Origin of the sequence: Variovorax sp. SG517 (assembly GCF_013376045.1) — a bacterium.
Taxonomy (GTDB): Bacteria; Pseudomonadota; Gammaproteobacteria; order Burkholderiales; family Burkholderiaceae_C; genus Variovorax.
In genome coordinates this window covers 112,226-166,938 of record NZ_JABMJG010000011.1, presented here as the reverse complement: position 1 = coordinate 166,938, position 54,713 = coordinate 112,226, and the positions used below count along the sequence as shown (strand labels likewise).

Sequence of the window (54,713 nt, the reverse complement as noted above, 5' to 3'; positions counted from 1 at the left end):
GGATTCAGCGGCTTGAAGACCCGGAGCCATTTGGGTGCGGGCAAGCCCCAGCGAGTCTGGATCGTTTGGGCGCGCTCGGCAAGCGCCTCGCGCTTCGGGCGGCTCGGGGTGCGCTGCGCGAGCACCACCGTGTTGCCTTCGCGCGTCGGCTTGAAGGCCCACACCGCGTCGGCGCCGAAGGCGGCCGAAATCTTCTCGAGGCTGCGCTCGTAGCTCGACGAGCGGCCGAAAAGGTTGACGGTCATGCAACCGTCATCGGTGAGCAGCGCGCGGCAGTCGGCGTAGAAGTCTTCGCTGTCGAGCACGGGCGCGGCGGCCTCGTGGTCGTACAGGTCGACCTGCAGCGCGTCGACCGTGCCATGCCATTCGGGCTTGCGGATCTCGGCCGCGGCATCGGCGATCACCACGCGCAGCTTCGGGTCGTCCGGCGGCAGCTTGAACCAGCCGCGGCAGGCCGACACCACCTGCGGGTTGAGCTCGACAGCGGTGGTGCGCATGCGCAGGATCTTGCGGCTGAACTTGGTGAGCGTGGCCGCGCCCAGGCCGAGCTGCATGGCGTGGCGGCTGGCCACCGTCTTCGAGTCGGCGAAGAGCAGCCAGGCCATCATGCGCTGCACGTACTCGAGTTCGATCTCGAAGGGCGCGTCGAGCTTCATCGAGCCCTGGACCCATTCGGTGCCGAGGTGCAGATAACGGATGTCGCCCCAGTCGGAAAAATTGACTTCGGGTAGGGAAATGGGAGTTTTGCTCGATGCCATCGATGCTGCGGGTCAGGCGACTAGTTTGTGGGCGGCCAGAACCTCGCGCCAGGCCGCGAGCTTGCGCTCGAAGCTCCACGACGCGTTGGCGGGGCTGGTGGAAGGCAGCTGGTAGACCGGCACGCCGAGGGTGCGGGTGTGGCGCGCATGCTTGAAGCTCTCGCCACCGTTGTGCGCGATGGCCGCGAGCTTCGGCAGGTGCAGCCCAGCGATGTCGTTCGCCACCGGCGCGCGGATGGCGGAATCGAGGCTGCCCTCGCGCTCGCAGGACGCATACACGTCCCACACGCCCAGGCCGCGGTCGAGCAGCCACCGGCAGCGCCGCGCGTAGCTGTCTACGCCCGAGGGAAGGGGAATGTCGGGCCACACGGCTTGCAGGATCTTCCAGAACTGGTTTTGGGGGTGTGCATAGTACTGCTGCAGTTCTAGCGACCTGACTCCGGGGAAGCTGCCGAGGATCAGCACGACGGTGCCCGGCGAAACGACGGGCGCGAGCCCCGTGAGCAGCGGGTTCGCCTTGACGGCAGATGCGGCGGATGCGGCGGATTCCTTCTTCATGGACGGCAATCGTGCCACCGTCGCGCCCGCCTGCGGGCCGCCCATGAAAAAACCCGCCGAGGCGGGTTCTTCCGGTGAGGAGTCGAACAGCCGGCCCGGCGTTGCCGGGTCGGCCGAACGGCTTGTTAGCTTTGCTGCTTACTTCTTGGCGGCTTCGTTCTCGGCCGTGCCGGGAATCTTCTCGCCGATGGCCTTGCCGGTGCTGCGCATGCCGTCGGCGGTCTTGTGGCCCGCGTTCTCGACGGCGTCGCCGGTCTTCGCGGCTGCGTTCTTGGTGGCGTTGGTCGCCTTCTTGGTAGTGCGCTTGGTCGCGTTCCAGGCCTTCTTGGTGCCGCGCTCGGTGGCGTTCACGGCCTTCTTGGTCGTGCTCTTGGTGGTGTCCCAGGCCTTTTCCGCGCCGCGCTCGGTGGCGTTCACTGCGTCCTTGCCGGCTTCCTTCACCTTCTCGGTGGTGGAGGGCTCGGTGGTGGTGGCTGCGGTCTGCGCGACGGCCGACAGGCCGATGGATGCAAGCGCCAGGGCGACCACGACAGGAACGGTGCGTACGAAGGATTTGGTCATCGAAAGACTCCTTTTTTGAGTGAAGTATGGGAGTGACGGATGTGCCACTGCACAACCAACGCCACTCCGAACTTCAAGGATGACAGCAAAAAAGGCCTGATGACGCGCCTGGGCGCAACTCGGGAAATAGGCCTACGCGGAGTGCGGCCGGTCATCCGACGCGGACAGCAGACTTTGGAGCTTCGGAAGCGCCGATACAGCATTGCGAGTGGTCGCTTCGGCCAGCACGTCGATGCCGATGCCCCGCAGATCCGCCACCACTTGCGCGATGCGCGGCAACTGCGCCGGCTCGTTGCGGCCCTGCGGCTCGCCGGCATCGCGCTGGGCCTGCGTGCGGTAGATCCAGTGCGGCTGAATGTCGGGCGCGTCGGTTTCCATGACGATAGATTCCATCGGCAGCGTGGAGGCCAGGCGCCGCAGCTGCAGCGCGCGCTCAAAGGTCACCGCGCCGCCGAAGCCAAGCTTGAGCCCGAGCTCGATGCACGCCCCGGCCTGCTGCTCGCTGCCGTTGAAGGCGTGGGCGATGCCCAGCCACGGCTTGCCGCCCGCCGTCTGCCGCAGGTGCTTGAGCACCTTGTCCACCGAGCGCCGCACGTGGATGAGCACGGGTAACCCGTGCTTGCGTGCCAGTTGCAACTGAGTGTGAAAGAACCGCTCCTGCTTTTCGCCGTCCAGCCCCTCGACGAAGTAGTCGAGGCCGATCTCGCCCACCGCCACCAGCCGCGGGTCGTCGCGCCGCGCGGCCAGTTCGGCGTCGAGGGCTTCCAGGTCCTCGTCCTTCGCCTCGCCGGTGCACAGTGGATGGATCCCCAGGGCGTAGGCATCGCCCTGCACATGGGCCAGCTCGCGCACGGTGGCGAAATTGAAGACGGCCACGGCCGGAATCACGCACATCGCCACCCCCCGTTCGGCGGCGCGGGCGCGCAGGACCGGCATCTCCGCACCGAATTCGGGCGCGTCCAGATGACAGTGGGTATCGATGAAGGTAGCCATCGCTCGATGATGCCCGATGGGATGCGCAGGCGCGGAAAGCGTGCTACTGTGAACTCCTGTACACGCGATTTCCGATCTTTTAGCCGGAGGTACTCCGATGCGCAGGCCCGCTTTCTACAGCCGCTCGCCCCGCGTGCTGCCCTCGGCCGCAGACGAGGCGGCCGAGCGGGCGGATGCTGCGGCATCGCCCGAAGCCACCGCAGCGGACTCGGCGCCGCCCGCGGCTCCCGTGAACGTGAGGAAAGCCGGCTGGCAGCCCGGCCGCCGCAGCTTCGCACTGCTCATATTGCTCTCGGCCGCAATGGTCACCGGCGCCGCGCTGTGGATGCCCCGCCCCGGCGCCAAGGCCCTCACGCAGAAAGACATCGACGCGGCCGTGCTGCGCACGCTGCAGACCAACACCCTGCCCTCGCCTGCGGCCAAGGCGGCCGACATCATCCGGCCTTCTGTGGTGCGGGTGGTGAGCTACGGCGAGGAGAAGAACACGCCCGAGGCCAAGATCCAGAAGCGCGGCCGCAACATGGCCAAGGGCAAGCCGCCCGAGGCGCCCAACGACGGAGCCGGTCCGGGCGAAGTCGAACGCGGCGTGGGCACGGGCGTGGTGATCGTCGACAAGGGCGTGATCCTCACCAACCTGCACGTGGTCGCGGGCGCCGACAAGATCAAGGTCACCTTCTACGACGGCCTGGAAGCCCCGGCCACCATCACCGGCGTGCAGCCCGAGAACGACCTCGCGGTGCTGCAGGCGCAGAAGATTCCCGACGACCTGATTCCCGCCACCATGCGCTCCACGGCCGACCTGCGCCCCGGCGACCAGGTGGCGGCGGTGGGCTTTCCGTTCGGCATCGGGCCTTCGGTTTCGGCCGGCGTGGTGTCGGGCCTGAAGCGCTCGTTCCGCTCGCCCGAGGGCAAGCAGGAGCTGGGCAACCTGATCCAGTTCGACGCGGCAGCCAACCCCGGCAATTCGGGCGGACCGCTGATCAATATGGACGGCGAGGTGCTCGGCATCGTCACCGCCATCCTCAACCCGACGCAGCAGCGCACCTTCATCGGCATCGGCTTCGCGGTGCCCATAGAGAACGCGGCCTCGGCCGCGGGTTCGCCGCCCTTCTGATCGTCTTCTCTTCCCTTCCTCTCGAAAGCCCTTCGCATGAGCACAGCAGAGACCACCGCCAACCCCACGCCAGCCGGCACGGCCGAACTGATGGAGCAGATCCTCTACGAGGTGAAGCGCGTGGTCGTGGGCCAGGACCGATTCCTGGAGCGTGTGATGGTCGCCATGCTCGCGGGCGGGCACCTGCTGGTCGAAGGCGTGCCGGGGCTGGCGAAGACGCTCACGGTGAAGACGCTGGCCGACACCGTGCGCGGCCAGTTCAAGCGCATCCAGTTCACGCCCGACCTGGTGCCGGCCGACCTGGTGGGCACGCGCATCTACAACCAGAAGACCGGCGACTTCAGCACCTCGCTGGGCCCGGTGTTCGCCAACCTGCTGCTGGCCGACGAAATCAACCGTGCGCCGGCCAAAGTCCAGAGCGCGCTGCTCGAGGTGATGCAGGAGCGCCAGGTGACGATTGCCGGCGAGACGCACAAGGTGCCGCGCCCCTTCCTCGTGATGGCCACGCAGAACCCCATCGAGACCGAGGGCACCTACCCGCTGCCCGAGGCGCAGGTCGACCGCTTCATGATGAAGGTGCTGGTCGACTACCCGAGCGACGAGGAAGAGTTCGTCATCGTCCAGCGCGTGATCGGCCCGGCGGTCAACGCCACGCCGGTCGCCACCACCGAGCAGCTCGCGGCGCTGCAGGCCGAAGCCCGGCGCGTGTACGTCGACCCCTCGCTCATCCAGTACGCGGTGAAGCTGGTGTCGGCCACGCGCACGCCCGAGAAGCACGGCCTGAAGGACCTGCGCCGCTTCATCACCTTCGGCGCCAGCCCGCGCGCCAGCATCAGCCTGACCGAAGGCGCGCGCGCACTCGCCTTGCTGCGCGGCCGCAGCTACGCGCTGCCCGAGGACATGACGGCGCTGGTGCCCGACGTGCTGCGCCATCGAGTGACGCTTTCCTACGAAGGCTTGTCCGAAGGCCTGACGCCGGACAGCCTGATCGAGAAGATCATGCGCGCAGTCCCCGCTCCTCCGAAACCGCTCGAACATGAAAAGCTGGTGGCGTAAGGCCCCCGCGGCCGCGAACGACGACCGGCTCGCCATGGAAGCCGGCGGGGCGGAACGCGCGCTGCGCCGGCTCGAGTGGACCGTGATCCGCCGCCTCGACGGCCTGCTGCAAGGCGACTACCGCACGCTGATGCGCGGCACCGGGCTCGACCTGGCCGACCTGCGCGAGTACCAGCACCACGACGACGTGCGTCACATCGACTGGAACGTCACCGCACGGCTGCAGACGCCGCACGTGCGCGTGTTCACCGAAGACCGCGAGATGGCCGCGTGGTTCGTGCTCGACCTGAGCCGCTCGGTCGACTTCGGCTCTGGCCTGAAGGCCAAGCGCGAGATCTCGGCGGGCTTCGTCGGCGTGCTGGCGCGGCTGCTCACGCGGCACGGCAACCGGGTCGGCGCGCTGGTCTACGGCAGCGACCTCGAAGCGGTGATTCCCCCGCGCAGCGGCCGGCGCCATGTGCTGCACCTGCTGCATGCGATGGAAAAACGCGCCGGCAAGGCCGAGGCCGCGCCCACGCAGAAAGGCATGACGCGCCTGGCCGACCTGCTCAAGTCCGCCGCCACGCTGATGCCCCGGCGCTCCACGGTGTTCGTGGTGTCCGACTTCCTGAGCGAGCCCGGCTGGGAACGCCCGCTGGGCCACCTGGTGCAGCGCCACGAGGTGGTCGCGGTGCGCCTCTTCGACCCGCTCGAGCTGGAGTTGCCCGACCTCGGCCTGGTGCCGCTGCGCGATGCCGAGACCGGCGAGCAGCTCTGGGTCGACACCCACGACGCGGGCTTTCGCAAGCGCTTCGCCCGGCTGGCGGCCGAGCGCGAAACCACATTGCGCGAGACGCTGGCGCGGGCCGGCGTCGATGCACTCGAACTCTCGACCAATGACGACCTGGTGGAAGCCATCGTCCGTTTCGCCGATCTGCGCAAGCGCCGCGCGCGCATCGGTCCGGCTGGCCTGAAGGCGGTGGCAGCATGACTTTTCTCTGGCCCCAATTCCTCTGGCTGCTGGCGGCACTGCCGCTGCTGATCCTGCTCTACCTGTGGCTGCTGCGCCGCAAGAAGAAGCTCGCGGTGCGCTACGCCAGCCTGTCGATCGTGCGCGAGGCCATGGGCGCCGGGCAGAGCGTGCGGCGGCACCTGCCGCCCCTGCTGTTCCTGCTGGCCATGGCCGCGATGCTGGTGGCCGCGGCGCGGCCGATGGCGGTGGTGGTGTTGCCGTCGAACCAGCAGACCATCATCCTGGCGATGGACGTGTCGGGCAGCATGCGCGCGGCCGACGTGCAGCCCAACCGCCTCGTGGCGGCGCAGGAGGCGGCCAAGAGCTTCATCAAGGACCTGCCGCGCACCGTGAAGGTGGGCATCGTCGCCTTCGCGGGCAGCGCGCAGGTGGCGCAGCTGCCCACCACCAACCATGAAGACCTGGTGACCGCCATCGACAGCTTCCAGCTGCAGCGCGCCACCGCGACGGGCAACGCCATCGTGGTGTCGCTGGCCACGCTCTTCCCCGACGCAGGCATCGACGTCGAGCAGTTCAGCTCGCCCAGCCGCCAGCGCGGCGCCGCCATCGACCAGAACGAGAAGAAGCTCAAGGAATTCACGCCGGTGGCGCCGGGCTCGTTCACATCGGCCGCGGTCATCATGCTGACCGACGGCCAGCGCACCACCGGCGTCGATCCGCTGGACGCGGCCAAGGCGGCAGCGGACCGCGGAGTGCGCATCTACACTGTGGGCGTGGGCACGGTCGACGGCGAGACCATCGGCTTCGAGGGCTGGTCGATGCGCGTGCGCCTCGACGAGGACACGCTCAAGGCCATCGCCAACAAGACCAACGCCGAGTATTTCTACGCCGGCACCGCCAACGACCTGAAGAAGGTCTACGAGACGCTGAGCTCCAAGCTCACGGTGGAGAAGAAGGAAACGGAAATCTCCGCGCTGTTCGCGATGTGCGCGGCGGTGCTGACGCTGCTGTCGGCCGGGCTCTCGCTGCTCTGGTTCAACCGGATTCTTTGACGCCTCGCGGGGCGGCCGGCGCCTCGGGCGACTTCACCGCCCCGATGCCGCCCAGGAACAGGTCGGCCACGATCGGCGCGATGGCCGCGTGGTCGAGCCGGCCGTCCGGCTTCATCCAGGTGAACATCCAGTTGATCATGCCGAACAGCAGCATGGTCAGCGGCTTGGCGAGGTCGTCGCTGGGCGCGCCGGGGCGCAGCGCCGACACGGCACGTGCGAAGCCCGCGACCACCTCGCGCTCCTTGTCGAGCACGCGCTCGCGGTCGGCCTCTTCCAGAAAGCGCACGTCGTCGGTCAGCACGCGGTGCGCGTCCTGCGCGCCGGCGTACTCCTCGACGATGCGGTAGATGAAGCGGCGCAGGCGCTCCTCGTCGGTGTGCGTCGAGGCCTCTTCCTCGGCCACCAGCGCGGCGAGCTTCGACACGTGCGTCTCCGCGATGCTGATGAGCAGGCTGCTCTTGTCCTTGTAGTAGTGGTAGAGCGTGGCCTTCGAGAGGCCGCAGGCCTCGGCCACCTGGTTCATCGAAGTGGCGGGATAGCCGCTGCGCGCGAACAGCTGGGCGGCCTGCGCGAGGATGAATTCACGCTGGTCCTCATAGGTGGCGGATCTTCCACGCGGCATCGGTTGCTGTTCCTCGGTTGTTCTGTCGTTCGGTTGAAGGAAACGGGCGATCTTGCACGAAGCGCGAAGGCGGTCGTCAGCCCCGCTTGGTGGCAATCAGCGACCGCACCTCGGTGGCCGGCAGGCTCGGGCGGTTCTTCTCGACGCTGGAAAGCGGCTCCACCTCACGCAGGCTCGCAAGGCTGCGCACCGTGAGCGCCTGGTAGGTCTGGGTGCCTTCGAGCTTCCAGGCGATCTCGTCATCGCTCAGCTCGCGCTTCACCTTGGCGGGGATGCCCGCCACCAGCGACCGCGCCGGCACCTTCATGCCGGCGGGCACGAAGGCGCAGGCCGCGACGATGGCCTTCTCGCCGATCTCGGCCTCGTCCATCACCACCGCGTTCATGCCCACCAGCGCGTCGCGCCGCACGATGCAGCTGTGCAGGATCGCGCCGTGGCCGATGTGGCCGTTGACCTCCACCACCGTGTCGTTGTCCGGGAAGCCGTGGATGCAGCAGTGGTCCTGCACGTTGGAGCCCTCCTCCAGCACGATGCGGCCGAAGTCGCCGCGCAGGCTGGCGCAGGGGCCCACGTAGCAGTTCGGGCCGACGATCACGTCGCCGATCAGCACGGCCGTGGGATGCACGTAGGCGCTCGGGTCGACGACCGGGATCACGCCGTCGATGGAATAGCTGGGCATTCGCTCTGTCTCCTTGTCTTGCCTTGGCTGGCTTTCGGCGCGCTCTCAGGGTTTGCCCTGATCGAGCCGCCTTGTGCCGCCATCGAGGTCGATCCTAAAATCAACCGAACGGTCGGTCAATAGTGTTTGCACGCCGACTCGTACCTACAAAGGATGAAAGAGACAAGCGATGACTGAGCCTTTGGTACTCACCAGCAACGCCGGCGCCGTCCGCACGCTGAGCCTCAACCGGCCGGCTGCGCTCAACAGCTTCACGACGCAACTGCATGAAGCGCTGATGGTGCAGCTGGAAGCCGCGGCAGCCGACGAAAGCGTGCGCTGCGTGGTGCTCACAGGTGCCGGCCGCGCCTTCTGCGCGGGGCAGGACCTGGCCGACCCGTCCGTCGCGCCCGACCCGACGCCCGGCGCCGCGCCCAAGGACCTGGGCCATGTCATCTCTACCTGGTACGCCCCTCTGGTCGCCCGACTGCGCTCGATGCCGGTGCCGGTTGTCGCCGCCGTCAACGGCGTGGCCGCCGGCGCGGGCGCGAACCTCGCGCTGTGCTGCGACCTCGTGGTGGCCGCGCGTTCCGCCAGCTTCATCCAGGCCTTCACCAAGATCGGCCTCGTGCCCGACACCGGCGGCACCTGGCTGCTGCCGCGCCTCGTGGGTTCGGCGCGCGCGCTGGGCATCGCGATGCTCGGCGACAAGCTGCCCGCCGAGGAAGCCGCGCGCATCGGCCTGATCTGGCAGTGCGTGGACGACGCAGCGCTCGCCGAAACGGCGGCCGCCCTCGCATCGAAGCTCGCCGGCATGCCCACGCGCGCCCTCGTCGCCACCCGCGAGGCCATGGCCGCCGCGCAGCACATGGACCTGGGCGCGGCCCTGGCCGAGGAAGCCCGCATCCAGCGCGAGATGGGCAACGCCAACGACTACCGCGAAGGCGTCGAGGCCTTCCGCGCCAAGCGCGCGCCCGTCTTCAAGGACCGCTGAAGCCATGACCGACAACAACCAGCAACGCACGCCCCAGCAGACGGCCGAGTACGTCCGAGACGGCATGTTCGCCAACGACAACGCCAGCAAGGGCCTGGGCATGCGCATCGTGGAGGTCGGCCCTGGCCAGGCCACCATCGAAATGCGCGTGCGCCCCGACATGCTCAACGGCCACGCCATCTGCCACGGCGGCTTCATGGCCACGCTGGCCGATTCCACCTTCGCCTTCGCCTGCAATTCGTACGACGAGCTGACCGTGGCTTCGGGCTTCGCCATCGACTTCATCGCCCCCGCGCGCGAGGGCGACGTGCTCACCGCGCGCTGCCACGAGGTGTCGAAGGCCGGGCGCACCGGCGTGTACGACACCGAAATCACCAACCAGCGCGGCGAGCGCATCGCGATCTTCCGCGGCCGCTCCTACACCGCCAAGGGCCGCCCGGCCGTTCCGCCCGCCGCTGCAGCCGCCTGAGGAGACAACACACCATGACAGTCAAACGCCCCGCCCCCGGCGAGCTCGAGCCCATCGAAACCGCCAGCCGCGACGAGATCGCTGCGCTTCAGATCGCCCGCCTGCGCACCACGCTGCAGCGCGCCTACGAGAACGTGCCGCACTACCGCCGCGCCTTCGACGCCAAGGGCGTGCACCCGGACGACCTGAAGTCGCTGGCCGACCTGTCGAAGTTCCCGTTCACGGTGAAGAGCGACCTGCGCGACAACTACCCGTTCGGCATGTTCGCCGTGCCGCGGGAGAAGGTCGCGCGCATCCACGCATCGTCGGGCACCACCGGCAAGCCCACCGTGGTGGGCTACACGCTGCAGGACATCGACACCTGGGCCGACCTCGTCGCCCGCTCCATCCGCGCCGCGGGCGGACGGCCCGGCGACATGGTGCACGTGTCTTACGGCTACGGCCTCTTCACCGGCGGCCTGGGCGCGCACTACGGCGCCGAGCGCGCAGGCTGCACCGTCATCCCGATGTCGGGCGGCCAGACCGAGAAGCAGGTGCAGCTCATCCAGGACTTCAAGCCGAACATCATCATGGTCACGCCCAGCTACATGCAGGTGATCATCGAGCAGTTCGAGCGCCAGGGGCTCGACGCGAAGGAGAGCTCGCTCAAGGTCGGCATCTTCGGCGCCGAGCCGTGGACCGAGGCGATGCGCCGCGACATCGAGGCCAGGGCCGGCATCGACGCGGTCGACATCTACGGCCTCAGCGAAGTGATGGGCCCCGGCGTGGCCAGCGAATGCGTCGAGAGCAAGGACGGCCCTGTCATCTGGGAAGACCACTTCTACCCCGAGATCATCGACCCCGAGACCGGCGAGCTGAAGGCCGACGGCGAGGAAGGCGAGCTCGTCTTCACCTCGCTGAGCAAGGAGGCCATGCCCATCGTGCGCTACCGCACGCGCGACCTCACGCGCCTCTTGCCGCCCACCTCGCGCTCGTTCCGCCGCATGGGCAAGATCGTCGGGCGCAGCGACGACATGATGATCATCCGCGGCGTCAACGTCTTCCCCACGCAGGTGGAGGAGATCGTGCTCGCGCACCAGGCGCTCTCGGGCCTCTACCAGGTGCACGTGAGCCGCGCCGACAAGCTCGACCAGGTCGAGATCCACTGCGAGCTCAAGCCCGCCGACGCCGCCTCGGCCGACCGCGCCGCCATCGGCGACTGGCTGCAGCACCGCGTGAAGACGCTCATCGGTATCTCCACCCGCGTGGTGGTGCACGGCCCCGACGAGATGGAACGCACCCAGACCGGCAAGGCGCGCCGCGTGATCGACACGCGCCCGCGCTGAGACCAGCCACTACCAACACCGACCGAAAGGACACGCACATGTACACCCAGGCAATGGACACCATGGGCAAGGACGCGGGCGACGGCAAGCAGAAGGCCGTGCGCTCCGCAGAGGAGATGCGCCTCGAGGAAGGCTTCGACGCGCAGATCGACGCCGGCGAATTCATCGAGGCGAAGGACTGGATGCCCGAGCACTACCGCAAGACGCTGGTGCGGCAGATCAGCCAGCACGCGCATTCGGAGATCGTCGGCATGCTGCCCGAGGGCAACTGGATCAGCCGCGCGCCCACGCTCAAGCGCAAGGCCATCCTGCTGGCCAAGGTGCAGGACGAAGGCGGCCACGGCCTCTACCTGTATGCCGCGGCCGAGACGCTGGGCACCTCGCGCGACCAGATGTTCGAGGCGCTGCACAGCGGCAAGGCCAAGTACAGCTCGATCTTCAACTACCCCACGCTGACCTGGGCCGACATGGGCACCATCGGCTGGCTGGTGGACGGCGCGGCCATCATGAACCAGGTGCCGATCTGCCGCTGCTCCTACGCACCGTATGCGCGCGCCATGATCCGCATCTGCCGCGAGGAGAGCTTCCACCAGCGCCAGGGCTACGAGTCGCTGCTGACCATGATGACCCACGGCACCGAGGCGCAGAAGGCGATGGTGCAGGACGCGGTCAACCGCTGGTGGTGGCCCTCGATCATGATGTTCGGCCCGCCAGACGACCAGTCGCCCAACAGCGCGCAGTCGATGCGCTGGGGCATCAAGCGCTTCAGCAACGACGAGCTGCGCCAGAAGTTCGTCGACGCCACCGTGGAGCAGGCGCGCATCCTCGGCGTGACCCTTCCCGACCCCGACCTCAAGTGGAACGAGGAGCGCCAGGCGCACGACTTCGGCGCCATCGACTGGAGCGAGTTCTGGCGCGTGATCGGCGGCGACGGCCCCTGCAACCGCGAACGCCTGCAGGCCCGCGTCGACGCCTGGGAAGACGGCGCATGGGTGCGCGAAGCCGCGCTCGCCCACGCCAGCAAGCAACATCAACCGATCAAGGAAGCAGCATGAGCACCGAAGCGAAACAGGAATGGCCTCTGTGGGAGGTGTTCGTGCGCAGCAAGGCGGGCCTGGACCACAAGCACTGCGGCAGCCTGCACGCCGCCGACCCGAAGATGGCGATCCAGATGGCGCGCGACGTCTACACCCGCCGCCAGGAAGGCAGCAGCATCTGGGTGGTGCGCTCCGACCAGATCGTGGCCAGCGACCCGGGCGAGAAGGACATGTACTTCGACCCGGCCGAAGACAAGGTGTACCGCCACCCGACCTTCTATGCCCTGCCCAAGTCGGTCGACCACATGTGAGCGGCCATTGACGGAAGCATCATGCAAGCATCCATCGAACTGAACCGCACGCCCGCCGTGCAATACCTGCTGCGCATCGGCGACACCTGCCTGGTGCTGGCGCAGCGGCTTGGCGAATGGTGCGGCCACGCGCCCGTGCTGGAGGAAGACATTGCGATGGCCAACATCGCGCTCGACCTCGTCGGCCAGGCCCGCGCGCTGCTCACGCACGCCGGCAAGCTTGAAGGCACCGGCCGCGAGCACGACGAAGACCAGCTCGCCTACCTGCGCGACGAGCGCGACTACTTCAACCTCACCATCGCCGAACTGCCGCGCGGCGACTTCGCCTTCGCTGTCGTGCGCAATACGATGGTGTCGACGCTGCTGAAGCTGCTGTGGCAGCGCCTGGCCGCATCGAACGACCCCGAGGTGGCGGCCATCGCCGGCAAGGCGCTGAAGGAAGCGCGCTACCACCAGCAGCACTCGGGCGACTGGGTGGTGCGCCTGGGCGACGGCACCGACGAGTCGCACCGCCGCACCGAGAAGGCGCTGAAGCAGCTGTGGCTCTACATGCCCGAACTCTTCTTCAGCGACGAGGTGGATGCCGCGGCCAGCGCCAGCGGCCTCGGCCCGGCGTGGAGCGAACTGCGCGATCCCTGGCTCGCCGAGATGCAGCAGGTGCTGGACGCGGCCGGTCTCTCCATGCCGAAGGAATCCGCCTTCCGCAGCACCGGCAAGCACGGCGTGCACAGCGAGCACATGGGCTACATCCTGGCCGAGATGCAGCACCTGCAGCGCTCCTACCCCGGAGGCGTGTGGTGATGAACGCCCTGGCCTCGCGCGTCGATGCGGCATGGGCCGTGCTGCACACGGTGCCCGACCCCGAGGTGCCGGCCGTGTCGGTGTGCGACCTCGGCATCGTGCGCGACGTGATCGAACACGACGACGGCCTGGAGATCGTGCTCACGCCGACCTACTCCGGCTGCCCCGCCACCGAGGCCATCGAGCACGACGTGCTGGCCGCCGTCGAGCAGGCAGGCCTGGGTCGCGCGCGCGCCACCCTGCGCCGCGCGCCCGCCTGGACCAGCGACTGGATCAGCGACGAGGGCCGCGCCAAGCTCAAGGCCTACGGCATCGCGCCGCCCGCGCACCTGAACGCGGAGCAGGCCGCCGGCACCGCGATGCCGATCAGGCTCTTCGGCCGCATCGCCGGCGAGCGCATCGCCTGCCCGCGCTGCGCGAGCGAGCGCACGGAGCGGCTTTCCGCATTCGGCTCCACCGCCTGCAAGGCGCTGTACCGCTGCATGGCCTGCCGCGAACCCTTCGAACACTTCAAACCCATCTGAGACGCACCCCGCGATGAGTACCCTCTTCCACCCCCTGCGCGTGAAGGCCATCGAGCCCGATACGGCCGAGGCCGTCATCGTCTCCTTCGAGGTGCCGGCCGACCTGCAGCAGGTCTTCGGCTTCACGCAGGGCCAGTACCTCACGCTGCGCCACGACATCGACGGCCAGGACCTGCGCCGCTCCTATTCGATCTGCGCCGGCCTCGACGACGGCGAACTGCGCGTGGGCGTGCGCAAGGTGCGCGGCGGCGTGTTCTCCAACTGGATCAACGCGAGCCTCAAGCCCGGCGACACCCTCCAGGTGATGGCGCCGCAGGGCCGCTTCTTCGTGCCGATCGAGCCGGACTCGGCGCGCCACCATGTCGGCATCGCGGGCGGCAGCGGCATCACGCCCATCCTGTCGATCATGAAGACGGTGCTCGCGCGCGAGCCGCACAGCCGCTTCACACTGATCTACGGCAACCGCCAGCTGCAGTCCACGATGTTCAAGGAAGAAATCGAGGACCTGAAGAACCGCTACATGACGCGCCTCGTGCTGCAGCACGTTTTCTCCGACGAGCACACCGATTCGCCGCTGGGCTTCGGCGTGATGAACCGCGAGAAGATCGGCGAGTTCCTCGCGAGCGTGGTGCCCGCCAGGGACATCGACCATGTGTACGTGTGCGGCCCCTTCCAGATGAACGACGAGGCCGAGGCCGCGCTGCTGGCCGCTGGCGTGCCGGAAGACCGCATTCACATCGAGCGCTTCGGCGTTGCGCTGCCATCGGCCACGCAGGTGGGCGCCGTGGTTCACGAGGCCCAGCCCGGCGACGCCAAGCAGTCGCGCATCACCATCGTGCGCGACGGGCTGCAGCGCGAGATCACCTTCACCGAAGGGCAGCCCAGCATCCTCGATGCGGCATCGGCCGCAGGGCTCGAGGTGCCGTTCTCGTGCACCTCGGGCGTGTGCGGCACCTGCCGCGCGAAGTGCGTGGACGGGGAAGTCCGCATGGAAAGAAACTTCGCGCTCGACAAGAATGAAGTGGCCGCGGGTTTCGTATTGACCTGCCAGGCGCATCCTCTGACCGAACGCGTCACCCTTTCCTTCGACGAGCGCTGAGATACTTCAGGCCTCAACTTTCATTTCAAACGGAGACAAGCCAACCATGAAATTCTTCAAGCCCCTGCTGACCGTCGCCCTCTGCGCCACGGCCCTCGCGGCCTGGGCCGACGTCAACGTCGGCGTGACCATCTCGGCCACCGGCCCGGCAGCATCGCTGGGCATCCCCGAGAAGAACACCATCTCGCTGATGCCCAAGACGATCGGCGGGCAGAAGATCAACTACATCGTGCTGGACGACGCCTCCGACACCACCGCGGCCGTCAACAACACGCGCAAGCTCATCGCGGAGAACAAGGTCGACGTGATCCTGGGCTCGACCACCACGCCGGCCTCGCTCGCCATGATCGACGTGGCCAGCGAGGCGCAGACGCCGATGATCTCGGTGGCCGCGTCGGCGCGCATCATCGAGCCGATGGACGCCAAGAAGAAGTGGGTGTTCAAGACGCCTCAGAACGACATCATGATGTCGCTGGCCATCGCCGAGCACATGGCCACCAACGGCGTGAAGACCGTCGCCTTCATCGGCTTCTCCGACGCGTACGGCGAAGGCTGGTCGCAGGAGTTCGCCAAGGCCGCCGACCTGAAGAAGATCAAGATCGTGGCCAACGAGCGCTACGCCCGCACCGACACCTCGGTGACCGGCCAGGCCCTGAAGATCATGGCCGCCAAGCCCGACGCGGTGCTCGTCGCCGGCTCCGGCACGCCGGCCGCGCTGCCGCAGAAGACGCTGAAGGAACGCGGCTACACCGGCAAGATGTACCAGACCCACGGCGTGGCCAACGCCGACTTCCTGCGCGTGGGCGGCAAGGACGTGGAAGGCACCTTCCTGCCCGCCGGCCCGGTGCTCGTGGCCGACCAGCTGCCCGCCGGCAACCCCGTGAAGAAGTCCGCGCTCGCCTACGTGTCCGCCTATGAGGCCGCCTACGGCAAGGGCTCTGTCTCGACCTTCGGCGGTCACGCCTGGGACGCCGGCCTGCTGATGAGCTCGGCCGTGCCCGTCGCGCTGAAGAAGGCCCAGCCCGGCACGCCGGAGTTCCGCGCCGCGCTGCGCGACGCGCTGGAGCAGACCAAGGAAGTGGCCGGCGCGCACGGCGTGTTCAACATGACCGCACAGGACCACCTGGGCCTCGACCAGCGTGCCCGCGTGATGGTGAAGATCGAGAACGGCGCCTGGAAATACCAACCATAAGCTCGCCCCCAGGCTCCGCGCACTTCGTGTCGCTTCTCCCACCCCCTACCGGGGGCAACACCAGAGGCCCGGCAAAGCCGGTTCCTCGGTGTTCCTGAATTGAGTCACGGGCGACGCCCGAAGGTTGTTTTATGGATTTGCAGATTGCCCTTTTGCTGGGGCAGGACGGCATCGTGAACGGCGCGGTCTACGGACTGATGGCGCTCGCGCTGGTGCTGGTGTTCTCGGTCACGCGCGTGATCTTCATCCCGCAGGGCGAGTTCGTCGCCTTCGGTGCGCTGTCGATGGCCGCGCTGCAGGGCGGGCGGGCGCCCTCCACGCTGTGGCTGCTGCTTGCGCTGGCCGTAATCGTGCTGGTGGTGGAGGCCTGGCGCTGGAAGCGCGGCGCCACTGTCGACTGGCGCTCGGCGCTGACCTGGTGCGTGGCCTTTCCGGCCATCGCCGCGGTGCTGATTCTCGGCTTCAAGCCCACGTCGCTCGCGATGCAGTCGATCGCCACGCTGGTGCTGATCGCGCCGCTGGGTCCGCTGCTGTATCGCATCGCCTATCGGCCGCTGGCTGATGCCAGCGTGCTGATGCTGCTGATCGTCTCGGTGGCGTTGCATGGCGTGCTCGTGGGCCTGGGGCTCTTCTTCTTCGGCGCCGAAGGCTCGCGCACCAGCGCGTTCTCGGAAGCTCGCTTCGACCTCGGCGGCATTCCCGTCAACGGCCAGTCGCTGGTGGTGGTCGGCGTCACGCTGGTGCTGGTGATCGCTATGTTCTGGTTCTTCGGCCGCTCGATGATCGGCAAGGCGCTGCGCGCCACCGCCATCAATCGCGTGGGCGCACGGCTGTCGGGCATTCCCACCGAGCTCTCGGGTGACCTGAGCTTCGCGCTGGCAGCGGTGATCGGCGCCATCTCGGGCCTGCTGATCGCACCGATCACCACGGTCTACTACGACACCGGCTTCCTCATCGGCCTGAAGGGCTTCGTGGCCGCCATCGTGGGCGGGCTCGCGAGCTATCCGCTGGCGCTCGCGGGCGCGCTGCTGGTCGGCCTGCTCGAGGCCTTCTCCTCCTTCTGGGCCAGTGCGTACAAAGAAGTGCTGGTCTTCACCCTGATCATCCCGGTGCTGCTGTGGCGCTCGCTGAACAGCCATCATGTGGAGGACGAGGAATGAACCCGTCGTCTTCACACGCAACCGCATCCACCGCCGCCAACGCGGCGCCCGAAGGCCGCCCGCTCGTGACGCCGCGCGTGCTCACCCTCGTCTTCATCGTCGCGCTTGCCCTGGCCTGGGGCTGGCTGCCCGAGTTCACCGTCAGCGTGCTCAGCAACATCGGCCTGTATGCGCTGGTGGCGGTGGGCCTGGTGCTGCTGACCGGCGTGGGCGGCATGACCTCCTTCGGCCAGGCCGCCTTCGTCGGCATGGGCGCGTACGCCACCGCGTGGATCTGCACCTCGCCCACCGCAGCCGGCTGGCTCGGCGGCCTCGCAGGCTCGGCGCTGGTGCCGTGGCTGGGCCTGCTGCTGGGGCTGGTGCTGACCTTCGCGCTGGCGTGGGCGCTCGGCGCTGTCACGCTCAAGCTCTCGGGCCACTACCTGCCGCTGTGCACCATCGCCTGGGGCCTGAGCCTGTATTTCCTGCTGGGCAACATGGAGTTCCTCGGCGGCCAGACCGGCATCACCGGCGTTCCGCCGCTGGTGGTGGCGGGCGTGTCCTTCGCCACGCCGCGCATGCTGGGCGTCGTGATCTGGGCGGTGCTGCTGCTGGCGCTGTGGGCCATGCACAACCTGCTCGACTCGCGCGAGGGCCGCGCCATCCGCGCGCTCAAGGGCGGCCGGCTGATGGCCGAGTCGATGGGCGTGGACACCGCGCGCCACCGCATCAAGCTCTTCGTGCTGGCTGCCCTGCTCGCGGCCGTCTCGGGCTGGCTCTATGCGCACATGCAGCGCTTCGTGAACCCGACGCCCTTCAACCTGAACATCGGCATCGAGATGCTGTTCATGGCGGTGGTCGGCGGTGCCGGTCATCTGTGGGGCGCGGTGCTGGGCGCGACGCTGATCACGCTGCTGAAGGAAAAGCTGCAGGACGTGCTGCCCGCGCTGCTGGGCACCAGCGGCAACTTCGAGGTGGTGGTGTTCGGCCTGCTGATGCTCTTCGTGCTGCAGCGCTTCGCAGACGGCCTGTGGCCCACGCTCGCTCGGCTGTCGCGCCGCTGGGTGCGCGAAGTGCCGCGCGCCGCTGGTGCCGGCCCAGCCGTATCGACCACGGTACAGCTCGCGCAGCGCGCAGTGCCGGCCGCCGGCACGCTGCTGCTGCAGGCCGACGGGGTGAGCAAGCGCTTCGGCGGCCTGGTGGCCAACAACGACATCTCGATGACGCTGAAGGCCGGCGAGGTGCATGCGCTGATCGGCCCCAACGGAGCGGGCAAGAGCACCTTCTTCAACATGATCTCGGGCGTGGACGACCCCACCACCGGCGAAGTGCGCCTAGTCGGCCAGCCCATGTCGGGCAAGCCCTCGCGCGCCTTCGCCTCGCTCGGCCTGGGCCGCACCTTCCAGCACGTGCGGCTGCTCGGCCAGCGCAGCGTGGTCGAGAACGTGGCGCTCGGCGCGCACCTGCGTGCGAAGCGCGGCTGGCTGTCGGCCATGCTGCGCCTGGACCGCGCCGAAGAGGCCGCGCTGATGGCCGAGGCCCGCAAGCAGATCGAACGCTGCGGCCTCGGCGCGCATGCCGACACGCCCGCCGCGTCGCTCTCGCTCGGCCAGCAGCGCGTGGTGGAAATCGCCCGCGCGCTCGCGGGTCAGCCTTCGGTGCTGCTGCTCGACGAGCCTGCCGCCGGTCTGCGCCACCTGGAGAAGCGCGCCCTCTCGGAGCTGCTCGCGCAGTTGCGCGCCGAGGGCCTCGGCATCCTGGTGGTGGAGCACGACATGGAGTTCGTGATGAACCTTGCCGACCGCATCACGGTGCTCGAGTTCGGCACCGTCATCGCCACCGGCACGCCCGGCGAAGTGCAGGCCAACCCGCGCGTGCTCGAAGCCTATCTGGGCGGCGCCGACGACGAACTGCTGGAGGACGCACGATGAGCCATCCCATTCTTCGGCTGGAGGATTTCTGCGTCGCCTACCGCTCCGTGGAAGCGGTGCACAGCGTGCGGCTGCAGGTGAACGAGGGCGAGATCGTCACGGTCATCGGTCCCAACGGCGCCGGAAAGACCACGCTGCTGTGCGCGGCCATGGGGCTGCTGCCTTCCACCGGCCAGCTGCTGCTGGACGGCGAGCGCGTGGCGCGCCCCAGCGTCGAGACCATGGTGGCGCGCGGCGTGGCGCTGGTGCCCGAGCGGCGCGAGCTGTTCGGTGAGATGTCGGTCGAAGACAACCTGCTGCTCGGCGGCTTCTACCAGTGGCGCAAGGGCAAGCGCGACCAGCGTGCGCGCATGGACGAGATCTTCGCCATCTTCCCGCGATTGAAGGAACGCCGCGCGCAGATGGCATCGACGCTCTCCGGCGGCGAGCGCCAGATGCTGGCCATCGGCCGCGCGCTGATGGCGCGGCCCCGCCTGCTGATGCTCGACGAGCCCTCGCTGGGCCTCGCACCGCTGGTGGTGCGCGAGGTGCTGCGCGTGGTGTCGCAGCTGCGCAGCCACGGGGTGTCGGTGCTGCTGGTGGAACAGAACGCCCGCGCCGCGCTGCAGGTGGCCGATCGCGCCTATGTGCTGGAGATGGGCGCCGTGGCGCTCGAAGGCAAGGCGCGCGACCTGCTGCACGACCAGCGGATCATTGATACCTACCTCGGTATCGGCAAGAAAGAGTGACTTGATTTCCTCCCTCCCCCGCTGGGGGAGGGTTGGGGTGGGGGCATGCGGCGGCCGAAAAGCACTGCGCCGAACCGATGCCGCTTGCCCCCATCCCGACCTTCCCCAGCGGGGGAAGGAGCAAGACAGATATCGCGAAAGGACACCGCCCATGACCACCACCCTCCAAAGCTACATCGCCGGCCGCTGGATCGGCCAGCAGGCCGCGCAGCAGCTGCGCAGCGCCGTCAACGGCAAGCCCGTGGCCGCTACGCATGCCGAGGCCATCGACTTCGCCGAGGCGCTGGCCTATGCGCGCCGCACCGGCATTCCCGCGCTCATGAAGCTCGACTTCCAGCAGCGCGCCGAGCGGCTCAAGGCGCTGGCCAAGTTCCTCGCGGCGAACAAGGAAACGCTGTACGCCATCTCGGCCCACACGGGCGCCACACGCGCCGACAGCTGGATCGACATCGAGGGTGGCGCCGGCACGCTGAGCGCCTACGCCGGCATCGGCACCAACGAGCTGCCCTCGGGCAACCTGGTGCATGAAGGCCCGGCCTTCCCGCTCGGCAAGAAGGGCGGCTTCGCGGGCACGCACATCCTGGTGCCGCGCGGCGGCGTGGCGGTGCATATCGACGCCTTCAACTTCCCGGTGTGGGGCCTGCTCGAGAAGTTCGCGCCGAGCTTCCTCGCGGGCATGCCCTGCATCGGCAAGCCGGCCACGGCCACCAGCTATCTCACCGAGGCGCTGGTGCGGCTGATCGTGCAGTCCGGCATCCTGCCCGAAGGTGCGCTGCAGCTGGTCATCGGCAGCACGGGCGACCTGCTCGACCGGCTCGAGGGACCCGACGTGGTCACCTTCACCGGCTCGGCCAACACGGCCGCGAAGCTGCGCGTGCATCCGAACATCGTGCGCCAGTCGATCCCGTTCAACGCCGAGGCCGACTCGCTGAACTGCGCGATCCTCGCGCCCGACGTGACGCCCGACGACGAGGAGTTCGATCTCTTCGTGAAGGAGGTCGCACGCGAGATGACCGTGAAGGCCGGCCAGAAGTGCACGGCCATCCGCCGCGCGATCGTGCCGCGCCAGCATCTCGACGCGGTGGCCGAGCGCCTACGCGCGCGGCTCGCGAAGACGGTCGTCGGCGACCCCTCGCGCGAGGAAGTGCGCATGGGGGCGCTGGCCTCGCGCGACCAGCAGGCCGACGTGGCAGAACGCGTGGCGACGCTGCTCAAGGGTGCGGAGCTGGTGTACGGCGAGCGCGACGGCTTCTCGCCGGTGGGCGACGGCGTGGGCGAAGGCGCCTTCTTCGCGCCCACGCTGCTGCTGAGCCGCAAGCCGCTGGAGCACGACGCCGCGCATGACGTGGAGGCCTTCGGCCCCGTCAGCACGCTGATGCCCTACGACGGCATCGACGAGGCGCTGGCGCTGGCCGCGCGCGGCCGGGGCAGCCTGGTCGGCACGCTGGTCACGCGCGATCCGGCGACCGCTGCCAAGGCGATTCCGGTGGCCGCCGCATGGCATGGGCGCCTTCTGGTGCTCGACCGCGAGGCCGCCGCCGAGTCGACCGGCCACGGCTCGCCGCTGCCGCAGCTCAAGCACGGCGGCCCGGGCCGCGCGGGCGGCGGCGAGGAGCTCGGCGGCCTGCGCGCGGTGAAGCACTACCTTCAGCGCACCGCCGTGCAGGGCTCGCCCACCATGCTGGCCGCCATCACCGGCGAGCACGTGCGCGGCGCGGCCGTGCACGAGAGCGAGGTGCACCCCTTCCGCCGCTACTTCGAGGACCTGCGCGTCGGCGACTCGCTGCTCACGCACCGCCGCACGGTGAGCGAGGCCGACATCGTGGCCTTCGGCGGCATCTCGGGCGACTACTTCTACATGCACTTCGACGAGGTGGCGGCCAAGGAATCGCCCTTCGGCAAGCGCATTGCGCACGGGTACTTCGTGCTGTCGGCGGCGGCGGGCCTGTTCGTGTCGCCCGCGCCGGGGCCGGTGCTGGCCAACTACGGCCTGGACACGCTGCGCTTCACCAAGCCGGTGGCCATCGGCGACACCATCCGCGCGCGCCTGACCTGCAAGCGCAAGATCGACCGCAACAAGAAGGACGCGAGCGGCCAGGGCCAGGGCGTGGTCGCATGGGACGTGGAGGTGACGAACCAGGACGGCGAGCTGGTCGCCAGCTACGATATCCTGACCCTCGTTTCCAAGAAGCCCGAAGCCGCCGCGGCCTCGGCCAACGCCTGATGCCATCTTTTTCCTCGTTCTCCATGTTCGACCTCACCGGCAAGGTAGCGCTCGTCACGGGCGGCAACGGGGGCATCGGCCTCGGCATGGCCCAGGGGTTGGCCAGGGCCGGCGCCCGCGTCATCGTGGCTGCGCGCAACGCACAGAAGTCGGCCGCGGCGGTCGAGGCGTTGAAGGCGCTCGGCAGCGACAGCTTCGCGCTGGAGGCCGACGTGAGCGACGAGGCCTCGGTGCAGAAGCTGTTCGACGAAGCCGCCGCGCGCACCGGGCGGCTCGACATCCTCGTCAACAACGCCGGCACCAACATCCGCAAGCCGGTCGACCAGCTCCCGCTGGACGACTGGCACAAGGTGATGAACACCAACCTCACCAGCGCCTTCCTGTGCAGCCGCGCCGCGCACCCGCACCTGAAGGCCGCGGGCGGCGGCAAGATCATCAACATCGGCTCGATGATGTCGATCTTCGGCGCGGCCTACGCACCAGCCTACGCGGCGAGCAAGGCCGGCATCGTGCAGCTCACCAAGTCGACGGCGCTCTCGTGGGCGCCCGACAACATCCAGGTCAACGCGATCCTGCCCGGCTGGTTCGAAACCGAGCTGACCGATGGTGCGCGCAGCCAGGTGCCGGGCCTCTACGAACGGGTGAACGTCCGCGCCGCCGCGGGCCGCTGGGGCCAGCCGGCCGACATCGCCGGCACCGCCGTGTTCCTCGCCAGCGCCGCGTCGGACTACGTGACGGGCACCGCAATACCCGTAGACGGCGGCTTCTCCATTTCGGGCTGAAGGCCGCGGGCCGTGTAAATTCGCCGGCCATGCTCTTCTGGATCCAGATCTTCCTTTTCGTCGCCGGCACGGCCGCGCTGGTGTACGTGTCGCGCGGCCCGCTGAGCCAGCCGGGCTCGCATGGCTTCTACCGCTTCTTCGCGTGGGAGTGCATGCTGGTGCTGATCGTGGTCAACCTGCCCTGGTGGCATGACGATCCGTTCTCGCCGAGGCAGATCGTTTCCTCGCTCTTCTTCGTGGCGTCGATCTGGCTGCCGATCCATGCGGTTCGGCTGCTCAAGGCCCAGGGCAAGCCCAGCGATGCGCGCAACGACGACCCCGCGCTCTACGGCTTCGAGAAGACATCGGCCATCGTCAACAGCGGCGCCTTCCGCTACATCCGCCATCCCATGTACACGGCGCTGATGCTGCTGGCCTGGGGTGCATTCATGAAGCAGTTCAGCTGGCTCACGCTGGCGCTGGTGCTGGCGGCCACGGTGCTGCTGTTCATGACGGCGCTGCGCGACGAGCAGGAATGCATCGCGCACTTCGGCGACGACTACCGTGCATACATGCGCGGCACCAGGCGCTTCATTCCGTTCGTGTTCTAGGGCTGCCGCTCTGCTCAAGAGCGGGCAACACCTTTCCGCTGCAGCAAAGAGAAAGCGCCCCGTCAGGGGCGCTATTCACGTGGCCTCGACGCTCAGCAAGCCTTGCCATGGGCGACGTGCGCGCCCTTGGCCTTCGCGTCGGCTTCGGACATGTACGAGCCGCGCTTGGTCTTGCCGAAGTACTTGTCGTTGGCGCAGTGATAGACCTTGCCGTTGACCCAAACCTGGCCGGCGGCGGGTGCCGCTGCAGGCGTGGCGGCGGCAGGCGCGGCTGCGGGCTTGGCCGCTGCGGGAGCGGTTGTTGCGGGCGTGGCGGGCGCAGCGGCAGCAGGCGCAGCAGCGGGCTTCGTCGCCGCAGGAGCAGGTGCGGTGGCAGCAGCCGGCGCCGTGGCAGGGCTGGTCGTCGCGGGAGCGGCTGGTTGCTGTGCAAAGGCAGAGACGGCGAGGACGGAACTGGCCGCCAGCAGGAAAAGGGTCTTCTTCAAGATCGCTCCTTGTGAATCGCACGAAAGCACGTGCATGTAGCGACCAACGCCCGTGCGGCAACGCAGTTGACGAATGTTTACGCCGATGTGTGACGAGCCGTACGGCGCGAGACCTATTTCACGCCCGCAAGGAAGAGATGAGGCTTCATGGCCCCTGCGAGGCCTTCGCTGTCGGCGCGATTGCGCCTGCATGAGTTGTTCCCTTCGGATCGAAAGCCGACGCGGCAGGCCGCGGACGTCGCCGATCCGGATCCGAAACATCGAAAAGGGAAGAACATGAAGATCACACTGACCTCTCTCGCCATCGCTGCCGCGCTCCTCGCGGGCTGCGCATCCGAGCAAGCAACCCATACGGCCGTAGGCACCGGCGCAGGCGCGGCGGTCGGCGCGGGGGTGGGCAACCTCATCGGTCGCGACAAGAAGAGCACGGCCATCGGCGCGGCGGTCGGTGCGGCCGTGGGTGCAGGCGTCGGCTACAACTGGACCAACGTCCGCAACAAGCTCAGCAACCAGACCGCGGACACCGGCACGCAGATCATCGATCAGCCCGACGGCTCGCTGAAGCTCAACATTCCCAGCCAGGTGACCTTCGACACCGACAGCGCCACCATCAAGCCGTCGTTCCGCAACGTCCTGGACGGCGTGGCCCAGACGATCGCGCAGGAGCCCAACATCAACGCGCGCGTGGTCGGCCACACCGACAGCACCGGCAATGCCGAGCACAACATGGCGCTGTCGCAGCGGCGCGCGCAAAGCGTGGGTGCCTACCTCGTCGACCATGGCGTGAAGAGCGCGCGCCTCACGACCGAAGGGCGAGGCCAGACCCAGCCCGTGGCGAGCAACGCCACCGAGGACGGGCGCATGCAGAACCGCCGCGTCGAGATCTACCTGAAGCCGGTCTCCCAGTAAGCAGGTCCTGGCGAAGGCGCTACGCACTGGCCACCGCAGGCCGGTGCGGCCCTGCTGGTGCCAATGCGCCTCATCCTCGACGCCCCTTTAATAAGGGCGTCATCCTGAACCTTGCGGGATGCTGACCCGCCCGATCAGGTTCCGTTCACACGAGCCTCCTAGCATTCCTGCATGCTGCTGCTCGCGCGCGTTCGCCGTTTTGTCGAGGCACACCACAAGGCGTGGTGTGTGGCGGGCATGCTGCTGGTTCTTCTGCAGCCTTTCATCGCGGTGCATTTCCGCTGCGACGGGCTGGAAGACGAGCCGATGCTGCGGGTGCGCAGCGCGAGCGACACCACTCAGTTCGAGGCCGAGGACCGCGCGGATCATCCGGCGGACCGCGAGACCACCCTGTTCGCACAGGCGCCCGCGAGCATCGACCTGCCCGGCGCGTTCGACCTTGCGCTGAACGCGCTGATGGCGATGGTGCTCGCACTGCTGCCGCTGGCGGTGGCCCTTTCGCGATTGGCCGTTCCCGTCGCGCGTGAAGCGCCCGAACACGTGCCGCCCCACGGCGGCGCACCGCCTCCGGCGCAACCCTGGCGGCGCCTGCCGCCGACCGTCGCTCCACCTTCCGCCACCTGAGACACGGCGCCTCGCGCGTCGGGCGGTCCGCTGCGCCACGCATCGGGCCTTCTCTTCCCTGTCGAAAGGTCCGACATGTCCAGCTTCTCCTGCTGCGCCGATCGCGTCTATCGCGCCGCCGCGCGGCATCGCACGCCCTCCGTTTTCCAGAACCCGCCCAAGGTGGCGTCATGAATGCGCTGAACCTCACGCTCTTCCAATGGCTCGCGGCCGGCAGCCAGCCGACCCCGTGGGTGCTGTCCGTCGCATTGGCCTTCGCGCTCTGGGGCGCCTGGCTGTGCGCGGGCGTGCTCGTCTACGCGCTGTGGCGGCATCGCGCCGATCGCGCCTACCTGTTCGTCGTGGCGGCGCTCTCGGGCCTCGCGTCGATGGTCTCGCATGCGGTCGCAAGCTCCTTGAACACGCCTCGCCCCTTCGTGCTGGGGCTGGTGCCCTCCTACATCGAGCACGCTGGCCGCGGCTCGCTGCCGAGCACGCACGCGACCGTGATGTTCATGGTTGCGCTCGCCTTCCTGCTGCGCCCCAGCCTGCGCAGGCTCGGCGTGCCGCTGCTGGTGCTGGCCGCCGCCACGGGCTGGGCGCGCATCTACGTGGGCGTGCATTTCCCCATCGACATCGCGGCCGGGCTGCTGCTCGGCGCCGCGATCGCCGGCCTGGCCGCCATCGCGCAGCGGCTTGCGCACCGATTCGTTTCTTTTCCAACGTCGCCGGCCGGCCGCACTCGCGACAACAGGAACGCGGCCGCTTCGCCCTGGAGGCTTCCATGATCTCTTCGACCGACAACAGCAGGCATTCGCGCCCGCCGGTGCGCCTGCCGCAGGCCGATGCCCCGGCGCCGCACACGAGCGCCGCGGCGCCGTCCGAACTATCGGCCGCGCCGCGCAGCATCTCCTGCGTGATCCCCTGCTACAACGAAGCCGCGAACCTGCGGCACCTTCTGCCGTTGCTGGAGGACATCCTCTGGGACACGCACATGCGCTGGGAGATCATCGTGGTGGACGACGGCAGCACCGACGACACCGTCGCGGTGGCCGAGGCATGGTGCGAGCTCTCGGGCTTTCGCTGCATCTCGCTGTCGCGCAACTTCGGCAAGGAAGCCGCGCTCACCGCGGGCCTTGCCGCCGCCACGGGCGACGCGGTGGTGCTGCTCGACGGCGACCTGCAGCACTCGCCCGAGCTCATCCACACCATGATCGCGCAGTGGGTGGCCGGTGCCGAGGTGGTGTACGCGGTGCGCGAGCAGCGCAGCGACGAGAGCCGCTTCAAGCAGATCGGCAGCAGGCTCTTCTACAACCTGCTCAACGCGTCGGACCGCTTCGCCGTGCCCAAGGACGCGGGCGACTTCCGCCTGATGGACCGCAAGGTGGTCGACGCGCTCATGAGCCTGCCCGAGCGCAGCCGCTTCATGAAGGGCCTGTACGCCTGGGTGGGCTTCCGCGCCGTGGCGCTGCCCTACACGCCCGCGCCGCGCGCCGAAGGCAGGAGCACCTTCAACACGCGACGGCTGGTGCGGCTGGCCATCGACGGGCTCACCGCCTTCACGACGTGGCCGCTGCGCGCGGTCAGCGTGGCGGGCCTGATGCTGGCGGTGCCGGCATTCGCCTACGGCGCCTACGTGGTCATCGACTATCTGCTGTTCGGCAACGAGGTCTCGGGGTGGACCACCATCGTCGTGAGCCTGATGTTCTTCATCGGCATCCAGATGATCTCCACCGGGATCGTGGGCGAGTACATCGCCCGCATCTACGAGGAGGTCAAGGGACGGCCGCTGTACGTGGTGCGCCACGAACGCGGCACGGGGCTCGAGACCGGGAAGACATGAAACGATCCGCCCCCGCATGGTGGACCGCCCCGCAACCGCTATGGCTCATCGTCGCCCTCTTCGCCTGGCTGCTGGCCACGGCATGGATCCGCCCGCTGATGGCGCCCGACGAAGGCCGCTACGGCAGCGTCGTGCTGGCAATGCTGCATTCGGGCGACTGGCTGGTGCCCCGGCTCGACGGCCTGCCCTTCTTCCACAAGCCGCCGCTGTTCTACTGGATCGGCGCGGCCGCGATGGCGGTCGCAGGCCCGGTCGAGTGGGCGGCGCGGCTGCCCTCGATCCTCGGCGGCGGCGCGGCGGCCGCGGCGCTCTTCCTCTTCCTGCGCCGGTGGTCGACGGTGCGGCTGGCGCTGCTGTCCACGGTGGTGCTGGTGACCACGCCTTTCTTCTTCATCGGCGCGCAGTTCGCGAACCTCGACATGCTGGTGGCGGGCTGCATCTCGGGCACGGTGCTGCTGGCGGCCGGCGCCGCGCTGGCAAGGGAGCGCGAGGAACCATGGCGGGCGCTCTTGGCCGGCGCCTACCTGTTCGGCGCGGCCGGGCTGCTGGCCAAGGGGCTGATCGGCCTCGTGCTGCCCGCCATGGTGATCGCGGCATGGTGCGCCGCGACGCGCAGGCTCGCGGCGCTGCGGCTCGCCCTTTGGCTGCCGGGCTGGGCCGTCCTGCTGATCGTGGCCGGCCCCTGGTTCGTCGCCGTGCAGATGAAGTACCCGGAGTTCTTCGACTACTTCGTCGTCACGCAGCACTTCCGCCGCTTCGCGTCCACGGGCTTCAACAACGAGCATGGCTTCTGGTTCTACCTGCCGGTGCTCGCCGGCCTCACGCTGCCCTGGTTCGCATGGGTGCTGGTGCCTCGCGGCGGGAACGGATCGAACGACGCGGCGAGGGCGCCCGACATCGACCGGCTGATGTGGATCTGGCTCGCGGTGATCGTGGTGTTCTTCTCGCTGCCGCGCTCCAAGCTCATCGGCTACGTGCTGCCCGCGCTGCCGCCGCTGGCGTACCTGATCTCGCAGCGCGTGCTGGCGGGCCGCTCGCTCGACGCGCTGCTGCCGAAGGTGCGCGCGACGGCGCTGGCGGCCGCGGCGGTGTGCATAGGCTGCGTGATCGCCGTGGCGATGTATGCCTCGCCTCCGGGCACGCGGCTGAAGCTGCCGGCTGGGCAAGCGGTGGCACCGGGTGACCAGGTGCTGATGCTCGACAGCTACCACTACGAGATTCCCTTCTACTGGAACCTGCGCGATCCGGTGCTGGTGTCGGACGACTGGAAGGCCGCCGCCCTCGACACGCGCGACAACTGGCGCAAGGAGATCTCCGACGCCGCCGGTTTCGACCCTGCACGCGCCGCCCGCACGCTGGTGGAGCGCACGCAACTCGCGGACACGCTGTGCGTGCCACGCACCACCTGGCTCGTGGGTTCGAACACGGCGCAGCTCGCGAACCCCTGGCTCTTCCGGGCGCAACTGGTGGCGGTGAACGAAGGCATCGCCGCATGGCGCTTCGCGGGCAGCCCCACCGGCGACCCGCACTGCCTGGATGCGCCGCTGGCGCCCGCCCCCGCACCCGCTTCCGCGCAGTCCTCGCAAACGCACGGCGATGAGTGAACCGCTGCGCTACCTCTGCATCTGCGCCGACGACTTCGGCATGAGCGCGGGCATCAACTCGGCCGTGCTCGACCTCGCCGAACAGGGCAGGATTTCCGCGACCAGCGCCATGGTGCGCCGCGAGGTGTGGCTTGCCGGCGCGAGGATGCTCAGGCGCCTCGACCCGGCGAGGTTCGACGCCGGCCTGCATCTGGATCTCACGCGCCCCGCGCATGCCGGCGGCGCCGAGCCCGGGCTCGGCGGACTGATCGCGCGCACCTACACGCGCACCGTGTTCGCGCCAGGCGTGCAGGCCGACATCCGCGACCAGCTGACGCGCTTCGAGGACGCGATGGGCCGCGCGCCCGCCTTCGTGGACGGGCACCGGCACGTGCACCAGTTCCCGGTGGTGCGCGAGCTGCTGGTGGAAGAGATCGCGCGGCGTTATGCGGGCTCGCCGCCATGGATTCGCAGCACGGCGCCGGGCCTGCGCCAAGGCCCCGACCGGCTGAAGGCGCGGATCATCCATTCGCTGGGCGGCTCGCGCCTGAACGCGCTGGCCGCGAAGCGCGGCATTCCCACCAGCAGCCGGCTTCTGGGGGTCTACGATTTCTCCGGCGACATCGAGCAGCACGAGCGGCGCCTGTCCGACTGGCTGTCGGCTTGCCGCACCGGCGACGTGCTCATGTGCCACCCCTCCGCCGGCATCGCGCCCGGCGATCCGCACGGCGGCGCGCGGCTGCGCGAGTACACGGCGCTGCTCGGGCTGCGGCTCGAAGCGGCCGGTGGAAGTGAAAGGATCGAGCTCGCGCCGCTGTCGCAAACCTTGCGACGGGCCTGATGGCTGACGCCATCAAAAAATTTCATGAGCCACTCGCAGCCTGCAATATCCGACGATTGGATACGAATTCGCTATAGCGAACGAACGCGCACACCGCCCAGGCTCACACTTCCGTATCAACAAGGACAGGAACAAGGGCCGAAGCCCTCCTGAAGCCGCTCTCCGCGCCCCTTCGAGGGGCGCGACACCGCTCATTCGCACGCGAAGCGATGCTTAGAATCGCCGTCGGTTCGGGCTCGCGCTCCGGCCTTCACTCCCCGGAGAAACGCGATGTCCTTGTCGTTCGGTGCAGTCGTCGTCACGTACTTTCCCACCGACGGGCAGCTGGCGAATCTCCACACGCTCCTGCGCTCATGCCCGCGCCTGTGCGTCGTCGACAACACGCCGGAAGCAGGCGACTGGCATGGCGCACTGGTCGATGCAGGAATCGCAGTGCTGCACAACGGCAACCGCGGCGGCATCGCGGGTGCGTTCAACCGAGGCATCGCGGAGCTCGAGGCTCGCGGCGCCGAACTCTTCCTCCTGCTCGACCAGGACTCCGTGCTGCCGCCCGGCTACTTCGACGAGATGTGCAAGGCCGCGGCTTCGGCTGGCGAAAGAAGGGAAGGCGCCGCCTTCCTGATCGGCCCGCTCGTGCACGACACGAACCTCGATGCGCTCATTCCCCAGTTCGGCCTCGAGGGCAAGCGCGTCTACCAGTTCGACCTGCGCAAGCCCTTCACCGAACCGCTGGTCCGCTGCGCCTTCATGATCTCCTCGGGCTCGCTGATCTCGCGCGCCGCGTGGACGAAGATCGGCCGCTTCGACGAACGCTACGTGATCGACCACGTCGACACCGACTACTGCATGCGCGCGTTGCGCAGCGAGGTGCCGCTCTACCTGAATCCGGCCGTCGTGCTGCGGCACCAGATCGGCGACCTGCAGGCCAAGTCGCTGTTCGGCTGGAAGATCCACGTCATCAACTACCCGGCCGCGCGGCGCTACTACATCACGCGCAACGCGCTCGACCTCTCGCTCGCGCACGTGCGCGCCTTCCCTGCGATCCTGTTCATCAATGTCTACACGCTGAAGCAGATCCTGCCGATGCTGATCTTCGAGCGCGACCGCCTGCGCAAGAGCCTCGCGCTGATGTTCGGCGTGCTCGACGGCCTGCTCGGCCGGCTGGGCGGCATCCGCGAGGCGCGCCCCCGCGTGGGCGAGTACCTGAGCCGCAAGAGCGGCTGAACACAACGGGCCCGAACGAACAACGCGATGAGCCAGCCCCTTCAAGCACCACGAGCGCGCCGCGCCGCGCTCGCCTTCATCTTCGTCACCGTCCTGATCGACTTCCTGGCGTTCGGGCTGATCCTTCCGGGCCTGCCGCACCTGGTGGAGCGCCTGGCCGGTGGCAGCACCGCGACTGCGGCTTACTGGATCGCGGTGTTCGGCACGGCGTTCGCGGTGATCCAGTTCATCTGCTCGCCCATCCAGGGCGTGCTGTCCGACCGTTTCGGGCGGCGGCCGGTGATCCTGCTGTCGTGCCTGGGGCTGGCCGTCGATTTCGCGTTCATGGCCCTGGCCGACAGCCTGCCATGGCTCTTCATCGGCCGGGTGGTGTCGGGCGTGTTCTCGGCCAGCCTCACCGCGGCCAACGCCTACATCGCCGACGTGACGACGCCGGAAGAGCGCGCCAGGAGCTACGGCATCGTGGGCGCGGCATTCGGCGTGGGCCTGGTGCTCGGGCCTGTGCTCGGCGGGCAGCTGAGCCACATCGACGCGCGGCTGCCCTTCTGGTTCGCGGCCGGCCTGACGATGCTCAACGTCTGCTACGGCTGGTTCGTGCTGCCCGAGTCGCTGCCGCCGCAGCGGCGCAGCCCCAGGTTCGACTGGTCGCACGCCAACCCGATCGGCTCGCTGGTGCTGCTGAAGCGCCATCCGCAGGTGTTCGGCCTCGCGGCGGTGATCTTCCTCATGAACCTCGCGCAGTACGTGTACCCCAGCGTGTTCGTGCTGTTCGCCGACCGGCAGTTCGGCTGGAAGGAAGACACCGTGGGCTGGGTGCTGGGCCTCGTGGGCGTGCTCAGCGTGCTGGTCAACGTGCTGCTGATAGGGCCGGGCGTGAAGCGCTTCGGCGAGCGGAACGCCCTGCTCTTCGGGCTGGGCTGCGGCGTGCTCGGCTTCGTGATCTACGGCCTTGCAGACGCGGCCTGGATCTTCCTGGCCGCGCTGCCGTTCGGCACGCTGCTGGCCTTTGCCGCGCCGGCGGCGCAGGCTCTCGTCACGCGGCAGGTCGAGGCCGCCGAGCAAGGCCGGGTGCAGGGCGCGCTGACGAGCCTCGTGTCGGTGGCCGGCATCGTCGGGCCCGCGATGTTCGCTGGCAGCTTCGGCTACTTCATCGCCGCGGACTCGCCCGTACAGCTGCCGGGCGCGCCGTTCTTCATTGCCGCGATGTTCCTGGGCATCGGCGTGCTGATCGCGTGGCGCTACACGCGGCCGGCGGCGCAGGCCGGCGGCACGGCGCCGGTGGTCGAGCCGACCTGACGCGGCCGGTCGCGTAACATCCGCGCCACCCTCCTCCAGCGCCCGTTCGCCCGCCCCATGCCTTCCCAGAAAAGCGCCGCCTTCCCCTCGGCGACGCAGGCCGTCCTCCTGTTCGTGGCGCTGTTCCTCGTCGAGCTCGTCGTCGGCGCTGCGCTGAGCGATGCCAACGGATGGCTCGACCTCAGCAGCATGCAGATCGGCGTGCTCGCGGCCGTGCTGGGCAACGGCTGCGTGTTCGCGGTGTTGATGCACTCGCAGAAGCTCACCTACCGCGCGCTCTTCCATCAGTCGCAGGCCTCGGCCGGCGCAACGCTGCTGCTGGTGGTGCCGCCGGCGCTGCTGCTCGTGCCCGCGCTGCTGCTGACGATCACCTCCGCGCTCAACCTGATGATGCGCATCCTGCCGCCCTCGGCATGGGAAGAAGCCATGTTCAGCCGCATGGCGGACGGGAGCGTCGCCGCCGTGCTCGCGGTGTGCGTCATGGCGCCGCTGCTCGAGGAGATGCTGTTCCGCGGCATCGTGCTGCGCGGCTTCCTGCAGCGCTATCCGCGATGGCAGGCGATCTTCATGTCGGCCCTGCTCTTCGGCGCGGCGCACATGAACATCTACCAGTTCGTGGTCGGCCTCGTGATGGGCACGGTGCTCGGCTGGCTCTACGAACGCACGCGCTCGCTCATTCCGTGCATCGCGCTGCACGCGGCCTACAACACCACGACGCTGCTGCTGGCCGACTGGCTCGATGCGGCCTCGCCGTCGCGCCTGCTCTGGATCGCGCTGCTGGCGCTGGCCGCCGCCGCATTCGGCACGCTGGTGCTGCGCGCGATGCTGGTGCCGCGCACGGCGCGCGGCGGCAGCTCGGCCTGAGCTGTCTCAGCTAGCGAGGCAAGGGTCGCGCGTCGACCGCCTCGCCATCGACGATGAAATGCCCGCCCGCCACGTGGTGCAGCGTGCGCAGCTCGTCGTGTCCGTCGAAATGCCAGCGCCCGTTGGAGAACACGCGCTCGTCGGCCTGCGCGGCGATCACCTCGCCCAGGAACAGGTCGTAGCGCTGCTGGATGGCGGGCTCGGGCAGCAGCCGGCATTCGAGCCAGGCGGCGCAGCCTTCGAGCAGCGGCGCATCGGTGGCCGTGCCCGCAAAGGTCGAGAGGCCATAGGCGGCGAACTTGTCCTGGCCCGACTTCTCGACGATCTCGCGGCCGGAGCTGTTGCCCAGCGCCTCCGTCAGGTCGAGCTGGGCGCGCACCGGCACCTGCAGCGCAAAGGTGCCGGCGCCTTCCAGCAGCTCGCGGGTCCACGTGCTCTTGTCGAGCACCACCGCCACCTTGGGCGGATCGAAGTCCAGCGGCATCGCCCAGGCCGCGGCCATGATGTTGCGCCTGCCGCCGTGCGCGGCGCTCACGAGCACGGTGGGGCCGTGGTTCAGCAGGCGGTAGGCCTTGTTCAGGGCGACGGGCTGGCGGTGGGTGGCATTCATGGCGGTCGGTGCGGATCAGGTTTCGGGCTCATCCACCGGCAGCCGGCGGACGACGACCGTGCGGATGCGCTGCGCATCGACATCGGTCACCACGAAATCGTACCCGTCGTGCGTCCAGTGGGCATCGCGCGGTGGCAAGCCGCCGAAGCGCGCCAGCAGCAGGCCGGCAACCGAGGTGTAGCTGTCGTCGTCGCCCACGAGGCCGTGCGTCTGCAGCGCCTGTTCCAGCAGGTGCAGGTCCGCGCTGCCGGAGACGGTCCAGGCATCGGGCGCGGTCTGCATGATCTCCAGCGTCTCGTCCTCGTCGGGAAACTCGCCCGCGATGGCCTCCAGCACGTCGATGGGCGTCACCACGCCCGTGAGCGTGCCGTGCTCGTCGCTGACCAGCGCGAGTTGGCCGCGCGCGCCGCGCAGCGTGTCGATGAGGCGGATCGCGGTGGTCGACTCGGGTACGTAGATGGGCGCGCGCAGGCCAGCGCTCTCGTCGATGCGGCCGTTGCGCAGCAGTTGGCCCAGCAGGTCCTTGGCGCGCGCCACGCCCACCACCTCGTCGAGCGAGCCACGGCACACGGGGAAAATGCCGTGCGGCGTGTCGAGCAGCTGCTCGCGCACCGCTTCTGGAGCGTCGTTGAGGTCCACCCACGAGATGTCGGCGCGCGGCGTCATCACCGAACGCACGGTGCGCTCGGCCAGCGTGAGCACGCCGCTCACCATGTTGCGCTCCTCGAGCGCGAAGGCCGGCTGCTCCTGGTCTTCGGGCACCTCGTCCGATGCAGCCGCACCGGCCGGCACAGGTTCGCCGCGCGCCCTGCCGCCGAGCAGCCGCAGCACCGATTCGGCCGTGCGCTCGCGCAACGGGCGGCGCGCCTCGTGCTTCAGTTCGTTGCGCCGCGCCCACTGGTTCAGCGCCTCGATCATCACGGAGAAGCCGATGGCGCCGTACAGGTAGCCCTTGGGAATGTGGAAGCCCAGGCCCTCGGCCACGAGGCTCAGGCCGATCATCAGCAGGAAGCTCAGACACAGCATCACCACCGTGGGGTGCGCGTTCACGAAACGGGTGAGCGGCTTCGACGCCCACAACATGATGCCGATGGAGATGACCACCGCCGCCATCATCACCGGCAGGTGGTCGACCATGCCCACCGCGGTGATCACCGCGTCGAGCGAGAACACCGCGTCGAGCACCACGATCTGCGTGACCACCAGCGAGAAGCTCGCATAGGCCGCCGTACCGGCGCTCGCCCGCGTCGTCACGCCTTCGAGCCGCTCGTGCAGTTCCGAAGTGGCCTTGAACAGCAGGAACAGGCCGCCGCCCAGCAGGATCAGGTCGCGCCCCGAGAAGCCCTGCCCCCACAGCGAGAACAGCGGCGTGGTCAGCGTGACCAGCCACGACACGATGGACAGCAGCGCCAGCCGCATGAAGAGCGCGAGGCTCAGGCCGATGAGCCGCGCCTTGTCGCGCTGGCGAGGCGGCAGCTTCTCCGCGAGGATCGCGATGAAGATCAGGTTGTCGATGCCCAGCACGATCTCCAGTACGACCAGCGTCAGAAGACCGAGCCAGACGGCCGGGTCGGAGAGCAGTTCGATCATGATTTCCGCGGGAGTGCGATGGCGCGCGAACAGGCACAGCCCGGCATGGTGCGGGCCGCGTAGCACGGCAGTGGGAAGAAGATGCGGGCTGTGGCCGCGGGAGAAAAGCTGGCGCAGGCCAGCGGCCTACTGGGAGGCTCGGAGGATGGGTTCACCCGCGCAAGTCTATCGGACGGGCTGTGGCAGCCCTCCTTTAACAGCCTGCCTCCGTGGGGGTTCTTCCATGTCCGTATGAGCGATGCTTCGTTGGATCCGCTTTGAGCCGCGCTCGCGTCCCTCTTTGTGAGGCCTGCTGCGTGGCTATACTGCGCCGGTCACGTCAAAAAGAGGCGTGATCGGGATTGGCGTCCCGAGTAACCCGCTGCGACGCAAGCCGCAGATTCTCCCGCAGAGACCCTGCGGCTTTCGTCGTTCGTGCCTCCAGTTTTGGCGGCTCGGACAGGGAGCCGCAAGGCTCGCCGGTTCGCGCAAGCGGGTTCCCGGTACGCCAACCTGTTCGAGCTGCCGCCTCCAATTGGCGTTGGGTGCGGCGGTTGTAGCAAACCGAACCCCTTGGAGGCCATTCATGGCTGCATCCGCTCGCGCGTCCGCGCGCGTCTCCCAATTTCCCGAATCAACTGAAGTCGCCAGCGTTGAATCGCTCGCGCTGCAGGCATGCGATGACATCGACAACCTGCACGAACTGCAGCGTGCTTATGCAGGCCTGGAGAAGCTCATCGTTTCACAGAACGTGAACGATACGGAAGAGATCCATCCGACGCGCACCGAGCTCGGAGCGCTGGTGCGGGTGGTCAATGAGGAACTGAAGCGGCGGATCGAGTCGGCTGACTCTGCGCTTCAGTCGTTGCGTGCTGCCTTGAGCGAAGGCGGTACGCGATAAGCCCTTCTCTTCACCGTCGCTGCCGCTCACTGCCATGCCACAACAAGGATGGCAGCGAGCATGCCGAGGATGAAGGTCCGCTGAGCGAGCGTCGCGGTGCTGCCTAGACGTGCAACGCCGCAAGCCCACCCACAGCCAACCCCGCCACAGCCACCCCGAACATCGCCCGCTCGAGCCACTTGTTCTTCGTCAGGAGCGCAATGGCAGCCAGCGCGATCGACACTTGCAACACAGTAGTAGCCTGCGCCCACCGATGATGCTGATGCATCTGCTCATCCGACTGCGCATCCCACTTGCTCGCTTCCGCCTCCAGCTTCTTTGCCTCGGTCTGGATGTCGGTCTTCTCCTGCTCGTAGCGCGCCACCTTGGCCTGCCAGCCTTGCTTGCGTGCGTCGTCGGTCGCGGTGTCGCGGGCGAACTCGGCGAGGGCCTGCTTGGTGCTCTTCGACTGGAAGTAATTCCACTGGTTGGAGGCTTCGGTCTTCTTGATGGCGGCGTTGTTTTTGTAGATGCCCGCGTTGGCCTGCGTGGCGCCGCCCATGTACGAGAAGATGGCGCCGAAGGTGGCGATGACGGCCGTGCACATGGCGATCTTGCTCGTCATGCTCATGCCGCCGGAGTGCTCCGCTGCGGCGTCCGCGTGATGGCCGTCGCCATGGCCGTGGCCGCCCGATGCAGCGTGTTCGAGTTCGTGATCGTGCGGGCCGTGCACGTGAAAGCCGTGTCCTGACATGGGATCCTTGTTGTAGAGAAATATGGTTTTTAGGGCGCGCGCGAGTATGCCCGTTCGGTGAGTCAGCTTCCGGTCCGCCAGCCGTTGCCAGCATGGGACGACAACAGCACACTTGCCTGCCCATGGCCGCCGAACCCTCGCCGACACCGACAGCCAACGCCCGCCGCCCCGGCTTCGCCGACATCGTGGCGGGTATTTCCATCGCGGGACTGCTGCTTCCGGAGGCGGTGGCCTATTCGGGCATCGCGGGGCTGCCGCCGCAAGCGGGCGTGATCGCGCTCTTCGCGGGCCTTCTGGTCTACGGCCTTTTCGGCAGCAGCCGCTTCGCAATCGTTTCCGCTACCTCCTCTTCCGCCGCGGTGCTGTTCGCGGCCACCACGTCGGTGACGGGCGTGGACGCCGCCACGCGGCTTGCGATGGGCATGGGCATCGTTCTGCTGGCCGGAGTGTTCTTCGTCATCGCCGGCATTGCGCGGCTGGGCGCGGTGTCGAGCCTGATCGCCAAGCCCGTGCTGCGCGGCTTCGCGCTGGGGCTGGCGCTCACCATCGTAGTCAAGCAGCTGCCCAAGGTGCTCGACGTGCATCCGGCACACAGCGATTTCTTCAGGCTCCTCGCGGGGCTGGTGGCCGAGTGGCGGCACTGGAACATCGCGGGCGCGGCCATGGCGCTGGCGGCGCTGGTGCTGCTGCGCGGACTCGCACGCTGGCGCGCGGTGCCGGCGGCGCTGCTGGTGATCGTGGCGGGCATCGTGCTCGACGTGCAGGGCTTCTGCCACGCATGGGGCGTGGCGGCGGTGGGGCCGATCTCGCTCGACTTCTCGCATCCGGCGGTGCCACAGCTCGATCGCGCGCAGTGGCAGAACCTCGGCGGGCTGGCCTTCGCGATGGCGCTGATCCTCTATGCCGAGTCTTACGGCTCCATCCGCACCTTCGCCATGCGCCACGGCGACAACGTGTCGGCCAACCGCGACCTGCTCGCGCTGGGCGGCGCGAACCTGCTGTCGGCGCTGTTCCAGGGCATGCCGGTGGGCGCGGGCTACTCGGCCACATCGGCCAACGAGTCTGCAGGTGCCAGGAGCCGAGCGGCCGGCATCGTGGCGGGGCTGGTGGTGCTGGTGGCGGTGCTCACGCTGCTGCCCTGGATCGCACACACGCCCGAGCCGCTGCTGGCGGCCATCGTGATCCACGCCGTGAGCCACACGCTGAATCCGGCCGCGCTGCGGCCCTACTTTCAGTGGCGGCGCGACCGACTGGTGGCGCTGGTGGCGGTCGCAGCGGTGCTGGTGCTGGGCGTGCTCAACGGCCTGCTGGCGGCCATCGGCGTGAGCATCCTGCTGCTGTTGCGCGGCTTCACGCGCACCACGGTGAGCTGGCTCGGGCGGCTGGGCCGGAGCCACGATTTCGTCGACATCGCTCGCCACCCCGAGGCCGTGGCGCCCCCGGGCGTGCTGATCGCGCGGCCCGAGGTGCCGCTTTTCTTCGGCAATGCGGACGCGGTGTTCGCGTCGATACGCGCGCGCATCGACGCCACGCAGGGCCTGCAGCGCATGGTGCTGAGCCTGGAGGAGTCGCCCGACCTCGACGCGACCAGCATCGAGGCGCTGTGCGACTTCGCGGCTTACGTGCGCGTGCGGGGCCTGCGCCTCTCGCTGGCGCGCGTGAAGGACGACGTGCGCGATCTGCTGGCCAAGGTGAATTCACCCGACCTGCGCGCCGAGGTGTACGCGCCGTGGAGCGTCGACGACGCGGTGCCCCTCACTGCTCGTTCTGGGCGATCTCTCGTGTGATCCGCAGGAACTTCTCGATGTCCGCCATCGAATGGCAGTGCAGCGGCGACACCCGCACGGTGCCCATGAGCCCGAAGGACTCGAGCATGCGCTTCGAGTAGATGCTGCTCGCCACGCGCTCGTAGACCGTCACGCCACGCTTCGCGTACTCGACCACCGCCTGCGTGCAGTCGATGCGGTCGAAGCCGATGCCCAGGATCAGGTCGCGCTTGCTCAGGTCTTCGTAGTCGAGGAAGACGTTGACGCCTTCCATCTTGCGCATGCCGGTGGCGTTCGCGGTGCCGTCGAGCAGCGCGGCCAGCAGCGCGCGCTCGTGCAGTTCGATGTGCGCGATGCCCGCAACGAAGAGCTCACGCCGGTCGGTGGCATCGCTGAAGTGCGAGCCCAGCCAGCACACGTAGTCGACGATCTCGGTGAGCACCGCGAACTGCCACGGCGAGGCGCTGCCCAGGTCCCAGTAGTCGGGCTTCTTGCCCGCGAGCTTGTGGTGCGGCAGCACGGCCGCGCGGTCGGACATCCACGACAGGCCCGAGCCCCTGCAGCCGAAGAACTTGTAGGGCGCGAGGTTGATGCCGTCCACCGGCGTCTTCTGCAGGTCGATGAGGCCGTGCGGCGCGTGCTGCACGGCATCGACCAGGATGTAGAGGTCGGGCTTGATCTCGCGCGCGCGGCGCACGATGGCTTCCATGTCGAGCTTGGCGCCCGAGATGTTCGACGCGTGGATCACGTTGAGCAGGCAGGTGTCCTTGTCGACCAGCCGCACGATCTCGTCGACGTCCACGCCGCCAGTGACGGGGTTGCTCTTCGCCACGCGCAGCTCGCGGCCCAGGCGCTGGGCGTAGAGGCTCATCGCGTCGAAGGCAGAGGGGTGCTCGAGCACGGTGGTGACCATGTTCGTGCCCGGCACGTTCTCGGCCACCGCGCGCACCATGTCGAACATGGCGCCCGAGGCGGTGAGCGAGGCGTACACGCTGCCGCCCGTGGCATTGAGGATGGTGCGCAGGTCGGCGCAGCCCCTGGCCTGGATCTGCTGCAGCTCGACGGCGGTGGCGTGGATGCGTTCGGTGTTGTCGGGAATGGCATCGACCTGCGCGAAGCGCTCGGCCGCGGCCTTCAGGCGGAAGGAGCCGCCTGCATTGTCGAAGTACAGGCGCTCGCGGCCGTGGTGGTCGTGGTCGACCTGCAGGAAGCGGCTCTTCACCTCGCGCATGAGCGCGTCGGAAAAGGCCAGGCCGTTCGGATGGCTCGATGACAGCTTGGAATCCATCGCTCAGACGCCCTTGTTGTTCGGGTTCTTGTAGATCTCGCGCACCGCGTCCGTCATCGGGAAGTTGAGGTTCGCGTTCTTCGGCGGGATCGGCGAGAGGAACCACTTGGTGTAGAGCTGGTCGATGGCGCCCGACTTCATCAGGCCCGTGACGGTCTCGTCCACCAGCGCCTTGAACTGCGGGTCGTCCTTGCGCAGCATGATCCCGTAGGGCTCCTGGCGCAGCGATTCCTTGAGGATCTTGTAGTCGCCCGGATTGGTGGAGCTGGCGATCATGCCGGCGAGCTGAACGTCGTCGAGCACGTAGGCGTCGGCGCGGCCGGTGGACAGCAGCAGAAAGCCGTCGGAGGTGTCCTTGCCCGCGATCTCGTTGACCTCGATGGTGCCGCTCTTGCGTGCGCCGCGCAGCAGCTGGATGGAGGTGCTGCCCGAGACGGTGGCCACGTTCTTGCCGTTGAGGTCGGCCAGCGCATTGATGCCCGAGGCCTTCTTCACCGCGGCGGTGATGTTGGTCACGAAGTGGCTGGGCGCGAAGTCGACCTGCTGCTGGCGCTGCGTGGTGTTGGTGGTGGTCGCGCAGTCGAGGTCGACGGTGCCGTTCTGCAGCAGCGGGATGCGGTTGGTCGAGTTGAGCATCGTGTAGCGCACGTCGATCTTCGCGAGACCCAGCCTGGCCTTCACGGCGTCGACGATCTTCAGGCAGATGTCGGTGGTGAAGCCGATGGGGGCGCTGTCGGCGCTGAGCTTGTACGAGAAGGGGATCTGGCTGTCGCGCGCGCCGATCTGGATCGTGCCGCTGTCCTTGATCTTCTGCAGCGTGCCGCCGTCCTGGGCGCTGGCGGCGCCGCAGGCGAAGGCAATGGCGAGTCCAAGCGCGAGAGGCAGTTTCCTGAAGTCCATGGCGGGTTCCTTGAAGAGTCGATGAGGTGGATCGGGCGAATCTTCGGCTTATGAACAAATTTCCAAAAGCGATTTTTTGTGATCGAATTGCATGAGAAAAAGAGTTCTTTGGAGCCGAAATCCCGTGATGACCTTCAAGCAGCTCGAAGCCCTGTACTGGATCGCCCGCCTCGGCGGCTTCGCGCAGGCGGCCAACCAGCTGCACACCTCACAGTCGGCCATCTCCAAGCGGGTGCACGAGCTGGAGCAGCTCTTCGACACCGAACTCTTCGACCGCAGCCAGCGCACCGCCCGCCTCACCGAGAAGGGCGAGGAGATGTTCGTGCTCGCCCGCAAGCTGCTGGAGCAGCGCGACGCGGCCATCGAGCAGTTCGGCAAGCCGGGCGTGGTGGAGCGGCGCATCCGCCTCGGCGTGACCGAGCTCACGGCAATGACCTGGCTGCCGCGGCTGGTCGGGCTGATCCGGCAGCACTACCCCAAGGTGATCCTCGAGCCCGACGTGGACGACAGCCTGCAGCTGCGCGACAAGCTGCTGGCCGACGAACTCGACCTGGTCATCGTGCCCGAGACCTTCGCCGACTCGCGCCTGCCGCACAAGGTCATCGGCCAGGTGAGGAGCGCGTGGATGTGCAAGCCCGGCGTGGTGCCGCAACCCAACGGCGGCGCCATGCGGCTGCACGAGCTGGCGCGCCACCGCATGCTGGTGCAGGGCAACAACTCCGGCACCGGCCGCGCCTACGACGCATGGATGAAGGAACAGGGCGTGCAGCCCGCCGACGTGATCGTGGTGAGCAACCTGGTGGCCCTGACCGGGCTGACGGTGTCGGGCCTGGGCGTGAGCTACCTGCCGCGCGAGTGCCTGCAGCCGCTGGTGGCGGCGGGCATGCTCGCGGTGATCGAAGTGGCGCCGGCCCTGCCGGTGGTGCGCTATGTGGCGATGCACAAGGGCGAGCACCGCAGCGCGCTCACCTCGTCGATCGTGATGCTGGCGCAGGAATGCTGCGACTTCGCGCGCATGTTCCAGGCGCAGGCTGAGGAAGAAGGGGAGAAAGAGGAGTCCGGGGATTCGGGCCCGGCCTGAGCGCCGCCGCCGGGAAAACGCCTTCCCGACGCTGCGTCAGCCGTTGTCGCCGACAGGGGAAAGATCGGGATGCAGTTGCCGCAACGCCAGCGACAGCCGGAGCACCCGCTCTCGCGCGCCGGGCTCGCCCCGGGCGAGCGCGCCCAGTGCTGCTTCGTAGTCGTCAGTGAGCTGTTGCCACAACTCGAAGTCGGCGCCAAGGCCTTCGGCGTCCTTGTCCATCTTTGCTCCAGTAGGAATTCGACGGCTGGTAAGTGCGCAGTTTGACTGATTTTTGCCCGGAATGTTAGAACTTTAGAGGTCTTGAGGTTATAGCCACACAGATATTGCGGTGCACCATGGCACTGCCGGAGCAGCAGCTCCAGGGCCCGGATCCAGGGAGCCGCCCGATGGCTCCAGGGCCGCACAGGGCCCGAAGTGGCCGGCCGCGAGGCGCGCGCGTCCCCGGAAACATCGCGATGTAAGCGGACGCTAGCTCGCGCTCCCGCGCGTGAGCATCCGCCCCGCGCGCGCGAGCACCCGGGCCTCGGGCTCGCCGCCGCGATAGGCCAGCACGCCGTTCACGAACACCCGCTCCACGCCCAGGCTCACGCCGTGCGGCTTGTCGTAGGTGGCGGTGTCGGCGATGGTCTCGGGGTCGAAGACCACCACGTCGGCCATGGTGCCTGCGCGCAGCAGGCCACGGTCGGCGATGCGCAGGTTGCGCGCGGTCATGCCGGTCATCTTGTGCACCGCCTGCTCCAGCGTGAAGAGCCTGCGCTGGCGCCAGTAGCGCGCGAACACCCGCGGGAAGGCGCCCCACAGGCGCGGATGCGGATGGCGGTCGTGCGGCAGGCCGTCGCTGCCGATCATGGTGAGCGGGTGGGAGATGACACGCTCCACGTCCTCCTCCTGCATCTGGAAGTAGCAGGCACCGCCCGGCTTCAGCCGCAGGCAGGCCTCCTGCTCGCTCACGCCCCATTCGCGCGCGATGTCGGAGACGAGCCGCCCCGTCATCTCCGGATGCGGGTCTGACCAGGTCAGCAGCACGTCGATCACGCCGTCCACCAGGTCCTCGCGCAGCACGGTGGAGCCGGCCACGTAGGGGTACACGTCCATCGCGATCTTCTGGCGCTGCGCGAGCGACTCGATCAGCGGCAGCGTCTCCTTCGTGCGGCCCCAGTTGGCGGGGCCGGCGCACTTGTGGTGCGAGATCACCAGCGGCACGCCCGCCTCGAAGGCGCAGTCGCCGGCCTCGTGCAGCGCCTCGATGATCTGCTGCATCTCGCTGCGCAGGTGCGTGGCGTAGACGCCGCCGTGGCGGCTCACCACGCGCGCCAGCGCGGTCACCTCCTCAGCCGGCGCCGCGAAGGCTTCTTCATAGAACAGGCCAGACGACATGCCGTGCGCCCCGTCGGCCATGCAGCCGTCGAGCAGCGCCTCCATGCGCGCCAGCTCGTCGGCATTGGCCGGACGGTCCAGCGCCTGCATGGCGGCGAAGCGCAGCGTGGTGTGGCCGACCAGCGCGGCCACGTTGAGCGCGGGCTGCGTCGCATCGACGGCCGCGCGGTACTCGGCCATGGTCGCGTGCCGGAACGAATCGGCGCCCAGCAGCGTGAGCGGCGGCAGCGACTGCGGCGTGCGGTACGGCGCGAGCGAGATGCCGCAGTTGCCCGTCACCACCGTGGTGATGCCCTGCGACACCTTTGGCAGGCACAGCGGGTCGCGCAGCACGATGGCGTCGTCGTGCGTGTGCGCGTCGATGAAGCCGGGGGCGATCACCTTCGCGCGGCAGTCGACCACCTCGACGTCGGCCAGCGACAGGCCGTCGGGCAGCCGCCCGCGCAGGCCTTCGCCGAGCGCGACGATGCGGTCGCCCTGCAGCAGCACGTCGCCCGGCCACGAGGGGCCGCCCGAGCCGTCGACCACCAGGCCCGCCTCGAGCAGCACAGCCTTCTTGTTGCTCTCGCTCACGATGCGCTCCCTCCGTCGTTCACGCCGCCGCCGTCCCAGCTCTGCAGCGGATGCGTGGTGGCGTCGATGCCGTGGCGCTGGAAGGCCTCGCGCGCGCGCTGCAGGCGCTGCACTGCCGGCTCGCCGCGGCGCTGGGCCACCAGCACGGTGAGGATCTCGATCACCGTGAGGTGCGTCAGGTAGGCGTCGATGCCCACGTGCATCACCGCGTCGTCGGGCACCGAGAGCCCGAGAAGAAAGTCGGCCTTGGCCGCGAGCGCCGTGCCCGGCCGCGTGAGCGCGACCACCTTGGCGCCCTGCCCGCGCGCGATGTCCACCGCGTCGAGCAGCGAGGGCATGCCGCCCACGTGCGAGATGGCGATGACCACGCCGCCCGGGCGCTGCGCCGCGCCGGCCACCTGCTGCAGGTGGTAGTCGGCCCATGCGTTGGCCGAGAGGCCCAGGCGGAAAAGCCGCGCCTGCAGGTCGTTGGCCATGAACCACGAGGTGGCGCCCGCGCCGTACAGGTCGACGTGCGGGGCAGCCGCGATGGCGGCCACGGCGCCGTCGAGCACCTGCATGTCGAGCTGGCCGCGCACGCCCGAGACCGAGGCCGCCGCGCTGCGCGCGATCTTGCCGACCACTTCGTCGGCCGCGTCCTCGATGTTCACGCGGCGATGCAGCGGCGAGCCGCCCAGCGCGAGTTCCTGCGCGAGCGCGAGCTTGAATTCGCGCAGGCCGGCAAAGCCCAGGTCGCGGCAGGTGCGCATGATGGTGGGCACCGAGCTGCGCGAGCGCTCGGCCAGCTGCTCGAAGCTTTCTTCGAGCACGCGGTCGGGGTCTTCGAGGATCAGGTCGAGAATCGCGCGCCGCGTCGCCGGAGCGTCGCTGCGGATGTCCGCGATCTTCTGGAGCAGTGAGGGGGTCATCGGTATGCGTTCAGGAGCCGCTCGGTCAGAAGTGCATGGCCACCGCGTCGCTCACGCGGTAGTCCTGCTCGACGACCGGCATCCAGTGCCACTTGTCGAAGGTGGTGCAGGGGTGCGAGATGCCCAGGCCCACGCGGTCGCCGACCTTCGGCGCCTCGGCTTCCTCGTTCGCTTCCCAGCGCAGGTAGGCGTGCTGGTCGTTCAGCGCGGTGATCTTCCAGCCGGCGGGCACGCCCTGCGGCTGCAGTTCTCCGCGCGCCGCGCGCGCGATCGGCACGGGCAGCGAGAGGTCGAAGGAGATGTCGCGCTTGCCCACCGCCAGGATCGCCAGGCCCGGCTCCGGACGCGACTGCACGGTGGCCCAGACTTCCATCGCCGGCACCAGGCTTTCGCCACAGTCGCAACCCAGGCGCTCGTCCACCGCGCTCACCATGCGCTTGTAGAAGCCGTGGTCGTGCGTCACGTAGCAGCCCGAGCGCAGCAGGCCGCGCACCGGCGCGCCCAGCGCGGGCTTCAGGCGCCCGGCCACGAGGTCGAAGATGGCCGATCCGCCGGCCGAGACCAGCACCTCGTCGGTCTCGAAGAGTCTGTTCTCGTCGCAGTGGCGGGCCACGGCTTCCACGCGGTCCATCAGCGCCTTGGCGTAGGCGGCGTCGGGCTCGCTCTGGCCGGTGGCGCCCTGCCCTTCGTAGCACTCGATACCCACGAGCCGCACGGCCTCGCTCGCGCGCAGCCGCGTGGCCAGCGCCACGGCTTCCTCGTGCGTGCGGCAGCCGGTGCGCGCACCGTCCACGCCGATTTCGATCATCACCTCGAAGGGCACGCTCGACGGGTGGCGCTTCGACCAGTCTTCGATCAGCGCCAGCTGCGCCAGCGAATCGACCAGGAACACGATGCGCAGGTCGGCATGCTCGCTCAGCAGCAGCTGGATGCCGGCCAGGTCCTCGTCGCTCACCACCTGGTTGGCAATGAGCGTGCGGCGCGCGCCGGCCGCCACGCCCACGGCCAGTTGCGTGACGGTGGCGAAGGTCAGGCCCCAGGCGCCGGCGTCGAGCTGGCGCTGGAAGAGCTGCGGCGACATGGTGGTCTTGCCGTGCGGCGCGAGGTCGATGCCCCACTCGCGCACACGCGACTGCATCCACGCCAGGTTGTGCTCCAGCGCCTCGCGCTTGAGCACGGCCAGCGGCAGCGGCAGGTCGCCGGCCAGCACGTTCCAGCCGGCGGTGCCGATCTCGCTGCGCCGGCGCGGCGCGGCGGTGCGCGGGTAGCCCTTGAAATTGCTGCCCAGCAGCGGGTCGGTGAAGTCGGTGGCGGCGGTCATGGAAGTCATGCAGCGATGTTGGATGAGAGTTCTCTGGTTCTGATGCAGGCGCTGTAGTGTCCCGCCGAAATCTCTTCGAGCGGTGGCACCGTCTGCGCACAGGCTTCGATGGCATGCGGGCAGCGCGTGCGGAACACGCAGCCCGAAGGCGGCGAGATGGGGCTGGGAATGTCGCCCTTCAGCGCGATGCGCTCGGTCGCCATCTCCGGATCGGGCTTCGGGCTCGCGGCCAGCAGCGCACGGGTGTAGGGATGCGAGGGGCGCGCGAACAGCTCCTCGGTGGTGGCGACTTCCATCACCTTGCCGAGGTATAGCACCACCACGCGGTCGCACAGGTACTCGACCACGTCGAGGTCGTGCGAGATGAAGAGCATCGTCAGGCCCAGCCGCTCGCGCAGGTCGGCCAGCAGGTTGATGACCTGCGATTGAATGGACACGTCCAGCGCCGACAACGGCTCGTCGGCCACGATGAACTCGGGCTCGACGGCCAGCGCGCGCGCCACGCCGATGCGCTGCCGCTGCCCGCCCGAGAACTCGTGCGGGAAGCGGTTGGCGTGTTCTGCGCGCAGGCCCACGGTTTCGAGCAGCTCGGCAATGCGCTTCTCGCGCGCGGCCGCGCCCTTGTGCAGGCCGTGCGTGGACAGCGCCTCGCCGAGGATCGCGCCGATGCGCATCTTCGGATTCAGGCTGGCGTACGGGTCCTGAAAGATGATCTGCAGCTTGCTGCGCAGCCTGCGCATGCGCTCGGCAGAGAGCTCGCCGATGTCGTCGCCGCGGTACAGCACCTGGCCGCCACTGCGCTCCAGCAGGCGCAGCACCGTGCGGCCGATGGTGCTCTTGCCCGAGCCCGATTCGCCAACCAGGCCCAGCGTCTCGCCGGGCTGGATCGCGAAGGACACGTCGTCCACCGCGCGCACCGGACGGTCGCTGCTGCCGAAGTATTTCTTGAGGGCGCGGACTTCGATGAGGGGAGGAGCGGTGGTCATCGTGGGTATTCGGTATTGGCCCCTTCTCCCGCTTGCGGGAGAAGGCGGGGGATGAGGGTGCGTGCGAGGGCCACGGGGGCCACCCTCACCCCAGCCCTCTCCCGCAAGCGGGAGAGGGAGCAAGACAGGAACAGCGCGCTCGTCATGCGGCCCTCGCCAGCGCCGCTTCAGGCTGCACGCGAACACATCGCGCCTGCCGCCCCTGCCGGATGTCCAGCAACGGCGGCATCGCGGCACTGCATTCGGCCAGTGCCAAGTCGCAGCGCGGCTCGAACGCACACCCCGGCGGCGGCGCCAGCGGGCTCGACACCTGGCCGCGAATGGCGAACAGGCGCTTGGGCTTGGGCTGGCCGGGCTGGCGCGCCTTGCCCGGCAGGCAGGCCAGCAGGCCCTGCGTGTATGGATGCTCCGGCTGCGCGAACAGCGGCCGCACCGGCGCGCTCTCGACCACGCGGCCCGAATACATCACGACCACGTCGTCGGCATGGTGCGCGACCACGCCGAGGTTGTGGGTGATGAACAGGATGCTCATGCCCGTTTCTGCCTGCAGCCGGCGCATGAGTTCGAGGATCTGCGCCTGGATGGTCACGTCGAGCGCGGTGGTGGGCTCGTCTGCGATCAGCAGCGTCGGATCGCAGGCCATCGCCAGGGCGATCATCGCGCGCTGGCGCATGCCGCCCGAAAGCTGGTGCGGGTATTCGTGGATGCGCTGCGCGGCCGCCGGAATCTCCACCAGCTCCAGCATGCGCTGCGCATGCGCCAGCGCCGCCTTGCGGTCGAGCCCCTTGTGCAGGCGCACGCTCTCCGCGATCTGCTCGCCGATGGTGAACACCGGGTTCAGGCTGGTCATCGGCTCCTGGAAGATCATCGACAGCTGGTTGCCGCGCAGCGAACGCATCTCGCGCTCGCCGATGCCCAGCAGGTCGAGCGTCTTGCCCTCGCGCGTCACGAAGGAGGCGCTGCCGCTGACCTGCGCGTTGGCGGTCTTGGGCAGCAGGCGCATCAGCGTGAGGCTGGTCACCGACTTGCCGGAGCCCGACTCGCCGACCAGCGCGGTGGTCTTGCCAGGCTGGATCGAGAAGCTCACGTCGGCCACCGAGCGCACGAGGCCGTCCTCGGTAGGGAAGCTGGTGCTGAGGTTGCTGACCGTGAGACGCGGCTTGCTGAGGTCGTTCATTTTCCTGGCCTCCTTTGGTTGCTGTTGGCTGGCTTGTTCGGGGTGCGTGCACAGCTCTCGTGCCGGCTGATCAACCGGTGCTCTGAACGATCACGACGGCGGGGTGCCTTGCGCAGCGAAATAAAGGAGGAGGCCGCAGGCCGGGGGACATTCGCGGAGCAAGGCACCCCGTCGGCGTGAGCGCCGCACGCCCCACGCACGCCCGAAACAACGACAGAACCAGTCATGACGTCTTCTTGAGCTTCGGGTCGAGCAGGTCGCGCACGCCGTCGCCCAGCAGCTGCAGCGACAGCGCGGTGAAGATGATCGCGAGCCCCGGGAACAGCACCACCCAGAAGGCCTGGTGCGCGTACTGCTGGCTGCCCGCGACCATGGTGCCCCAGGTCGGGATCTCGGGCGGCACGCCCACGCCGAGGAACGACAGCCCCGCCTCGGCCAGGATCGCGTACGCGAAGATGAACGACACCTGCACCAGGATCGGCGACATCAGGTTCGGCAGGATGTGCCGCCACAGGATGCGCGAGGTGCGCACACCCAGCGCGCGCACGGCTTCCACGAAGAGCAGCTCGCGCACCACCAGCGTCGAGGCCCGCACCACCCGCGCCACGCGCGGCGTGTAGACCAGCACCAGCGCCAGCACGGTGTTCACGAGCGATGGCCCGAGGATCGCCACCAGCGCGATCGCCAGCAGGATGTCGGGGAAGGACATCATCGCGTCGACCACGCGCATCAGCGGCGCGTCGAGCCGGCGGAAGAAACCGGCCATCAGGCCCAGCACCGTGCCCGCGATCACGGCGCCCAGTGCGGTGAGCGCGGCGATGGCCAGCGAGTAGCGCGCGCCGTGGACGATGCGCGAATACAGGTCGCGGCCGAGCTCGTCGGTGCCGAGCAGGTGCTCGGCGCTCGGCGCCTTCAGGCGTTCGAGCACGGCCGTGTCGTTGGGGTCGATGGAAGCGAACAGCGGCGCGCCGATCGCGAGCACCGCGATCACCAGCAGCACCAGCGCGGACACCATCACGATGCGTCTGTGCATCAGCTGGCGGAGCATTCGGGGCATCTGCATTTTTCTCAGACCTTCACGCGCGGGTCGACCACCGCGTACAGCAGGTCGATGGAGAAATTGATGAGCACGTAGATCGCCGCGATCACCAGCAGCGCGCCCTGGATCACGGGGTAGTCGCGGCGCAGCACCGCGCTGACCACCAGGTTGCCCACGCCCGGCAGGCCGAAGACGGTCTCGGTAATGACGGCACCGCCGATCATCAGCGCCACCGTGAGGCCGATCACCGTGACGATGGGCACCAGCGCATTGCGCAGCGCGTGCTTGAGCACCACGGTGCTTTCGCTCAGGCCCTTGGAGCGCGCGGTGCGCACATAGTCTTCACCGAGCACGTCGAGCATCGAGGCACGCGTGAAGCGAATGATGAGCGCGGAGTTCAGCAGGCCCAGCACGGTGGCCGGCAGCACCAGCGAATGCAAACGTTCCGCGAACGGCGCATCGGGCGCGCCATACCCCGACACCGGGAACCAGCCGAAAGAGACGGCGAAGATCTGGATCAGCACGATGCCCAGCCAGAAGCTCGGGATGCTCGCGCCCAGCATCGCGATGCCGGTGAAGAGCTGGTCGACCACGCGCCCCCGGAACACGGCAGAGACGATGCCGCACGGCACGCCGATCAGCGCCGCGATGGCCACCGCCATCAGCGCGAGCAGCGTGGTGGGTTCGGAGCGCTCCCACAGCGCCTGCGTCACCGGGCGCTGCAGGAAGATCGACTGGCCGAGGTTGCCCTGCAGCACCTCGCGCAGCCAGTAGCCGAACTGCACGGGCAGCGGCTTGTCGAGGCCGTACTCCTTCTGCACGCGGGCGATGTCGGCCGCGGTGGCCTGGTCGCCCAGCAGCACCGAGACCGGATCGCCCGATGCAGCGCGCGTGAGCACGAAGACCAGCACCGCCACGATGGCGAGCACGACCAGCATGCCCGCGGCGCGGGAGGCGATGTAGCGGAACAGCGATTTCTTCATCACGCGGAGAACTCGAGGGCGGCGGCGGAACCGACCGCGACGTACTGGCCGGTGAACTGGATGTCGCCACCCTTGACGCGGAAGACGGTCACGTTGTCGCCCTGCTTGTTGTGGCACACGTAGAGGAACCTGCCGCTCGGGTCGAGCGTGCAGCTGCGCGGGTAGTTGCCGCGTGACCATTCCTCGCGCACCAGCGTGGGCGCGCCGGTGCGAGGGTCGACCTTGAAGATCGAGATCGAGTCGTGCAGCCGGTTGAGCGACACGAAGTGCTGGCCGTCGGGCAGCATGCGGATGCCCGATGCGTAGCTGGTGCCCTTGAAGCCCTTGGGCAGCGCCGAGGTCTCGCTCACCAGCGTGAGCACGCCGGTGGTGTCGTCGTAGCGCATGAAGGCGATGGTCGAGGCCTCCTCGTTCACCAGGTAGAACCACTTGCCGTTCGGGTGGAACACGAAGTGGCGCGCGCCGGAGCTTTCGGACACGGCAACGGTGTTGGGCTGGCTCAGCACACCGCTGATGCGGTCGAAGCGGTAGGAGATGACGCGGTCGAGCCCCAGGTCGGCCACCAGCACGAAGTTGCCCTTCGGGTCGGCATGCACCATGTGCGCGTGCGGGCCGTCGTGGTCGCTGGTGGCGAAGCCTTCGTGCGAGCGCGCCGCCTGAGGCACCACGTCGGCGCCGGGTTTGCAGGGCGTGCCGGCGCCGCAGGCGTCCACGTCCTTGTAGACGACGGCTGCGACGCCCGGGTCGGGCGTGCCGTCGGCGCGCAGCGCAAGCACGCTGACGTCGCCGCTCGCGTAGTTGGCGGTGAAGAGAAAGCGGCCGTCGGGGTGCACGCTGATGTAGGCCGGGTCCTTGCCGCCGCAGGGCGTTTCGGACACGAACGACAGCGCGCCGTCGGCGCCGATACGGAAGGCCGAGACCGAGCCGGCCTCGAACTCGTTGGCCGCATAGAGCATCGGCAGCTTCGGGTGGCGTGCGAGCGAGGCGGGGTTGCGCAGCTTCGCGCCCTCGCCCGTGCTCGCCACCGCCGCCGGTGCGCCCGGAATCGGCTTGAGCGCACCGGTGGCGCTGTCGAGCACGAACTGGTGCACACCCTGCCCGCGGCCGCCGCGCCACGGCTTGCCGCCGTCGCTGTAGGTGCCGACGTAGGCGTAGACCGGGCCCTTGGCGGCAGCCCGGGCGGCGAAGGCAAGGGAAGGTTCGAGGCCCAGAGCCCCGAGGCCGGAGGCCAATGCGCTGGCTTGCAGGAGTTGGCGACGCGACGGCATGGCTGTGTGTCTCCGCCTTCTTACTTGATCTTCGCGTTCCAGAAGAACGGCCAGGTCGCGGGCTGGTAGTTGTCCAGCGCCGGGCTCTTGGCCGAGAGGCCGTTGAACTTGCCGACGTTGATGTATGGCACCTCGTCATACACCACCTGCTGCACCTTGCCCCACAGCGCGCCGCGCTTGGCGGGGTCGCTCTCGACGTTGAAGGCCCGCAGCGCCGACTTCTTGGCAGGCGTTTCCCACCAGCCGGGCGCGCCGTCGCCGAGCTGCGGCGGCGAGAGCATGGGCTCGGGGAACTGGCCCGAGTGGGTGACGTAGATGTCCCACAGCTTGGCGTCGTTGCGGCGCTGCACCAGCGTGGCCCAGTCGACCACGTTGAGGTCGACCTTGAAGCCGGCGCGCTTGAGCTGCTCGGCCATCAGCAGCGCCATGTTGTAGTGGAAGTCGTACTGGCGGCTGGTGAGCACGCGGATCGGCTCGCCCTTGTAGCCGGCCTTGGCGGCGGCTTCCTTGGCCTTGGCGGCGTTGCGCTGGTTGTACTGGTCGGCGCCTGCGGTCGAGTAGAACGGCGAGCCCTTCGGGAAGTGGTTGGGCTCGGCCACGAAGAAGCGCGTGTCGCCGAAGCCGGCGGCGAGCATCTCGCCCTCGCCCAGCGCGGTCTGGATCGCCTGGCGCACCGGCTGGCTGGCGGCCACGCCTTCCTTGGTGTTGAGCACGAGGTACGGGAAGCCGAACGAGGGCGTCATGATCGGCACCGTCTTGCCGCCCGATTTCTCCAGGCGCGGCAGCGCTTCCACCGGCAGCAGGTCGGCAAAGTCGTACTGGCCGGCCAGCGCGCCCTCGACGCGGGTGCTGGCGTTGGGCACGGGCACGAAGCGCAGTTCCTCGATGGCCGCTTCGCGCTTGCCGCCGTAGCCGCTGGCGGCCTCCTTGCGCGCGCTGTACTTGTCGAAGCGGGTGAGCAGCACGAACTGGTCGGGGCGGCGCTCCTTGAACTTGTAGGGGCCGGTTCCGACGAAGTCCTTCAGCGGCGAGGCGATCGAGTCCTTGGCCATGATGGCGGCCATGCCGCTAGGCAGCGCGAGTTGCGAGAGCAGCGGCGCGTAGGGTTCCTTCAGCACGATCTCGACCGCCAGCGGGCCCTTGGCCTTGAGGCTGTCGATTGCCTTGCCCACGGCCTTGCCGCGCGGCGACTGGTCCATCCAGCGCTGCAGGCTGGCCACCACGTCGTCGGCCGTGAGCTCGCGCCCGCTGTGCAGCATCACGCCCTTGCGCAGGGTGATGGCGTAGCTCTTGCCGTCGGCCGAGATCTTCGGCATGCCCTCGGCCAGCATCGGCACCACGTTCCACTTGGCGTCGAAGGTGTAGAGCGTCTCGTACACGTGCTGCATGATGGTTCCGACCAGGTCGGCGGTGGAGGCCATCGGGTCGAGCGTCTGCGGCTCCGCCACCATCGCCAGCGTGGCGAAGTTGCGCGGGCCCTGCGCGTGGGCGCCCTGGTGGGGCAGCGCGGCGCACAGCATCGCGAGCAGGGAGGCGCCCAGCAGGCTGCGCTTCGACAGCATGGGCAGGCGCTGGACAGGACCGACGTGGGGCATGGGGAACTCCTTCATGGGGCGGACTGATTTGTGAAAGAAATTTTCTCTCTGGCCCGGACTTTGAAGCAGTATCCATGCCAAATCATCCGTGTTAACCCTCGTTTGGCCTGATTTTTGAAATAGATTTTCAAATCAGAGGGATACTCACGGCTGGCTCCAGCCTTGTCCTTTTGCTTTTCTTGTTCCTTCCTTTCACCTCAGGAGTACCCATGCCCCTCGAATACCTTGGCGCCCCTCCCCTGGCCTCCGACCGCCAGGTCCGCCCCTTCTCCCCGGCCGTGCGCGCCGGCGACTTCATCTACGTCTCGGGCCAGGTGCCCGTGAACAAGGACGGCGAGATCGTGGTGGGCGGCATCGAGGCGCAGACGCGCCAGGTGATGGAAAACATCAAGACCGTGCTCGCCCTGGCAGGCGCCACCTTCGACGACGTGTGCAAGAGCACCTGCTGGCTGCAGGACGCGCGCGATTTCGGTGCCTTCAACCGCATCTACATGAGCTATTTCGGTGAAAACAAGCCGGCGCGCTCGACCACCGAGGCCCGGCTGATGATCGACGCGCGGGTCGAGATCGACGTGGTGGCCTACAAGCCCAAGGCCTGATTCGATCCCGGTCCGGTCAGCCGTGCAGTTCGGTCTTGCGCTGGATGATCCGCGAGACCAGCCCGTACTCCACCGCCTCCTCGGCCGAGAGCCAGCGGTCGCGTTCGATGTCGGCCAGCACCACGTCGATGGGCTTGCCGGTCTCGCGCGCGATCTCGTGCGCGATGCGCTGACGGGCCTTGATGATTTCCTGCGCCTGGATGGCGATGTCGGTCGCCTGGCCGCCCGCGCCGCCGCTGGGCTGGTGGATCAGGAAGCGGGTGTTGGGCAGGCACACGCGGCGCTCGCGCGGCGCCGCCAGGAACAGGTGGGTGGCCGCGCTGCCCACCCAGCCGGTGCCGATCATGTTCACCGGCGCGCTGATGAAGCGCACGATGTCGTGGATGGCGTCGCCCGACTCCAGGTGCCCGCCGGGCGAGCTCACGAGGATGTCGATGGGCTTCTCTGAACTGTCCGCGTCCAGCGCGATGAGCCGGCGGGTGACATCGGCGGCCACCGAATCGGTGATGGCGCCGAAGATCAGCAGGGTGCGCGACTTGAACGCCTTTTCTTCCAGATAGGAATTGCGCGGCTCGGCGGTGGCTGCGGGCTTGGTGTCGTCTTCGGATTCCATTGAGAACATGGGCAGCATGAAACGGGCTCCTGTGATTTTGGACTTCGGCCCGTCCTGACGGACAGGCGCCCCCCAGTTTCGCGACATTGCGCCGGCCGTGCCAGGCCGGCCCGAATCACCCCGCCAGCCGCCCCGCCACCAACTGCAGCACCCGATCGCACCGCTTCGCCAAGTCCTGGTCGTGCGTGACCATGACGAAAGCCGTGCCATGCCGGTGCGCGAGGTCCAGCATCAAGGCGAACACCGTGTCGGCCGTGCTGCGGTCGAGGTTGCCGGTGGGCTCGTCGGCCAATACGCAGGCCGGC

At 68.5% G+C, this 54,713-nt stretch carries 56 protein-coding genes (2 of these 56 running past the window's edge); 32 read left to right on the top strand and 24 right to left on the bottom strand.

The genetic code is table 11. The features are described 5' to 3' along the window. The 4 genes from FHT32_RS29135 to FHT32_RS29120 form a co-directional block, all read right to left on the bottom strand. Positions 1 to 758 carry the 5' portion of a spermidine synthase gene (locus FHT32_RS29135; RefSeq protein WP_176668038.1) on the bottom strand. 19 nt of this gene lie to the left of the window's left edge, so the window shows 758 of its 777 coding nt (coding positions 1-758); it begins with the start codon at positions 756 to 758; its stop codon lies off the left edge, out of view. A gap of 12 nt (positions 759 to 770) precedes the next feature. Next, positions 771 to 1,316, bottom strand: coding sequence for a DNA-deoxyinosine glycosylase (locus FHT32_RS29130; protein WP_176668037.1), 546 nt, complete (start codon positions 1,314 to 1,316; stop codon positions 771 to 773). A 138-nt stretch (positions 1,317 to 1,454) separates the two neighbouring features. Beyond that, a complete protein-coding gene (locus FHT32_RS29125) occupies positions 1,455 to 1,877 on the bottom strand; it encodes a hypothetical protein (protein ID WP_176668036.1) in 423 nt (140 codons plus the stop codon). Between the two features lie 132 nt (positions 1,878 to 2,009). Further along, the gene (locus FHT32_RS29120) at positions 2,010 to 2,870 is read right to left on the bottom strand and encodes a TatD family hydrolase (protein ID WP_176668035.1); all 861 of its coding nucleotides are present in this window, start codon (positions 2,868 to 2,870) and stop codon (positions 2,010 to 2,012) included. 97 nt (positions 2,871 to 2,967) lie between these two features. Here FHT32_RS29120 and FHT32_RS29115 point away from each other — a divergent pair, with 97 nt between their 5' ends. From FHT32_RS29115 to FHT32_RS29100, 4 genes are read left to right on the top strand one after another with little or no spacing between them, the layout of a single operon-like run. Continuing rightward, entirely contained in the window at positions 2,968 to 3,984 is a 1,017-nt protein-coding gene (locus FHT32_RS29115) for a S1C family serine protease (protein ID WP_176668034.1), read from the top strand. Positions 3,985 to 4,020: 36 nt separating this feature from the next. After that, positions 4,021 to 5,040: a MoxR family ATPase gene (locus tag FHT32_RS29110; protein ID WP_176668033.1), complete on the top strand. Its 1,020-nt coding sequence runs from the start codon at positions 4,021 to 4,023 to the stop codon at positions 5,038 to 5,040. Next, positions 5,021 to 6,010: a DUF58 domain-containing protein gene (locus tag FHT32_RS29105; protein WP_176668032.1), complete on the top strand. Its 990-nt coding sequence runs from the start codon at positions 5,021 to 5,023 to the stop codon at positions 6,008 to 6,010. The genes FHT32_RS29110 and FHT32_RS29105 overlap by 20 nt, the downstream gene beginning before the upstream one ends. Continuing rightward, complete coding sequence (locus FHT32_RS29100; RefSeq protein WP_176668031.1) at positions 6,007 to 7,044, top strand: VWA domain-containing protein; 1,038 nt, start codon at positions 6,007 to 6,009, stop codon at positions 7,042 to 7,044. Before FHT32_RS29105 ends, FHT32_RS29100 begins: the two co-directional genes overlap by 4 nt. On the opposite strand, the gene FHT32_RS29095 is transcribed toward FHT32_RS29100, so the two are convergent. Both FHT32_RS29095 and FHT32_RS29090 read right to left on the bottom strand, forming a co-directional pair. Further along, entirely contained in the window at positions 7,028 to 7,666 is a 639-nt protein-coding gene (locus FHT32_RS29095; protein ID WP_176668030.1) for a TetR/AcrR family transcriptional regulator, read from the bottom strand. The genes FHT32_RS29100 and FHT32_RS29095 overlap by 17 nt on opposite strands. 76 nt (positions 7,667 to 7,742) lie before the next feature. After that, positions 7,743 to 8,345, bottom strand: coding sequence for a phenylacetic acid degradation protein PaaY (locus FHT32_RS29090; protein ID WP_176668029.1), 603 nt, complete (start codon positions 8,343 to 8,345; stop codon positions 7,743 to 7,745). Between the two features lie 169 nt (positions 8,346 to 8,514). Here FHT32_RS29090 and FHT32_RS29085 point away from each other — a divergent pair, with 169 nt between their 5' ends. The 15 genes from FHT32_RS29085 to FHT32_RS29015 all read left to right on the top strand — a co-directional run bounded on the left by FHT32_RS29085 (position 8,515) and on the right by FHT32_RS29015 (position 23,470). Further along, a complete protein-coding gene (locus FHT32_RS29085; RefSeq protein WP_176668028.1) occupies positions 8,515 to 9,318 on the top strand; it encodes an enoyl-CoA hydratase-related protein in 804 nt (267 codons plus the stop codon). 4 nt (positions 9,319 to 9,322) lie between these two features. After that, entirely contained in the window at positions 9,323 to 9,787 is a 465-nt protein-coding gene (gene paaI, locus FHT32_RS29080; RefSeq protein ID WP_126182732.1) for a hydroxyphenylacetyl-CoA thioesterase PaaI, read from the top strand. Positions 9,788 to 9,801: 14 nt separating this feature from the next. Next, complete coding sequence (gene paaK, locus FHT32_RS29075; protein ID WP_176668027.1) at positions 9,802 to 11,112, top strand: phenylacetate--CoA ligase PaaK; 1,311 nt, start codon at positions 9,802 to 9,804, stop codon at positions 11,110 to 11,112. Between the two features lie 38 nt (positions 11,113 to 11,150). Then, entirely contained in the window at positions 11,151 to 12,167 is a 1,017-nt protein-coding gene (paaA, locus tag FHT32_RS29070; protein ID WP_176668026.1) for a 1,2-phenylacetyl-CoA epoxidase subunit PaaA, read from the top strand. After that, a complete protein-coding gene (paaB, locus tag FHT32_RS29065; RefSeq protein WP_019654318.1) occupies positions 12,164 to 12,460 on the top strand; it encodes a 1,2-phenylacetyl-CoA epoxidase subunit PaaB in 297 nt (98 codons plus the stop codon). Before paaA ends, paaB begins: the two co-directional genes overlap by 4 nt. Positions 12,461 to 12,481: 21 nt before the next feature. Beyond that, complete coding sequence (gene paaC / locus FHT32_RS29060; protein ID WP_176668025.1) at positions 12,482 to 13,261, top strand: 1,2-phenylacetyl-CoA epoxidase subunit PaaC; 780 nt, start codon at positions 12,482 to 12,484, stop codon at positions 13,259 to 13,261. Further along, positions 13,261 to 13,785 carry a 1,2-phenylacetyl-CoA epoxidase subunit PaaD gene (gene paaD / locus FHT32_RS29055; protein ID WP_176668024.1) on the top strand — a complete coding sequence of 175 codons (525 nt, stop codon included), beginning with the start codon at positions 13,261 to 13,263 and terminating at the stop codon, positions 13,783 to 13,785. Before paaC ends, paaD begins: the two co-directional genes overlap by 1 nt. 13 nt (positions 13,786 to 13,798) lie before the next feature. Further along, a complete protein-coding gene (paaE, locus tag FHT32_RS29050; RefSeq protein WP_176668023.1) occupies positions 13,799 to 14,884 on the top strand; it encodes a 1,2-phenylacetyl-CoA epoxidase subunit PaaE in 1,086 nt (361 codons plus the stop codon). A 46-nt stretch (positions 14,885 to 14,930) separates the two neighbouring features. Next, the gene (locus tag FHT32_RS29045) at positions 14,931 to 16,076 is read left to right on the top strand and encodes an ABC transporter substrate-binding protein (protein WP_176668022.1); all 1,146 of its coding nucleotides are present in this window, start codon (positions 14,931 to 14,933) and stop codon (positions 16,074 to 16,076) included. 131 nt (positions 16,077 to 16,207) lie between these two features. Further along, positions 16,208 to 17,236: a branched-chain amino acid ABC transporter permease gene (locus FHT32_RS29040; protein WP_176668021.1), complete on the top strand. Its 1,029-nt coding sequence runs from the start codon at positions 16,208 to 16,210 to the stop codon at positions 17,234 to 17,236. Beyond that, positions 17,233 to 19,146, top strand: coding sequence for an ATP-binding cassette domain-containing protein (locus FHT32_RS29035; protein WP_176668020.1), 1,914 nt, complete (start codon positions 17,233 to 17,235; stop codon positions 19,144 to 19,146). The genes FHT32_RS29040 and FHT32_RS29035 overlap by 4 nt, the downstream gene beginning before the upstream one ends. Further along, the gene (locus FHT32_RS29030) at positions 19,143 to 19,874 is read left to right on the top strand and encodes an ABC transporter ATP-binding protein (protein WP_176668019.1); all 732 of its coding nucleotides are present in this window, start codon (positions 19,143 to 19,145) and stop codon (positions 19,872 to 19,874) included. The genes FHT32_RS29035 and FHT32_RS29030 overlap by 4 nt, the downstream gene beginning before the upstream one ends. 151 nt (positions 19,875 to 20,025) lie before the next feature. Then, positions 20,026 to 22,098, top strand: coding sequence for a phenylacetic acid degradation bifunctional protein PaaZ (gene paaZ / locus FHT32_RS29025; RefSeq protein ID WP_176668018.1), 2,073 nt, complete (start codon positions 20,026 to 20,028; stop codon positions 22,096 to 22,098). 23 nt (positions 22,099 to 22,121) lie between these two features. After that, a complete protein-coding gene (locus FHT32_RS29020) occupies positions 22,122 to 22,880 on the top strand; it encodes an SDR family NAD(P)-dependent oxidoreductase (RefSeq protein ID WP_176668017.1) in 759 nt (252 codons plus the stop codon). A gap of 29 nt (positions 22,881 to 22,909) precedes the next feature. Further along, the gene (locus FHT32_RS29015; protein WP_176668016.1) at positions 22,910 to 23,470 is read left to right on the top strand and encodes an isoprenylcysteine carboxylmethyltransferase family protein; all 561 of its coding nucleotides are present in this window, start codon (positions 22,910 to 22,912) and stop codon (positions 23,468 to 23,470) included. Positions 23,471 to 23,562: 92 nt separating this feature from the next. Here FHT32_RS29015 and FHT32_RS29010 read toward each other — a convergent pair whose 3' ends face one another. Further along, complete coding sequence (locus tag FHT32_RS29010) at positions 23,563 to 23,955, bottom strand: hypothetical protein (RefSeq protein WP_176668015.1); 393 nt, start codon at positions 23,953 to 23,955, stop codon at positions 23,563 to 23,565. Between the two features lie 276 nt (positions 23,956 to 24,231). Here FHT32_RS29010 and FHT32_RS29005 point away from each other — a divergent pair, with 276 nt between their 5' ends. From FHT32_RS29005 to FHT32_RS28965, 9 genes are all read left to right on the top strand, one after another. Then, the gene (locus tag FHT32_RS29005) at positions 24,232 to 24,864 is read left to right on the top strand and encodes an OmpA family protein (RefSeq protein WP_176668014.1); all 633 of its coding nucleotides are present in this window, start codon (positions 24,232 to 24,234) and stop codon (positions 24,862 to 24,864) included. A 171-nt stretch (positions 24,865 to 25,035) separates the two neighbouring features. Further along, on the top strand, positions 25,036 to 25,488 hold the full coding sequence (locus FHT32_RS29000; RefSeq protein ID WP_256099209.1) for a hypothetical protein: 453 nt from the start codon (positions 25,036 to 25,038) through the stop codon (positions 25,486 to 25,488). A 170-nt stretch (positions 25,489 to 25,658) separates the two neighbouring features. After that, positions 25,659 to 26,255 (top strand): phosphatase PAP2 family protein, encoded by a 597-nt coding sequence (locus tag FHT32_RS28995; protein WP_176668013.1) that lies wholly within the window; start codon positions 25,659 to 25,661, stop codon positions 26,253 to 26,255. Continuing rightward, positions 26,252 to 27,310 carry a glycosyltransferase family 2 protein gene (locus FHT32_RS28990; RefSeq protein ID WP_176668012.1) on the top strand — a complete coding sequence of 353 codons (1,059 nt, stop codon included), beginning with the start codon at positions 26,252 to 26,254 and terminating at the stop codon, positions 27,308 to 27,310. The genes FHT32_RS28995 and FHT32_RS28990 overlap by 4 nt, the downstream gene beginning before the upstream one ends. After that, on the top strand, positions 27,307 to 28,914 hold the full coding sequence (locus FHT32_RS28985; protein ID WP_176668011.1) for a glycosyltransferase family 39 protein: 1,608 nt from the start codon (positions 27,307 to 27,309) through the stop codon (positions 28,912 to 28,914). Before FHT32_RS28990 ends, FHT32_RS28985 begins: the two co-directional genes overlap by 4 nt. Further along, the gene (locus FHT32_RS28980) at positions 28,907 to 29,734 is read left to right on the top strand and encodes a ChbG/HpnK family deacetylase (protein ID WP_176668010.1); all 828 of its coding nucleotides are present in this window, start codon (positions 28,907 to 28,909) and stop codon (positions 29,732 to 29,734) included. Before FHT32_RS28985 ends, FHT32_RS28980 begins: the two co-directional genes overlap by 8 nt. Positions 29,735 to 30,004: 270 nt before the next feature. Continuing rightward, entirely contained in the window at positions 30,005 to 30,958 is a 954-nt protein-coding gene (locus FHT32_RS28975) for a glycosyltransferase family 2 protein (protein WP_176668009.1), read from the top strand. Between the two features lie 27 nt (positions 30,959 to 30,985). Continuing rightward, positions 30,986 to 32,254 (top strand): TCR/Tet family MFS transporter, encoded by a 1,269-nt coding sequence (locus tag FHT32_RS28970; protein ID WP_176668008.1) that lies wholly within the window; start codon positions 30,986 to 30,988, stop codon positions 32,252 to 32,254. A 57-nt stretch (positions 32,255 to 32,311) separates the two neighbouring features. Then, positions 32,312 to 33,118, top strand: coding sequence for a CPBP family intramembrane glutamic endopeptidase (locus FHT32_RS28965; protein WP_176668007.1), 807 nt, complete (start codon positions 32,312 to 32,314; stop codon positions 33,116 to 33,118). 10 nt (positions 33,119 to 33,128) lie between these two features. Here the strand turns inward: FHT32_RS28965 and FHT32_RS28960 are convergent, their stop codons facing one another. Both FHT32_RS28960 and FHT32_RS28955 read right to left on the bottom strand, forming a co-directional pair. Beyond that, entirely contained in the window at positions 33,129 to 33,728 is a 600-nt protein-coding gene (locus tag FHT32_RS28960) for a flavin reductase family protein (protein WP_176668006.1), read from the bottom strand. 15 nt (positions 33,729 to 33,743) lie between these two features. Then, positions 33,744 to 35,315, bottom strand: coding sequence for a TerC family protein (locus FHT32_RS28955; protein WP_176668151.1), 1,572 nt, complete (start codon positions 35,313 to 35,315; stop codon positions 33,744 to 33,746). 568 nt (positions 35,316 to 35,883) lie between these two features. Here FHT32_RS28955 and FHT32_RS35160 point away from each other — a divergent pair. Beyond that, the gene (locus tag FHT32_RS35160) at positions 35,884 to 36,198 is read left to right on the top strand and encodes a hypothetical protein (RefSeq protein ID WP_256099208.1); all 315 of its coding nucleotides are present in this window, start codon (positions 35,884 to 35,886) and stop codon (positions 36,196 to 36,198) included. A 103-nt stretch (positions 36,199 to 36,301) separates the two neighbouring features. Here FHT32_RS35160 and FHT32_RS28945 read toward each other — a convergent pair whose 3' ends face one another. Beyond that, complete coding sequence (locus FHT32_RS28945) at positions 36,302 to 36,931, bottom strand: DUF4337 domain-containing protein (RefSeq protein WP_176668005.1); 630 nt, start codon at positions 36,929 to 36,931, stop codon at positions 36,302 to 36,304. Between the two features lie 122 nt (positions 36,932 to 37,053). Here FHT32_RS28945 and FHT32_RS28940 point away from each other — a divergent pair, with 122 nt between their 5' ends. Beyond that, on the top strand, positions 37,054 to 38,718 hold the full coding sequence (locus FHT32_RS28940) for a SulP family inorganic anion transporter (RefSeq protein ID WP_176668004.1): 1,665 nt from the start codon (positions 37,054 to 37,056) through the stop codon (positions 38,716 to 38,718). Here the strand turns inward: FHT32_RS28940 and FHT32_RS28935 are convergent. Then, positions 38,687 to 39,985: an aminotransferase class V-fold PLP-dependent enzyme gene (locus FHT32_RS28935; protein WP_176668003.1), complete on the bottom strand. Its 1,299-nt coding sequence runs from the start codon at positions 39,983 to 39,985 to the stop codon at positions 38,687 to 38,689. The two genes, FHT32_RS28940 and FHT32_RS28935, sit on opposite strands and share 32 nt — an antisense overlap. Before the next feature lie 3 nt (positions 39,986 to 39,988). Beyond that, the gene (locus FHT32_RS28930; RefSeq protein ID WP_176668002.1) at positions 39,989 to 40,885 is read right to left on the bottom strand and encodes a transporter substrate-binding domain-containing protein; all 897 of its coding nucleotides are present in this window, start codon (positions 40,883 to 40,885) and stop codon (positions 39,989 to 39,991) included. 127 nt (positions 40,886 to 41,012) lie between these two features. Here FHT32_RS28930 and FHT32_RS28925 point away from each other — a divergent pair, with 127 nt between their 5' ends. Next, positions 41,013 to 41,966, top strand: a complete 954-nt coding sequence (locus FHT32_RS28925) for a LysR family transcriptional regulator (protein ID WP_176668001.1) — start codon at positions 41,013 to 41,015, stop codon at positions 41,964 to 41,966. Between the two features lie 36 nt (positions 41,967 to 42,002). Here the strand turns inward: FHT32_RS28925 and FHT32_RS28920 are convergent, their stop codons facing one another. The 10 genes from FHT32_RS28920 to FHT32_RS28875 form a co-directional block, all read right to left on the bottom strand. Next, positions 42,003 to 42,188 carry a hypothetical protein gene (locus FHT32_RS28920; protein ID WP_176668000.1) on the bottom strand — a complete coding sequence of 62 codons (186 nt, stop codon included), beginning with the start codon at positions 42,186 to 42,188 and terminating at the stop codon, positions 42,003 to 42,005. A 249-nt stretch (positions 42,189 to 42,437) separates the two neighbouring features. Continuing rightward, positions 42,438 to 43,919: a D-aminoacylase gene (locus tag FHT32_RS28915; RefSeq protein ID WP_176667999.1), complete on the bottom strand. Its 1,482-nt coding sequence runs from the start codon at positions 43,917 to 43,919 to the stop codon at positions 42,438 to 42,440. Next, the gene (locus FHT32_RS28910; protein ID WP_176667998.1) at positions 43,916 to 44,827 is read right to left on the bottom strand and encodes a MurR/RpiR family transcriptional regulator; all 912 of its coding nucleotides are present in this window, start codon (positions 44,825 to 44,827) and stop codon (positions 43,916 to 43,918) included. The genes FHT32_RS28915 and FHT32_RS28910 overlap by 4 nt, the downstream gene beginning before the upstream one ends. Before the next feature lie 25 nt (positions 44,828 to 44,852). Then, complete coding sequence (locus FHT32_RS28905) at positions 44,853 to 46,148, bottom strand: amino acid deaminase (protein WP_371132279.1); 1,296 nt, start codon at positions 46,146 to 46,148, stop codon at positions 44,853 to 44,855. 5 nt (positions 46,149 to 46,153) lie between these two features. After that, positions 46,154 to 47,134: an ABC transporter ATP-binding protein gene (locus FHT32_RS28900; protein ID WP_176667996.1), complete on the bottom strand. Its 981-nt coding sequence runs from the start codon at positions 47,132 to 47,134 to the stop codon at positions 46,154 to 46,156. 142 nt (positions 47,135 to 47,276) lie between these two features. Then, the gene (locus FHT32_RS28895) at positions 47,277 to 48,311 is read right to left on the bottom strand and encodes an ABC transporter ATP-binding protein (protein WP_176667995.1); all 1,035 of its coding nucleotides are present in this window, start codon (positions 48,309 to 48,311) and stop codon (positions 47,277 to 47,279) included. 223 nt (positions 48,312 to 48,534) lie between these two features. Further along, positions 48,535 to 49,374, bottom strand: a complete 840-nt coding sequence (locus FHT32_RS28890) for an ABC transporter permease (RefSeq protein ID WP_176667994.1) — start codon at positions 49,372 to 49,374, stop codon at positions 48,535 to 48,537. A gap of 5 nt (positions 49,375 to 49,379) precedes the next feature. Further along, positions 49,380 to 50,321 (bottom strand): ABC transporter permease, encoded by a 942-nt coding sequence (locus tag FHT32_RS28885; RefSeq protein WP_305144337.1) that lies wholly within the window; start codon positions 50,319 to 50,321, stop codon positions 49,380 to 49,382. 11 nt (positions 50,322 to 50,332) lie between these two features. Beyond that, positions 50,333 to 51,601, bottom strand: a complete 1,269-nt coding sequence (locus FHT32_RS28880; protein ID WP_176667993.1) for a lactonase family protein — start codon at positions 51,599 to 51,601, stop codon at positions 50,333 to 50,335. Positions 51,602 to 51,621: 20 nt separating this feature from the next. Then, the gene (locus FHT32_RS28875; RefSeq protein ID WP_176667992.1) at positions 51,622 to 53,196 is read right to left on the bottom strand and encodes an ABC transporter substrate-binding protein; all 1,575 of its coding nucleotides are present in this window, start codon (positions 53,194 to 53,196) and stop codon (positions 51,622 to 51,624) included. Positions 53,197 to 53,405: 209 nt separating this feature from the next. Between FHT32_RS28875 and FHT32_RS28870 the strand changes: the two genes are divergently transcribed. After that, positions 53,406 to 53,795 carry a RidA family protein gene (locus FHT32_RS28870; RefSeq protein ID WP_176667991.1) on the top strand — a complete coding sequence of 130 codons (390 nt, stop codon included), beginning with the start codon at positions 53,406 to 53,408 and terminating at the stop codon, positions 53,793 to 53,795. Positions 53,796 to 53,811: 16 nt separating this feature from the next. Here the strand turns inward: FHT32_RS28870 and FHT32_RS28865 are convergent, their stop codons facing one another. Continuing rightward, positions 53,812 to 54,426 (bottom strand): ATP-dependent Clp protease proteolytic subunit, encoded by a 615-nt coding sequence (locus FHT32_RS28865; protein ID WP_371132271.1) that lies wholly within the window; start codon positions 54,424 to 54,426, stop codon positions 53,812 to 53,814. Positions 54,427 to 54,523: 97 nt separating this feature from the next. After that, on the bottom strand, positions 54,524 to 54,713 hold the final stretch of the coding sequence (gene lolD, locus FHT32_RS28860) for a lipoprotein-releasing ABC transporter ATP-binding protein LolD (protein ID WP_176667990.1). 488 nt of this gene lie beyond the right edge of the window; only the last 190 of its 678 coding nucleotides appear in the window; its start codon lies beyond the right edge, outside the window — the gene reads right to left on this strand; it ends in the stop codon at positions 54,524 to 54,526.

Excerpts from the sequence above, each read along its gene's own strand:
- FHT32_RS29095 (WP_176668030.1), bottom strand. The coding sequence starts at position 7,666 with ATGCCGCGTGGAAGATCCGCCACCTATGAGGACCAGCGTGAATTCATC.
- FHT32_RS28900 (WP_176667996.1), bottom strand. The coding sequence starts at position 47,134 with ATGACCACCGCTCCTCCCCTCATCGAAGTCCGCGCCCTCAAGAAATAC.
- FHT32_RS28905 (WP_371132279.1), bottom strand. The coding sequence starts at position 46,148 with ATGACCGCCGCCACCGACTTCACCGACCCGCTGCTGGGCAGCAATTTC.
- FHT32_RS29090 (WP_176668029.1), bottom strand. The coding sequence starts at position 8,345 with ATGCCCAGCTATTCCATCGACGGCGTGATCCCGGTCGTCGACCCGAGC.
- paaZ (WP_176668018.1), top strand. The coding sequence starts at position 20,026 with ATGACCACCACCCTCCAAAGCTACATCGCCGGCCGCTGGATCGGCCAG.
- FHT32_RS28880 (WP_176667993.1), bottom strand. The coding sequence starts at position 51,601 with ATGCCGTCGCGTCGCCAACTCCTGCAAGCCAGCGCATTGGCCTCCGGC.
- FHT32_RS28990 (WP_176668012.1), top strand. The coding sequence starts at position 26,252 with ATGATCTCTTCGACCGACAACAGCAGGCATTCGCGCCCGCCGGTGCGC.
- FHT32_RS28945 (WP_176668005.1), bottom strand. The coding sequence starts at position 36,931 with ATGTCAGGACACGGCTTTCACGTGCACGGCCCGCACGATCACGAACTC.
- FHT32_RS29130 (WP_176668037.1), bottom strand. The coding sequence starts at position 1,316 with ATGAAGAAGGAATCCGCCGCATCCGCCGCATCTGCCGTCAAGGCGAAC.
- FHT32_RS35160 (WP_256099208.1), top strand. The coding sequence starts at position 35,884 with ATGGCTGCATCCGCTCGCGCGTCCGCGCGCGTCTCCCAATTTCCCGAA.
- FHT32_RS28965 (WP_176668007.1), top strand. The coding sequence starts at position 32,312 with ATGCCTTCCCAGAAAAGCGCCGCCTTCCCCTCGGCGACGCAGGCCGTC.
- FHT32_RS29030 (WP_176668019.1), top strand. The coding sequence starts at position 19,143 with ATGAGCCATCCCATTCTTCGGCTGGAGGATTTCTGCGTCGCCTACCGC.
- FHT32_RS29125 (WP_176668036.1), bottom strand. The coding sequence starts at position 1,877 with ATGACCAAATCCTTCGTACGCACCGTTCCTGTCGTGGTCGCCCTGGCG.
- paaK (WP_176668027.1), top strand. The coding sequence starts at position 9,802 with ATGACAGTCAAACGCCCCGCCCCCGGCGAGCTCGAGCCCATCGAAACC.
- FHT32_RS28970 (WP_176668008.1), top strand. The coding sequence starts at position 30,986 with ATGAGCCAGCCCCTTCAAGCACCACGAGCGCGCCGCGCCGCGCTCGCC.
- FHT32_RS29100 (WP_176668031.1), top strand. The coding sequence starts at position 6,007 with ATGACTTTTCTCTGGCCCCAATTCCTCTGGCTGCTGGCGGCACTGCCG.
- paaE (WP_176668023.1), top strand. The coding sequence starts at position 13,799 with ATGAGTACCCTCTTCCACCCCCTGCGCGTGAAGGCCATCGAGCCCGAT.
- FHT32_RS29120 (WP_176668035.1), bottom strand. The coding sequence starts at position 2,870 with ATGGCTACCTTCATCGATACCCACTGTCATCTGGACGCGCCCGAATTC.
- paaB (WP_019654318.1), top strand. The coding sequence starts at position 12,164 with ATGAGCACCGAAGCGAAACAGGAATGGCCTCTGTGGGAGGTGTTCGTG.
- FHT32_RS28940 (WP_176668004.1), top strand. The coding sequence starts at position 37,054 with ATGGCCGCCGAACCCTCGCCGACACCGACAGCCAACGCCCGCCGCCCC.
- FHT32_RS29045 (WP_176668022.1), top strand. The coding sequence starts at position 14,931 with ATGAAATTCTTCAAGCCCCTGCTGACCGTCGCCCTCTGCGCCACGGCC.
- paaD (WP_176668024.1), top strand. The coding sequence starts at position 13,261 with ATGAACGCCCTGGCCTCGCGCGTCGATGCGGCATGGGCCGTGCTGCAC.
- FHT32_RS28995 (WP_176668013.1), top strand. The coding sequence starts at position 25,659 with ATGAATGCGCTGAACCTCACGCTCTTCCAATGGCTCGCGGCCGGCAGC.
- paaC (WP_176668025.1), top strand. The coding sequence starts at position 12,482 with ATGCAAGCATCCATCGAACTGAACCGCACGCCCGCCGTGCAATACCTG.
- FHT32_RS29005 (WP_176668014.1), top strand. The coding sequence starts at position 24,232 with ATGAAGATCACACTGACCTCTCTCGCCATCGCTGCCGCGCTCCTCGCG.
- FHT32_RS28920 (WP_176668000.1), bottom strand. The coding sequence starts at position 42,188 with ATGGACAAGGACGCCGAAGGCCTTGGCGCCGACTTCGAGTTGTGGCAA.
- paaI (WP_126182732.1), top strand. The coding sequence starts at position 9,323 with ATGACCGACAACAACCAGCAACGCACGCCCCAGCAGACGGCCGAGTAC.
- FHT32_RS28980 (WP_176668010.1), top strand. The coding sequence starts at position 28,907 with ATGAGTGAACCGCTGCGCTACCTCTGCATCTGCGCCGACGACTTCGGC.
- FHT32_RS28910 (WP_176667998.1), bottom strand. The coding sequence starts at position 44,827 with ATGACCCCCTCACTGCTCCAGAAGATCGCGGACATCCGCAGCGACGCT.
- FHT32_RS28865 (WP_371132271.1), bottom strand. The coding sequence starts at position 54,426 with ATGCTGCCCATGTTCTCAATGGAATCCGAAGACGACACCAAGCCCGCA.
- FHT32_RS29040 (WP_176668021.1), top strand. The coding sequence starts at position 16,208 with ATGGATTTGCAGATTGCCCTTTTGCTGGGGCAGGACGGCATCGTGAAC.
- FHT32_RS29035 (WP_176668020.1), top strand. The coding sequence starts at position 17,233 with ATGAACCCGTCGTCTTCACACGCAACCGCATCCACCGCCGCCAACGCG.
- paaA (WP_176668026.1), top strand. The coding sequence starts at position 11,151 with ATGTACACCCAGGCAATGGACACCATGGGCAAGGACGCGGGCGACGGC.
- FHT32_RS28985 (WP_176668011.1), top strand. The coding sequence starts at position 27,307 with ATGAAACGATCCGCCCCCGCATGGTGGACCGCCCCGCAACCGCTATGG.
- FHT32_RS29105 (WP_176668032.1), top strand. The coding sequence starts at position 5,021 with ATGAAAAGCTGGTGGCGTAAGGCCCCCGCGGCCGCGAACGACGACCGG.
- FHT32_RS28875 (WP_176667992.1), bottom strand. The coding sequence starts at position 53,196 with ATGCCCCACGTCGGTCCTGTCCAGCGCCTGCCCATGCTGTCGAAGCGC.
- FHT32_RS29115 (WP_176668034.1), top strand. The coding sequence starts at position 2,968 with ATGCGCAGGCCCGCTTTCTACAGCCGCTCGCCCCGCGTGCTGCCCTCG.
- FHT32_RS28890 (WP_176667994.1), bottom strand. The coding sequence starts at position 49,374 with ATGCAGATGCCCCGAATGCTCCGCCAGCTGATGCACAGACGCATCGTG.
- FHT32_RS28895 (WP_176667995.1), bottom strand. The coding sequence starts at position 48,311 with ATGAACGACCTCAGCAAGCCGCGTCTCACGGTCAGCAACCTCAGCACC.
- FHT32_RS28960 (WP_176668006.1), bottom strand. The coding sequence starts at position 33,728 with ATGAATGCCACCCACCGCCAGCCCGTCGCCCTGAACAAGGCCTACCGC.
- FHT32_RS28930 (WP_176668002.1), bottom strand. The coding sequence starts at position 40,885 with ATGGACTTCAGGAAACTGCCTCTCGCGCTTGGACTCGCCATTGCCTTC.
- FHT32_RS29015 (WP_176668016.1), top strand. The coding sequence starts at position 22,910 with ATGCTCTTCTGGATCCAGATCTTCCTTTTCGTCGCCGGCACGGCCGCG.
- FHT32_RS28935 (WP_176668003.1), bottom strand. The coding sequence starts at position 39,985 with ATGGATTCCAAGCTGTCATCGAGCCATCCGAACGGCCTGGCCTTTTCC.
- FHT32_RS29000 (WP_256099209.1), top strand. The coding sequence starts at position 25,036 with ATGCTGCTGCTCGCGCGCGTTCGCCGTTTTGTCGAGGCACACCACAAG.
- FHT32_RS28925 (WP_176668001.1), top strand. The coding sequence starts at position 41,013 with ATGACCTTCAAGCAGCTCGAAGCCCTGTACTGGATCGCCCGCCTCGGC.
- FHT32_RS28870 (WP_176667991.1), top strand. The coding sequence starts at position 53,406 with ATGCCCCTCGAATACCTTGGCGCCCCTCCCCTGGCCTCCGACCGCCAG.
- FHT32_RS29020 (WP_176668017.1), top strand. The coding sequence starts at position 22,122 with ATGTTCGACCTCACCGGCAAGGTAGCGCTCGTCACGGGCGGCAACGGG.
- FHT32_RS29110 (WP_176668033.1), top strand. The coding sequence starts at position 4,021 with ATGAGCACAGCAGAGACCACCGCCAACCCCACGCCAGCCGGCACGGCC.
- FHT32_RS29085 (WP_176668028.1), top strand. The coding sequence starts at position 8,515 with ATGACTGAGCCTTTGGTACTCACCAGCAACGCCGGCGCCGTCCGCACG.
- FHT32_RS28975 (WP_176668009.1), top strand. The coding sequence starts at position 30,005 with ATGTCCTTGTCGTTCGGTGCAGTCGTCGTCACGTACTTTCCCACCGAC.